Annotated in this window: 55 protein-coding genes and 1 tRNA gene (1 of these 56 only partly in view); 27 read left to right on the top strand and 29 right to left on the bottom strand. The window is 69.3% G+C overall.

Features of this window, described 5'->3' with window-relative positions; genetic code table 11:
- The 4 genes from AB0I15_RS17600 to AB0I15_RS17585 all read left to right on the top strand — a co-directional run.
- Positions 1-1,418, top strand: partial view of a molybdopterin-dependent oxidoreductase gene (locus AB0I15_RS17600; protein ID WP_358095906.1) — the 3' portion only. The gene continues 763 nt to the left of window position 1, outside the view; only the last 1,418 of its 2,181 coding nucleotides appear in the window; its start codon lies beyond the left edge, outside the window; its stop codon occupies positions 1,416-1,418.
- 1 nt (position 1,419) lies between these two features.
- Positions 1,420-2,031 (top strand): HD domain-containing protein, encoded by a 612-nt coding sequence (locus AB0I15_RS17595; protein ID WP_358095903.1) that lies wholly within the window; start codon positions 1,420-1,422, stop codon positions 2,029-2,031.
- A 120-nt stretch (positions 2,032-2,151) separates the two neighbouring features.
- The gene (locus AB0I15_RS17590; protein WP_358095900.1) at positions 2,152-2,973 is read left to right on the top strand and encodes a Rieske (2Fe-2S) protein; all 822 of its coding nucleotides are present in this window, start codon (positions 2,152-2,154) and stop codon (positions 2,971-2,973) included.
- Between the two features lie 29 nt (positions 2,974-3,002).
- Complete coding sequence (locus AB0I15_RS17585) at positions 3,003-3,818, top strand: NAD(P)H-binding protein (RefSeq protein WP_358095897.1); 816 nt, start codon at positions 3,003-3,005, stop codon at positions 3,816-3,818.
- Here AB0I15_RS17585 and AB0I15_RS17580 read toward each other — a convergent pair.
- The 4 genes from AB0I15_RS17580 to AB0I15_RS17565 all read right to left on the bottom strand — a co-directional run bounded on the left by AB0I15_RS17580 (position 3,811) and on the right by AB0I15_RS17565 (position 6,616).
- Positions 3,811-4,032 carry a hypothetical protein gene (locus tag AB0I15_RS17580; protein ID WP_358095894.1) on the bottom strand — a complete coding sequence of 74 codons (222 nt, stop codon included), beginning with the start codon at positions 4,030-4,032 and terminating at the stop codon, positions 3,811-3,813. The genes AB0I15_RS17585 and AB0I15_RS17580 overlap by 8 nt on opposite strands.
- A gap of 23 nt (positions 4,033-4,055) precedes the next feature.
- Positions 4,056-4,811: a sulfite exporter TauE/SafE family protein gene (locus AB0I15_RS17575; RefSeq protein WP_358095891.1), complete on the bottom strand. Its 756-nt coding sequence runs from the start codon at positions 4,809-4,811 to the stop codon at positions 4,056-4,058.
- Between the two features lie 11 nt (positions 4,812-4,822).
- The gene (locus AB0I15_RS17570; RefSeq protein ID WP_358095888.1) at positions 4,823-5,743 is read right to left on the bottom strand and encodes an SPFH domain-containing protein; all 921 of its coding nucleotides are present in this window, start codon (positions 5,741-5,743) and stop codon (positions 4,823-4,825) included.
- An 84-nt stretch (positions 5,744-5,827) separates the two neighbouring features.
- Positions 5,828-6,616 carry an ABC transporter ATP-binding protein gene (locus tag AB0I15_RS17565; RefSeq protein ID WP_358095885.1) on the bottom strand — a complete coding sequence of 263 codons (789 nt, stop codon included), beginning with the start codon at positions 6,614-6,616 and terminating at the stop codon, positions 5,828-5,830.
- Positions 6,617-6,683: 67 nt separating this feature from the next.
- Here AB0I15_RS17565 and AB0I15_RS17560 point away from each other — a divergent pair, with 67 nt between their 5' ends.
- A complete protein-coding gene (locus AB0I15_RS17560; RefSeq protein WP_358095882.1) occupies positions 6,684-7,409 on the top strand; it encodes a hypothetical protein in 726 nt (241 codons plus the stop codon).
- Here the strand turns inward: AB0I15_RS17560 and AB0I15_RS17555 are convergent.
- Together AB0I15_RS17555 and AB0I15_RS17550 are read right to left on the bottom strand one after the other, a co-directional pair.
- On the bottom strand, positions 7,394-8,014 hold the full coding sequence (locus tag AB0I15_RS17555; RefSeq protein ID WP_358095879.1) for a response regulator transcription factor: 621 nt from the start codon (positions 8,012-8,014) through the stop codon (positions 7,394-7,396). The two genes, AB0I15_RS17560 and AB0I15_RS17555, sit on opposite strands and share 16 nt — an antisense overlap.
- A complete protein-coding gene (locus AB0I15_RS17550) occupies positions 8,011-9,126 on the bottom strand; it encodes a GAF domain-containing sensor histidine kinase (RefSeq protein WP_358095876.1) in 1,116 nt (371 codons plus the stop codon). The genes AB0I15_RS17555 and AB0I15_RS17550 overlap by 4 nt, the downstream gene beginning before the upstream one ends.
- Positions 9,127-9,227: 101 nt before the next feature.
- On the opposite strand from AB0I15_RS17550, the gene AB0I15_RS17545 reads away from it, so the two are divergent.
- From AB0I15_RS17545 to serB, 4 genes are all read left to right on the top strand, one after another.
- Positions 9,228-9,884 carry an SDR family oxidoreductase gene (locus tag AB0I15_RS17545; RefSeq protein ID WP_358095874.1) on the top strand — a complete coding sequence of 219 codons (657 nt, stop codon included), beginning with the start codon at positions 9,228-9,230 and terminating at the stop codon, positions 9,882-9,884.
- Entirely contained in the window at positions 9,881-10,891 is a 1,011-nt protein-coding gene (locus tag AB0I15_RS17540; protein WP_358095871.1) for an S-adenosylmethionine:tRNA ribosyltransferase-isomerase, read from the top strand. The genes AB0I15_RS17545 and AB0I15_RS17540 overlap by 4 nt, the downstream gene beginning before the upstream one ends.
- A gap of 134 nt (positions 10,892-11,025) precedes the next feature.
- Positions 11,026-11,556 carry a hypothetical protein gene (locus AB0I15_RS17535; protein ID WP_358095868.1) on the top strand — a complete coding sequence of 177 codons (531 nt, stop codon included), beginning with the start codon at positions 11,026-11,028 and terminating at the stop codon, positions 11,554-11,556.
- Between the two features lie 79 nt (positions 11,557-11,635).
- Positions 11,636-12,856 (top strand): phosphoserine phosphatase SerB, encoded by a 1,221-nt coding sequence (serB, locus tag AB0I15_RS17530; protein WP_358095865.1) that lies wholly within the window; start codon positions 11,636-11,638, stop codon positions 12,854-12,856.
- 73 nt (positions 12,857-12,929) lie between these two features.
- On the opposite strand, the gene AB0I15_RS17525 is transcribed toward serB, so the two are convergent.
- From AB0I15_RS17525 to AB0I15_RS17510, 4 genes are all read right to left on the bottom strand, one after another.
- The gene (locus AB0I15_RS17525; RefSeq protein WP_358095862.1) at positions 12,930-13,406 is read right to left on the bottom strand and encodes a histidine phosphatase family protein; all 477 of its coding nucleotides are present in this window, start codon (positions 13,404-13,406) and stop codon (positions 12,930-12,932) included.
- Positions 13,407-13,779: 373 nt separating this feature from the next.
- On the bottom strand, positions 13,780-16,098 hold the full coding sequence (locus AB0I15_RS17520; RefSeq protein WP_358095860.1) for a sodium-translocating pyrophosphatase: 2,319 nt from the start codon (positions 16,096-16,098) through the stop codon (positions 13,780-13,782).
- Positions 16,099-17,598: 1,500 nt separating this feature from the next.
- Entirely contained in the window at positions 17,599-18,018 is a 420-nt protein-coding gene (locus AB0I15_RS17515; RefSeq protein WP_358095857.1) for an ATP-binding protein, read from the bottom strand.
- 1 nt (position 18,019) lies between these two features.
- On the bottom strand, positions 18,020-18,370 hold the full coding sequence (locus tag AB0I15_RS17510; protein WP_043629845.1) for an STAS domain-containing protein: 351 nt from the start codon (positions 18,368-18,370) through the stop codon (positions 18,020-18,022).
- 409 nt (positions 18,371-18,779) lie between these two features.
- On the opposite strand from AB0I15_RS17510, the gene AB0I15_RS17505 reads away from it, so the two are divergent.
- Positions 18,780-21,248, top strand: a complete 2,469-nt coding sequence (locus tag AB0I15_RS17505; RefSeq protein WP_358095855.1) for a DEAD/DEAH box helicase — start codon at positions 18,780-18,782, stop codon at positions 21,246-21,248.
- Between the two features lie 408 nt (positions 21,249-21,656).
- Here AB0I15_RS17505 and AB0I15_RS17500 read toward each other — a convergent pair whose 3' ends face one another.
- From AB0I15_RS17500 to AB0I15_RS17460, 9 genes are all read right to left on the bottom strand, one after another.
- Positions 21,657-23,471 (bottom strand): hypothetical protein, encoded by a 1,815-nt coding sequence (locus AB0I15_RS17500; RefSeq protein ID WP_358095853.1) that lies wholly within the window; start codon positions 23,469-23,471, stop codon positions 21,657-21,659.
- Positions 23,472-24,146: 675 nt separating this feature from the next.
- The gene (locus AB0I15_RS17495; protein WP_358095851.1) at positions 24,147-24,518 is read right to left on the bottom strand and encodes an Rv3654c family TadE-like protein; all 372 of its coding nucleotides are present in this window, start codon (positions 24,516-24,518) and stop codon (positions 24,147-24,149) included.
- A gap of 55 nt (positions 24,519-24,573) precedes the next feature.
- Complete coding sequence (locus tag AB0I15_RS17490) at positions 24,574-24,954, bottom strand: TadE family type IV pilus minor pilin (protein WP_358095847.1); 381 nt, start codon at positions 24,952-24,954, stop codon at positions 24,574-24,576.
- Positions 24,951-25,358, bottom strand: a complete 408-nt coding sequence (locus AB0I15_RS17485) for a DUF4244 domain-containing protein (RefSeq protein ID WP_358095845.1) — start codon at positions 25,356-25,358, stop codon at positions 24,951-24,953. Before AB0I15_RS17485 ends, AB0I15_RS17490 begins: the two co-directional genes overlap by 4 nt.
- A 1,003-nt stretch (positions 25,359-26,361) precedes the next feature.
- The gene (locus AB0I15_RS17480) at positions 26,362-26,880 is read right to left on the bottom strand and encodes a type II secretion system F family protein (RefSeq protein WP_358095843.1); all 519 of its coding nucleotides are present in this window, start codon (positions 26,878-26,880) and stop codon (positions 26,362-26,364) included.
- Positions 26,881-27,710: 830 nt separating this feature from the next.
- Positions 27,711-28,418, bottom strand: coding sequence for a type II secretion system F family protein (locus AB0I15_RS17475; RefSeq protein ID WP_358095841.1), 708 nt, complete (start codon positions 28,416-28,418; stop codon positions 27,711-27,713).
- Positions 28,419-28,738: 320 nt separating this feature from the next.
- A complete protein-coding gene (locus AB0I15_RS17470; RefSeq protein ID WP_358095839.1) occupies positions 28,739-29,938 on the bottom strand; it encodes a TadA family conjugal transfer-associated ATPase in 1,200 nt (399 codons plus the stop codon).
- The gene (gene ssd, locus AB0I15_RS17465) at positions 29,935-30,978 is read right to left on the bottom strand and encodes a septum site-determining protein Ssd (protein ID WP_358095837.1); all 1,044 of its coding nucleotides are present in this window, start codon (positions 30,976-30,978) and stop codon (positions 29,935-29,937) included. Before ssd ends, AB0I15_RS17470 begins: the two co-directional genes overlap by 4 nt.
- A gap of 1,097 nt (positions 30,979-32,075) precedes the next feature.
- Complete coding sequence (locus tag AB0I15_RS17460) at positions 32,076-32,855, bottom strand: oxidoreductase (RefSeq protein WP_358095836.1); 780 nt, start codon at positions 32,853-32,855, stop codon at positions 32,076-32,078.
- Positions 32,856-33,271: 416 nt separating this feature from the next.
- Between AB0I15_RS17460 and acs the strand changes: the two genes are divergently transcribed.
- The 5 genes from acs to AB0I15_RS17435 all read left to right on the top strand — a co-directional run bounded on the left by acs (position 33,272) and on the right by AB0I15_RS17435 (position 38,412).
- A complete protein-coding gene (gene acs, locus AB0I15_RS17455; RefSeq protein WP_358095834.1) occupies positions 33,272-35,245 on the top strand; it encodes an acetate--CoA ligase in 1,974 nt (657 codons plus the stop codon).
- Positions 35,246-35,387: 142 nt separating this feature from the next.
- Positions 35,388-36,590 (top strand): Na+/H+ antiporter NhaA, encoded by a 1,203-nt coding sequence (gene nhaA / locus AB0I15_RS17450; RefSeq protein ID WP_358095832.1) that lies wholly within the window; start codon positions 35,388-35,390, stop codon positions 36,588-36,590.
- 31 nt (positions 36,591-36,621) lie between these two features.
- Positions 36,622-37,062 (top strand): phage holin family protein, encoded by a 441-nt coding sequence (locus AB0I15_RS17445; protein ID WP_358095830.1) that lies wholly within the window; start codon positions 36,622-36,624, stop codon positions 37,060-37,062.
- Positions 37,052-37,972, top strand: coding sequence for an alpha/beta hydrolase (locus tag AB0I15_RS17440; protein ID WP_358095828.1), 921 nt, complete (start codon positions 37,052-37,054; stop codon positions 37,970-37,972). Before AB0I15_RS17445 ends, AB0I15_RS17440 begins: the two co-directional genes overlap by 11 nt.
- Positions 37,969-38,412, top strand: a complete 444-nt coding sequence (locus AB0I15_RS17435; RefSeq protein ID WP_358095826.1) for a DUF309 domain-containing protein — start codon at positions 37,969-37,971, stop codon at positions 38,410-38,412. Before AB0I15_RS17440 ends, AB0I15_RS17435 begins: the two co-directional genes overlap by 4 nt.
- 15 nt (positions 38,413-38,427) lie before the next feature.
- On the opposite strand, the gene AB0I15_RS17430 is transcribed toward AB0I15_RS17435, so the two are convergent.
- Positions 38,428-39,618, bottom strand: a complete 1,191-nt coding sequence (locus AB0I15_RS17430; protein WP_358095824.1) for a MarP family serine protease — start codon at positions 39,616-39,618, stop codon at positions 38,428-38,430.
- 82 nt (positions 39,619-39,700) lie between these two features.
- On the opposite strand from AB0I15_RS17430, the gene AB0I15_RS17425 reads away from it, so the two are divergent.
- Positions 39,701-40,213 (top strand): HEAT repeat domain-containing protein, encoded by a 513-nt coding sequence (locus AB0I15_RS17425; RefSeq protein WP_358095822.1) that lies wholly within the window; start codon positions 39,701-39,703, stop codon positions 40,211-40,213.
- A 13-nt stretch (positions 40,214-40,226) separates the two neighbouring features.
- Here the strand turns inward: AB0I15_RS17425 and AB0I15_RS17420 are convergent, their stop codons facing one another.
- Together AB0I15_RS17420 and nth are read right to left on the bottom strand one after the other, a co-directional pair.
- A complete protein-coding gene (locus AB0I15_RS17420) occupies positions 40,227-40,874 on the bottom strand; it encodes a CoA pyrophosphatase (RefSeq protein ID WP_358095820.1) in 648 nt (215 codons plus the stop codon).
- Positions 40,875-40,914: 40 nt separating this feature from the next.
- Positions 40,915-41,637: an endonuclease III gene (nth, locus tag AB0I15_RS17415; protein WP_358095819.1), complete on the bottom strand. Its 723-nt coding sequence runs from the start codon at positions 41,635-41,637 to the stop codon at positions 40,915-40,917.
- Between the two features lie 104 nt (positions 41,638-41,741).
- On the opposite strand from nth, the gene AB0I15_RS17410 reads away from it, so the two are divergent.
- Together AB0I15_RS17410 and AB0I15_RS17405 are read left to right on the top strand one after the other, a co-directional pair.
- Positions 41,742-42,218 carry a hypothetical protein gene (locus AB0I15_RS17410; RefSeq protein ID WP_358095817.1) on the top strand — a complete coding sequence of 159 codons (477 nt, stop codon included), beginning with the start codon at positions 41,742-41,744 and terminating at the stop codon, positions 42,216-42,218.
- Positions 42,219-42,444: 226 nt separating this feature from the next.
- Entirely contained in the window at positions 42,445-43,080 is a 636-nt protein-coding gene (locus AB0I15_RS17405) for a Crp/Fnr family transcriptional regulator (protein WP_358096427.1), read from the top strand.
- On the opposite strand, the gene AB0I15_RS17400 is transcribed toward AB0I15_RS17405, so the two are convergent.
- The 4 genes from AB0I15_RS17400 to AB0I15_RS17385 are packed head-to-tail and all read right to left on the bottom strand — an operon-like array spanning position 43,062 to position 45,310.
- Entirely contained in the window at positions 43,062-43,853 is a 792-nt protein-coding gene (locus AB0I15_RS17400) for an MBL fold metallo-hydrolase (RefSeq protein ID WP_358095815.1), read from the bottom strand. The two genes, AB0I15_RS17405 and AB0I15_RS17400, sit on opposite strands and share 19 nt — an antisense overlap.
- Complete coding sequence (locus tag AB0I15_RS17395; protein ID WP_358096424.1) at positions 43,850-44,644, bottom strand: NUDIX hydrolase; 795 nt, start codon at positions 44,642-44,644, stop codon at positions 43,850-43,852. The genes AB0I15_RS17400 and AB0I15_RS17395 overlap by 4 nt, the downstream gene beginning before the upstream one ends.
- Before the next feature lie 55 nt (positions 44,645-44,699).
- Complete coding sequence (locus AB0I15_RS17390; protein WP_358095813.1) at positions 44,700-45,158, bottom strand: RidA family protein; 459 nt, start codon at positions 45,156-45,158, stop codon at positions 44,700-44,702.
- On the bottom strand, positions 45,155-45,310 hold the full coding sequence (locus tag AB0I15_RS17385; RefSeq protein WP_148438127.1) for a DUF4177 domain-containing protein: 156 nt from the start codon (positions 45,308-45,310) through the stop codon (positions 45,155-45,157). Before AB0I15_RS17385 ends, AB0I15_RS17390 begins: the two co-directional genes overlap by 4 nt.
- A 167-nt stretch (positions 45,311-45,477) precedes the next feature.
- Here AB0I15_RS17385 and AB0I15_RS17380 point away from each other — a divergent pair, with 167 nt between their 5' ends.
- Both AB0I15_RS17380 and AB0I15_RS17375 read left to right on the top strand, forming a co-directional pair.
- The gene (locus tag AB0I15_RS17380; RefSeq protein WP_358095812.1) at positions 45,478-46,470 is read left to right on the top strand and encodes an ArsA-related P-loop ATPase; all 993 of its coding nucleotides are present in this window, start codon (positions 45,478-45,480) and stop codon (positions 46,468-46,470) included.
- Positions 46,467-47,594 (top strand): ArsA family ATPase, encoded by a 1,128-nt coding sequence (locus AB0I15_RS17375; RefSeq protein WP_358095810.1) that lies wholly within the window; start codon positions 46,467-46,469, stop codon positions 47,592-47,594. The genes AB0I15_RS17380 and AB0I15_RS17375 overlap by 4 nt, the downstream gene beginning before the upstream one ends.
- A 49-nt stretch (positions 47,595-47,643) precedes the next feature.
- Here the strand turns inward: AB0I15_RS17375 and AB0I15_RS17370 are convergent, their stop codons facing one another.
- The gene (locus tag AB0I15_RS17370; protein ID WP_090771382.1) at positions 47,644-47,940 is read right to left on the bottom strand and encodes a WhiB family transcriptional regulator; all 297 of its coding nucleotides are present in this window, start codon (positions 47,938-47,940) and stop codon (positions 47,644-47,646) included.
- 242 nt (positions 47,941-48,182) lie between these two features.
- Between AB0I15_RS17370 and AB0I15_RS17365 the strand changes: the two genes are divergently transcribed.
- Positions 48,183-50,462, top strand: coding sequence for a transglycosylase domain-containing protein (locus AB0I15_RS17365; RefSeq protein ID WP_358095808.1), 2,280 nt, complete (start codon positions 48,183-48,185; stop codon positions 50,460-50,462).
- Positions 50,463-50,669: 207 nt separating this feature from the next.
- Here the strand turns inward: AB0I15_RS17365 and AB0I15_RS17360 are convergent, their stop codons facing one another.
- Positions 50,670-51,125 (bottom strand): GatB/YqeY domain-containing protein, encoded by a 456-nt coding sequence (locus AB0I15_RS17360; RefSeq protein ID WP_358095806.1) that lies wholly within the window; start codon positions 51,123-51,125, stop codon positions 50,670-50,672.
- A 69-nt stretch (positions 51,126-51,194) separates the two neighbouring features.
- Between AB0I15_RS17360 and AB0I15_RS17355 the strand changes: the two genes are divergently transcribed.
- The 4 genes from AB0I15_RS17355 (at position 51,195) to AB0I15_RS17340 (ending at position 53,943) form a co-directional block, all read left to right on the top strand.
- A complete protein-coding gene (locus AB0I15_RS17355; RefSeq protein WP_358095804.1) occupies positions 51,195-52,088 on the top strand; it encodes a metallophosphoesterase in 894 nt (297 codons plus the stop codon).
- Positions 52,089-52,155: 67 nt separating this feature from the next.
- Positions 52,156-52,229: transfer RNA gene (locus AB0I15_RS17350), tRNA-Pro, on the top strand.
- A gap of 345 nt (positions 52,230-52,574) precedes the next feature.
- A complete protein-coding gene (locus AB0I15_RS17345) occupies positions 52,575-53,387 on the top strand; it encodes a GntR family transcriptional regulator (RefSeq protein WP_358095802.1) in 813 nt (270 codons plus the stop codon).
- Entirely contained in the window at positions 53,380-53,943 is a 564-nt protein-coding gene (locus AB0I15_RS17340; protein WP_358095800.1) for a GNAT family N-acetyltransferase, read from the top strand. Before AB0I15_RS17345 ends, AB0I15_RS17340 begins: the two co-directional genes overlap by 8 nt.
- Before the next feature lie 332 nt (positions 53,944-54,275).
- On the opposite strand, the gene AB0I15_RS17335 is transcribed toward AB0I15_RS17340, so the two are convergent.
- Positions 54,276-54,527 (bottom strand): hypothetical protein, encoded by a 252-nt coding sequence (locus AB0I15_RS17335; protein WP_358095798.1) that lies wholly within the window; start codon positions 54,525-54,527, stop codon positions 54,276-54,278.
- A 101-nt stretch (positions 54,528-54,628) separates the two neighbouring features.
- Between AB0I15_RS17335 and AB0I15_RS17330 the strand changes: the two genes are divergently transcribed.
- The gene (locus AB0I15_RS17330; RefSeq protein WP_358095796.1) at positions 54,629-55,858 is read left to right on the top strand and encodes a helix-turn-helix transcriptional regulator; all 1,230 of its coding nucleotides are present in this window, start codon (positions 54,629-54,631) and stop codon (positions 55,856-55,858) included.
- Positions 55,859-56,261: 403 nt separating this feature from the next.
- Positions 56,262-56,438 (top strand): hypothetical protein, encoded by a 177-nt coding sequence (locus AB0I15_RS17325; protein WP_358095794.1) that lies wholly within the window; start codon positions 56,262-56,264, stop codon positions 56,436-56,438.
- Positions 56,439-56,754: the final 316 nt, after the last annotated feature.

The raw sequence follows: 56,754 nt of genomic DNA, 5'->3' as shown, positions 1-56,754 counted from the left end.
CCAAGCACTTCCCGCCCGAGGTCGTCGCCCGGCGTACCGGGGTGCCGACCGCGGTGATCGTACGGATGGCCAGGGAGCTGGCGGCGGCGCGTACGGCGGCCGTCTACGCCCGGATCGGCACCTGCACGACCGAGTTCGGCACGCTGGCGCAGTGGCTGGTGGACGTCCTCAACGTGCTGACCGGCAACCTCGACCGGCCGGGCGGCGCCATGTTCCCCAAGCCCGCCACGGAGTTCGGCGCGCGCCGACGGCCGTACCAGGTGGGGCGGTGGAAGAGCCGAGTCAGGGGGCTGCCGGAGGCGAACGGGGAGCTGCCGGTGGCCACGCTGGCCGACGAGATCGAGACGCCCGGCGAGGGCCAGGTCACGGTGCTGCTGACGGTCGCGGGCAACCCCGTGCTGTCGGCGCCCCACGGGGACCGGCTGGACGCGGCCTTCGAGCGGCTCGACTTCATGGTCAGCGTGGACCCGTACCTGAACGAGACCACCAAGCACGCGCACGTCATCCTGCCCCCGCCCCGCGTGCTGCAGTCGGGGCACTACGACTTCGCGCTGCTCGGGTTCGCGGTGCGCAACTACACGCGCTACTCGCCGCCGCTGCTGCCGCTGGACGGGCAGCCCTCGGAGGCCCAGATCCTCGCCAGGCTGGCCATGATCGCTTCGGGGCTGGAAGGGGACCTGGACGCGTTCGTCATCGACGAGATGCTGCGTAAGGCCGCGGAGACGCCCGGCTCCGGCATCGAGGGGCGGGACGTGGCGGAGCTGCGGGACCTGCTGGAGGGTGAGACGGGCGGCGAACGGCGGCTCGACCTCATGCTCAGGCTCGGCCCGTACGGCGAGTGGGCCGGCAAGGGCGACCTGTCGCTGCGCAAGCTGCTCGACAACCCGCACGGCCTGGACCTGGGCCCGCTGGAGCCCCGGCTGCACGAGGTGCTCAAGACGGCCTCAGGGGTGATCGAGCTGGCTCCCCCGCAGCTCATCGAGGACGTCGAGCGTCTGCGGGGCAGGCTGGAGGAGGAGCCGCCGGAGATCGTCCTGATCGGGCGGCGCCACCTGCGCTCCAACAACAGCTGGCTGCACAACGTGGGCCCGCTGGTCGGCGGCAGCAACACCTGCACGCTCCAGATCAACCCGGCCGACGTGGCCAGGCTCGGCCTGGACGGCCAGGCCGTGGTCCGATCGGCGAAGGGCCAGGTCACGGTGCCGCTCGAACCCACCGACACGATCATGCCGGGCGTGGTCAGCCTGCCCCACGGTTGGGGGCACGCCGGGAGCACCCAGAGCGTGGCGGCCGAGCACGCGGGCGTCAGTGTCAACACCCTCACCGACGAATCAGCCGTCGATATCCCAAGTGGTAACGCAGTGTTCAACGGAGTTCCGGTCACGATTTCACCAACCGGGGTGATCACCGCACATTAGGGTGTCGCGCGTGACTATCGCGCCAGAAGAGGACCGCCTGAACGCCCAGATCGCCTTCGCCATCGAGATCGACAAGTTGAAGCGGATCATCCGCCGCAACCATCTCATCGACGGCTCGCGGCGGGAGAACACCGCAGAGCACTCTTGGTACGTGGGCACGCTGGCGATGGTCCTCGGCGAGCATGCCCCACCCGGAACCGACCTCCAACGGGTGGTGGCCATGCTCTTGGTGCACGACCTGGTGGAGATCGACGCCGGCGACACCTTCGTGTACGACTCGGTGGCCGTCGCCATGCAGGCCGACGCCGAACGCCGGGCGGCCGACCGCATTTTCGGCCTGCTGCCCGGCGAGCAGGTCGCGCAGATGCGGGAGCTGTGGGACGAGTTCGAGGACAGGAAGACCCCGGAGGCCAAGTTCGCCAAGGCTCTTGACCGATTCGCCCCGATTTTGGCCAACCATCACACCGAGGGCGGCACGTGGCCGCTGTTCAAGGTGAAGGCGGGACAGGTCAGGGAGAAGGTACGGATCATCGAGGAAGGCTCGCCCACACTGGGCGCGTACGCCCTGGAGCTGGTCGAACTCTCGGTGGCCAGGGGACACCTGTCCGAGTGATCCCCGCAAGGCGGGGGTAGGGGACTTGTCGTGAAAGAGACAGTAAGAGCGAGACGACGGCAATTGCGGAGTTTCGCCGGGCCGGTTGCCATCGCCGATCGGCTCGAGAAGTCGAAGGCCATGGACAAACCGGTCAGGGTGCTGGCCAAGGCCGTACGCCGGCGCCTGCGCCAGGGCCGCCTGCGCGACCTGTTGCACGGCGTCCCGCTCGGGGAGCCGGTGCACCCGCCGCTCGCGACGGTGAGCCTGGGCTGCTGGATCTCGACGGCGGTGCTGGACGTCGCGGGCGCCGATCCGCGGGCCGCGCGCCTGCTGCTGGCCACCGGCCTGGTGAACGCGCTGCCCACGGCCGCCGCCGGGCTGACCGACTGGTCCTCGCTCCACCGCGAGCAGCAGCGGGTCGGCTTCGTCCACATGCTGGCCAACCTGACCGCGCTCGGCCTGTTCTCCGCCTCCCTGCTGGCCCGCATCCGCGGCCGCGAGAAATCGGGCCGCGTGCTGTCCTACGCCGGGCTCGGCGTGGGCGGGCTCGGCGCCTATCTGGGCGGCCACCTGGCCTACCGCCAGGCCGCGGGGGCCAACCACGCCCCGCAGGTCACCCATTTGGTGCCGCTGGGCTGGCACGACCTGTGCCCGCTGCGCGACCTGCCCGACGGCCGGCCGGTGGCGCGGCGGCTGGGTTACATCCAGCTTTTCGTGCTGCGCCGGGGGGACGCCGTGACCGTGCTCGCCGACCGGTGTCCCCACCTGGCCGGCCCGCTGCACCAGGGCCGGCTCGTCATGGAGGACGGGGAGGCCTGCGTGGTGTGCCCGTGGCACAGCAGCACGTTCCGATTGGCCGACGGCTCGGTCAAGCACGGCCCGGCGACCGCTCCCGCGCCCACGTTCGAGACCCGCATCCGGCGTGACGGCACGATCCAGGTACGGCCGGGGTTGACCTGAAGTTTGGTTGAGGTCCTACCGTCGGGGACATGAGCAAAATCCTTGTGACCGGCGCGACCGGAAATGTGGGCAGGCACGTCGTCTCCCAGCTCGCCGAGGCGGGCTTGGAGGTGCGGGCCTTCGCCAGGGACCCGGAGCGGGCCGGGCTGCCCGTGGAGACCGTACACGGCGACCTGACGGCCCCGGAGACGCTGGAGCCCGCGCTGGAGGACGTGGAGAGCGTGTTCCTGCTCTGGCCCGGCTTCTCCACGGGCAACGCCGGCGAGGTGGTCGCGACCATCGCCAAGCACGCGCGGCGCGTGGTCTATCTGTCGGCGCGCACGTCCGGTGGCGGGTCGCACTACGAGGAGGTCGAGGAGCTGATCCGGCGCTCCGGGCTCGGCTGGACGTTCCTGCGGCCCGGCGGTTTCGCGGCCAACACGCTGGGCTGGGCCGGGCAGATCAGGCAGGGCGTGGTGCGCTGGCCGTACGGGCCGGCCTCCAGGGCGCTGATCCACGAGAAGGACATCGCGGCGGTGGCCGTGCACGTGCTCACCTCGGGCGGGCACAACGGCGCCGCGTACGTCCTCAGCGGCCCCGACGAGCTGACCCAGGCCGAGCAGGTGCGGGTGATCGGCGAGGTGATCGGGCGTGCGGTGCACTGGGAGGAGCAGCCGCTCGACGAGGCCCGTGAGCGGCTCATGGAGGCGTGGGGCGAGGCCACGTTCGTGGACAGCGCGCTGGAGGCGTGGGGAAGCTTCGTGGACCACCCCGAGCGGGCCACCGGCACCGTGGCGAAGCTACTGGGCCGGCCCGCGCTGTCGTTCCGCCAGTGGGCGCACGACCACGCGGCCGACTTCAGCTGACCTCGTCGGCGGGGTGCTCGACGAGGGCGAGGATGCGGCTGGACATGAACCTGGCCGTGCGCACCGGCGTGCCGCTGCGGGTGACCTCGCTCACCTCCACGAGCCCCCGCCGGGTGGCCACCTCGACGCGACGGCCGGCGCGGGTGGCCCTGATCTCGTAGGTACGCGGTGAATCACCGGCGTCGATGACGATCTCCACCCGGTCACCTTTCATACCTGAGTCATACCCAAAACCGCTTATCCGTACACCAGTACGATAATTGCCGCAATCCCGACACATACGATGACCCCGCGCAGCACCGGCGCCGGGATCCGCCGACCCACCCTGGCCCCGAAGAACCCGCCCACGATCGCGCCCAGCGCCACCCCGGCCACGGCCTGCCAGTCGACGTCCGCGACCACGATGAACAGCGCGGCCGCCACGCCGTTGACGATCAGCGCGAGCACGTTCTTGGCGGCGTTCACGCGCTGGAGGCCGTCGTCGAGGAAGATGCCGATCAGCCCGATGAGCAGCACGCCCTGGGCCGCGCCGAAATAGCCGCCGTAGACGCCCGCGGCCAGCACGCCCAGCCACAGGGCCGCACCTCCGTGCGGGTGCGGCTCCTCGCGGCGCGCGGCCACCCACGCGTTCAGCCTGGGCTGCGCCACGACCAGCACGCAGGCCAGCGCGATCAGGGCGACGACCACGACCTCGAACACGTCGGGGTCGAGGAACAGCAGCAGGATCCCGCCGGCCAGCGCGCCCAGCGCCGAGGCCATGCCCAGGCGGATGAGCCGATCACGCTGGCCGCGCAGCTCGGCGCGGTAGCCGTACGCGGCCGTGAAGGAGCCGGGCACGAGGCCGACGGTGTTGGAGACGTTCGCCGTCACGGGATCGACGCCGAGCGCCACCAGTGTGGGGAACGTGATCAGCGAGCCCGACCCGACCACCGCGTTGATGGCACCGGCCACCACCCCGGCCACGCAGAGCGCGGCCAGTTCCCACCCCGTCACGAACCCTCCTTCTAGGAGTCCGGGCTCTTGGGGGGTGTGAACAGGCCGCCCAGATTCTCCAGGACCTTGCCCATCTCCGATGGGACGATCCAGATCTTATTGGCGTCGCCCTTGGCGATCTCGGGCAGGGTCTGCAGGTACTGGTAGGCGAGGAGTTCCTGGCTCGGCTTGCCCTCGTGGATGGCCTTGAAGACCATGCCGATCGCGTCCGCCTGCCCCTTGGCCCGCATGGCCTGGGCCTCGGCCTCCGCCTGGGCGCGCAGCACGGCCGCCTCCGCCTCGCCCCGCGCCCGCAGCACCGACGCCTGCTTCTCACCCTCGGCGGCCAGGATCGCGGCCTGGCGCTGCCCCTCGGCGGTCAGCACGGCGGCGCGCTTGTCGCGGTCGGCGCGCATCTGCTTCTCCATCGAGTCCTGGATGGAGGCGGGCGGGTCTATGGCCTTCAGCTCGACCCGGTTGACGCGGATGCCCCACTTGCTGGTCGCCTCGTCCAGCACGCCGCGCAGCGCGGTGTTGATGTCCTCGCGCGAGGTCAGCGTGCGTTCCAGGTCCATGCCGCCGACCACGTTGCGCAGCGTGGTGACCGTGAGCTGCTCGACGCCGACCAGGAAGTTCGCGATCTCGTACGTGGCCGCCTTCGGATTGGTGACCTGGAAGTAGATGACGGTGTCGATGGACACCACCAGGTTGTCGGAGGTGATCACCGGTTGCGGCGGGAACGAGACCACCTGCTCGCGCAGATCGATCATGTCCTTGACGCGGTCGATGAACGGGACCACCAGGTTCAGCCCCGGGGTCAGCGTCCGGTGGTATCGGCCCAGCCGTTCGATGATGGCCGCCGTGGCCTGGGGAATGATGCGGATCGTGCGGGCCACGCCGAAGCCCACCGCCGCGACCACCACGAGAACGACGATGAGCTGCTCGACGGACATGACGCGCTCCGGAGTCGAGGAAACCGACTCCGGAGATCCTATTTGGTTTCAGCTTTGAACGGCTTTTATCAGCGCAAATGTGATCTAGTGTGCGCGGGCGTACCAGCGGCCCTCCGCGCTCCGATCGAGCGAGAGCGGCACGCCGAACGTCTGCGACAGGTGATCCGAGGTCATCACGTGCTCGAGCGGCCCCTGGGCCACCACGGAGCCGTGCCGCAGCAGCAGCCCGTGCGTGAACCCGCTGGGCACCTCTTCCACGTGATGCGTCACCAGCACCATCGTCGGCGAGCGATAGTCGCCGGCCAGCACCGACAGGCGGCGTACGAGGTCTTCCCGCCCGCCCAGGTCGAGCCCGGCCGCGGGCTCGTCGAGCAGGAGCAGCTCGGGGTCGGGCATGAGCGCGCGGGCGATCTGCACCCGCTTGCGCTCGCCCTCCGACAGGGTGCCGAAGCGCCGCCTGATCAGGTGGGCCGCGCCCATCATGTCGATCAGCTCGACGGCTCTGGTCACGTCGTTGGAGTCGTATTCCTCGGTCCAGCGGCCCATGATCGCGTAGGACGCGGTCAGGACAAGGTCGATGACCTTCTCCTCCGGCGGGATCCGCTCGGCCAGCGCGGCGCTCGCCAGGCCGATCCGCGGTCGCAGGTCGAACACGTCCGCCTGCCCCAGCCGCTCCCCGAGTACTTCGACCACGCCCTCACTCGGATAGAGCAACGTCGCCGCGACCTGCAGCAACGTGGTCTTGCCCGCACCGTTGGGACCGATGACGACCCAGCGCTCGTCCTCGTTGACCGTCCAGTCGATGCCGCGCAGCAGGGCCGCTCCGTCGCGCCTGACGGCGACGTCCTGGAGCCGCAGCACCTGACCACCCATCCCCGAACCTCCTTAGGACTCACCCTCGGGACAAACCTATTGCAGGGCGAGCGCATATCGTGGATCGGTGCGCCCTGAATCGCCTGTCTGTCCCTCCCTGGTCGCCTGGGGCAACGCCTGGCTCGCCGGTCACGTCGGCCTCGATGAGGCGGCTGACCACGTGGAAGCCGCCGGCGGACCCGCCGTGGCGAGCGACGTCCCCTTGCGTAAATACCTCGCAAATCTGCGCTCCGACGGGCTGCGCGAGTTCCGGCTCGCCCTCCCGGCGCCCGGCGATCCGCTGGGGCTGTCCGGGCCGGCGACGTTCAACTCGGCCGCGGTCGACGTCGGCCAGGCCGCGATCGTGGTGCTCGGCGACCGCAACCTCGGGCTGGTGCCCACGCCTGACCGGCGCGGGTCGTCCTATGTCGGAGTGCGCCTCGACGTGCACGACTCCGGCCCCGTACGCCATGATCTGCCCTCGCTCGCCGAGGCCGAGCGCGAGCTGTCCGACGCCATCCGCTCGGCCACCGACGCCCTGACCTCCGTGGAGGGGCCCGCGCAGTCGCGCCCCGACCGGGTCGGCCGCGGCGGCGAGCTCGCGCCCGGCTACCCGGCCCGTGCCCACCGCGTCTCCACCCTCGCCACCCGGCTGGCCGTCGTGCTGCACGTGGCCGACGATCGCGGCCTCACCTCGGTGCAGGTCGCCGCCCGCGCGGCGGCCCTGCGCGAGCTGGACCGCGCCGTACGCCGTGCGCTCGTGGCCGCCCACCACGCCATCTTCGAGCCGATCAGAGGTCAGGCCAGCCCGTGACGCACGGCGTAGAGGGCCGCCTGGGTGCGGTCCTGCACGCCCAGCTTCATCAGCACGTTGGAGACGTGGGTCTTGACCGTCTTCTCCGCCACGGCCAGGATCCTGGCGATCTCCCGGTTGGACCGGCCGGCCGCGATGAGCGCGAGCACCTCGCGTTCGCGCTCGGTCAGCGGCGCCGGCCCCGGGACGGACCTGCCGGCCGGTGCGGCCAGCATGGCCTCCGCCGCCTCGGCGGCCAGCAGCACCTGACCACCGTGCACGGCGCGGACCGCCTGCACCAGCGCCGGCGGGTCGACGTCCTTGTAGAGGAACCCCGACGCGCCCGCCCGCATCGCCGGGCCCACGTCGGACCGGTCGCTCACCGAGGTCAGCACGACCACCCTGGTCGGTGAGCCGGTCAGGCGTTCGAGCGCGCCGAGCCCGTCGAGCACCGGCATCTTCAGGTCCAGCAGCAGCACGTCGGGCGACAGCTCCGCGACCAGTTCGACGGCCTGCGCCCCGTCGGCCGCCTCACCGACGACCGTGATGTCGTCCTGCAAATCGAGGAACGTCCGCAGCCCCTGCCGCACCACCGGATGATCGTCGGCGATCAGCACCCGGATCACACGCCCACCTCCACGCGCACTGTGGTCCCTCTGCCGCCGGCCGATTCGACGGTCATGACGCCGCCGACCGACTCGGCCCTGTCACGCATCGACACCAGGCCGAGGCCGCGCGAATCCGCCGGCTCGAACCCGTTCCCGTCGTCGCGCACGGTCAGCGCCAGCTTGCCGTCCTCGAAGGCCAGGCGCACGAAGACCTGCCCGGCCCCCGAATGCCTGAGCGCGTTGTGCAGCGCCTCCTGGGCCACCCTCAGCACCGCCACCTCGACCGACGGGTCCAGCGACGGCAGCTCGCCGCACTCGAACGTCACCAGGGACGGGTGCAGCCGGTCCAGCATGCGCACGTGCTTGCGCAGGGTCTCGGACAGCCCGTGCCGGTCGAGCTCGGCCGGGCGCAGCTCGACGATCACCGCCCGCAGCTCCGACAGGGCCTCGCCGGCCAGCCGCTGGACGCGCTCGATCTCGGCGGCCGCCTTGTCGGGGGCCTTGTCGAGCATGGCGCCCGCGGCCTGCGCGCTGAGCCGGAGCGAGAACAGCTTCTGCGTGACCGCGTCGTGCAGCTCCCTGGCCATCCGGTTGCGCTCCTCCAGCATGGCCAGCTCCCGGCCACGCTCGTAGAGCCGGGCGTTGGTCAGCGCGATCGCGGCGTGCGCGGCGAAGAGCGTGAGCAACTCCTGGTCTTCCTGCGTGAACCCGCCCGGCATGCGCTTGTTGGCCAGGAAGATGATGCCCAGCACCTGCTCGCCGTCGCGGATGGGCACACCGAGGAAGTCCTTCATGACCGGATGCGCCTTCGGCCACCACTCGAACCGGGGATCCTTGCGCAGATCGGGCAGCCTGGCCGGGGCGCCGTCGTGCAACATCGCGCCGAGCATGCCGTGCTGCCTGGGCAGCGGCCCGATCGCGTCCCACTGCTTGTCGGTGAGCCCCTCGGCGACGAACTCGGCGAACGAGCCGTCCTCGTCGGGCACGCCGAGCGCGGCGTAGCGGGCGTCGAGCAGCCGCTGCGCGGAGCGTACGATGACCTGCAGCACCTCGCGGACCGACAGGTGGCGGGTGACCGCGAGCACCGCGGAGCTCACCGCCTGCAGGATCTCGTCTCGGTCGGTGGTCACGGCCCCACTCTAACCAGGCCTGGTCCTAGGACGATGTGCCCAGACCTGGGCGGGCCCTCAGCCCGATGTACGCGGCGGGCCGCGTTCCTAACGTCGAGACCATGACGAACACAGCCATCATCACCGGTGCATCCCGCGGACTCGGCCTCGCCCTGGCGAGGTCCCTGGCGGCCGCGGGCTGGAATCTCGTCCTCACCGCCCGCGGCGCGGCCGACTTGGAGCGGGTCGCCGCCGAGCTGGGCGCCACCGCGATCCCCGGCGACGTGACGGACCCCGGGCACGTCGAGCGGCTCGCCAGAGCGGCGCCCGAGCTGGACCTGCTGGTCAACAATGCCAGCGACCTGGGCGTGACCCCGCTGCCGCCGCTGGCGGGCTACCCGCTCGAGGCGTTCAGGGTGCTGCTGGAGACGAACGTGACCGCTCCCCTCGCCCTCGTCCAGGCCACGCTGCCCGCGCTGCGCGCGGCGGGCGGGGCCGTCGTGAACATCACCTCGGACGCCGCCACCGGCGCCTACGAGGGCTGGGGCGGCTACGGCGCCACCAAGGCGGCGCTCGAGCAGCTCTCCAACGTGCTGTCCGCCGAGGAGCCCGGCCTGCGCGTCTGGTGGGTCGACCCCGGTGAGATGAACACCCGCATGCTCGCCGACGCCGTGGGCGCCGAGGAGGCCGGGGCCGCCTCCGACCCGGCCAAGGTGGCCGCGGCCCTGCACGACCTGATCGGCTCCCGCCCGGCCAGCGGCAGGGTGAGCCTCCAATGACCGCGGCCCTGGACTTCTCGCTCCCTCCCGGCCTGTCGGCCCACGAGCCGCCCGAGGCCAGGGGCATGGCGCGGGACGCGGTACGCCTGATGGTCTCGCGCGGCGACCTCGATCCCGGCCATCACCACTTCAGCGACCTGCCGGCGTTGCTCGACCCCGGAGACCTGATCGTGGTCAACAACTCGGCGACCCTGCCCGCGGCCGTCCGGCTCGACCGGCTCGCCGTGCACTTCTCCACCGCCAGGCAGGACGGCACGTGGCTGGTCGAGCTGCGCCGCCGTACCGCGAAGGCGTCGGAGCCCTATGGCGGGGGCGAGCCCGGCGAGTGGCTGCCGATGCCGGGGCGGGCCACGCTGCGGCTGATCGAGCGCGAGACGCCGCGGCTGTGGCGGGCGGTGCTCGACCGGGACGTGGAGGCGTACCTGCGGGCGCACGGGGCGCCGATCCGGTACGCGTACGTGGAGCGGGACTGGCCGATCGAGGCGTACCAGACGGTGTTCGCGACGGTGCCGGGCAGCGCGGAGATGCCGAGCGCGGCCCGGCCGTTCACCGCCGCCCTGGTGACGGCGCTGGTGGCGCGCGGGATCGGGATCGCACCGATCACCCTGCACACCGGGGTGGCCTCACCGGAGAAGGACGAGCCGCCCTACGCTGAGCGGTACGAGGTGCCGGCGGCCACGGCGCGGCTGGTCAACCTGGCCAGGGAGAACGGGGGCCGGGTGGTGGCGGCGGGCACGACCGTCGTACGGGCCCTTGAGACGGCCGTGGGGGCGAACGGGCAGGTCACCGCGTCCGCGGGCTGGACCGGGCACATCGTCACGCCTGAGCGGGGCGTACGGGCCGTCACGGGCCTGATCACCGGTCTGCACGAGCCGCGGTCGAGCCACCTGCTCATGCTGACCGCGATCGCGGGCGAGCCGGCGCTGGCCCGCGCGTACGAGGAAGCGCTACGCAACGGATACCTGTGGCACGAGTTCGGTGATGGACACCTGATTCTGCAGAAATAAGCTTTACTTAGATTTTAGATTCGTGATAGGAACAGCCGACATTTAACGGGGGCTTAGTCTGTCGCGTCCCCGTGCCCCTTCGTTCCGGAGACGTTTCAATGCGCAACTCTCTACCTAAGGCCGCATCGCTTGCTTTGCTCGCGGGCGCCCTGCTGCTCCCGGCTGTTCCCGCTTCCGCCACCACTGCCACGACCGCCACCGCGGCCAAGAGCGCGGCCGTCATGGACGACCCGTTCTCCGTGTTCAAGGTCACGCTGAAGGCGCCCAAGACGGCCAAGGCCGGCGGCAGGCTCAACTACACGATCTCCGCCATCAACACCGGTCCCTACTACGCGGACCGCTGGTTCCTCGGCGGCGAGTTCCCCAAGGGCGTCGACCTGAAGCGGATCCGTTTCCGCACCAGCATTGCCGACACCGAGTGCTTCCTTGAGGGCCGCGCCTTCTACTGCTTCGCGAACCAGGTCATGGAGAAGGGCGACTCCGTCACCATGATCTTCGAGACGAAGCTCTCGAAGAAGGCCAAGGGCGTCCAGAAGGCGACGCTCGGGATTATCACCTACGACGTCGACCAGGGCGCCGAGAACATGAGCAAGGAAGAGCTGGACCGGCTCGGTTTTCCGGTGCGCGGCTACGCGAAGACGGCCAAGACGAAGATCGTCCGCTAGTCCATTTCCGGCTGCGTCCGAGTCCGAATGCCCAACCTGCTTCACGAGCACCGGACCGGGCGCAGTACCGTGGGCGGATGTGGACCAGCGCACCCTCCTGATCACCCTGACCGGCCCTGATCGCCCGGGCGTCACCTCACGCCTTTTCTCCGTCTTGTCGCGGTTTCCGGTGACGGTCGCGGACATCGAACAGGTCGTCATCCGAGGCCGGCTCACGCTCGGCGTTCTCGTCGCCTACGCCGGCGGCCCCTCCACCGGCACCGGCACCACCCTCGGGGCCATGTGGACCGCGATCGAGCGGATCGCCGAAGACCTCGGCATGGAGGTGGAGCTCTCCACCGGGTCCCAGGCCAAGGAGCAGCGCCGCCGCGGCCGCCTGTCGGTCAGCGTGCTGGGCACGACGCTCCAGCCGGCCGCCATCGCGGGCATCGCCGGCCGCATCGCCGCCGCCGGCGCCAACATCGACCGCATCGAACGCCTCGCCCAGTGGCCCGTCACCTGCATCGAGCTGTCCGTCTCCGGCGCCGACCCCGACGCCCTGCGCATCGAGCTGGCCGCCGAGGCCGCCGCGCAGGAGGTGGACGTGGCCGTGCAGCGCACCGGCCTGTCGCGGCGCGCCAAGCGGCTCATCGTCATGGACGTCGACTCGACGCTCATCCAGGGCGAGGTCATCGAACTGCTGGCGGCGCACGCGGGCTGCCTGGAGGAGGTCGCGCGGGTCACGGAGGAGGCCATGCGCGGCGAGCTGGACTTCGCCGAGTCCCTGAAGCGCCGGGTGGCGCTGCTCGAAGGGCTGCCGGCCGCGGTGTTCGAGCAGGTGCGCAAGGAGGTCGTGCTCACCCCCGGCGCCCGTACGCTGGTGCGCACGCTCAAGCGGCTCGACTTCCGCTTCGCCATCGTCAGCGGCGGGTTCACCCAGATCACCGACGGGCTGGTGGAGGAGCTCGGCATCGACTACTCCGCCGCGAACGTCCTCGAGGTCGTCGAAGGGCGGCTGACCGGGCGGGTCGTGGGCGAGATCGTGGACCGCCCCGGCAAGGCGCGGGCGCTGGAGCGGTTCGCCCGCCAGGCCCACCTGCCGATCTCCCAGACCGTGGCCATCGGCGACGGGGCCAACGACCTGGACATGATCGCGGCGGCCGGGCTCGGCATCGCGTTCAACGCCAAGCCGGTGGTGCGCCAGGCGGCCGACACCGCGGTCAACACGCCGTACCTCGACTCGATCCTCTACCTGCTGGGAATCTCACGGGACGAGGTCGAGGCGGCCGACGCCGAGGACACCGCGCTCACGATCCTGTAAGCCCGCCGCTCGGCCATCGGCGACTTCCTTGGAGCCTGCGCTCACCTATCGGCGACTTCCTTGGAGCCTGCGCTCAGCCCTCAGCGGCTTCCTTGGGGTCCCAGCGCGTGACCAGGCGTCCCTGACCCGGCCACAGCTCCTCCCAGGCGGACCCCACCTCGATCACCGCGAACGCGCCCGGCCTGAACACGTAGTCGCCCCCGGCCAGTTCCAGGGCCAGCTCATGCACCCCGGGGTTGTGCCCGCACAACACCACCGTGTCCAGGTCGGGGTCCGCGCGATGGACGAGCGCCAGCAGGTCCTCCGAGTACGCCTCGTAGATGTCGCGCTCGTAGCTGATCTCCATCTCGGGGAAGGCGATCTCGGCGGTCTGCTTGGTCCTGAGCGCCGGTGAGCAGAGCACGACGCCGGGGGTGAGCCCGGCCGCCCTGATCTCGTCGCCCGCCCGCTTGGCGTCCCGCTCACCCCTGCCCGTCAGAGGCCGCTCCCGATCGGCCAGGCCGGGAACCTGGGCGGCTTTCGCGTGACGCAGCACAATCAAGGTGCGCACTACATCATCCCTTCGAGGCCCAAATGGCCAACCCTACGATCGCGGCCAGGATGACGAGCATGGCCAGCAGGATGAAACCCAGGGTCTTTCCGCCGCTGGGCTGCTTGTCGTCGTTCACGCGCCCAGTTTCCCATCGCCGGCACGCGCCACGAAAAGCGGGACACCCACCCCGCCCCGTCGCGGGTGGCCGACAAAGCCGGACGCCCGCCCCCTGTTGCCGGGAGCGGGCGCCCAAAACCCTTTGCAGCCGGTACGCGTTACGACCTCGAACCGCCGCCTACTGCGACGCCGAACCGACGCGCGCACGACCTCGTACCGACGCGCGCTACGACGTCAAGCCGTCGCGCGCCACGGCTTCAAGCCGATGCGCGCGCTACGACGCGACCGGTTCGTGCTCGCGGTTGTTGTTGCTGGCCGGCTCGCTGGTCACCGACCGCCGCTTGGACACCACGATCGCGCCGACCACCACGCCCACCGCCACCACGGTGATGCCGATGCGCAGGGCCGGGTTGCCCGCGTACATCACCACGGCCGGCGCCACCAACAGCGCCACCAGGTTCATCACCTTGATCAGCGGGTTGATGGCGGGACCGGCCGTGTCCTTGAACGGGTCGCCGACCGTGTCGCCGATGACCGTGGCCTCGTGGGCCTCGGAGCCCTTGCCGCCGTAGTGACCGTCCTCGACGAGCTTCTTGGCGTTGTCCCAGGCACCGCCGGAGTTCGCCAGGAAGACGGCCATCAGGGTGCCGCACGCGATGGCGCCGGCCAGGAAGGCGCCCAGCGGGGCGTATCCCAGCGCGAAGCCGACCGCGATCGGGGTCATGACCGCCAGCAGGCCGGGCGTGGCCAGCTCGCGCAGCGAGTCGCGGGTGCAGATGTCGACGACGCGGCCGTAGTCGGGCAGCTCGGTGCCGTCCATGATGCCGGGCTTGGTACGGAACTGGTTGCGCACCTCGAAGACCACCCGCATCGCGGCCCGGCCGACCGCCATGATCGCCAGCCCCGAGAACAGGAACACGACCGCGGCGCCGATGATCAGGCCGACCAGGACGTTCGGCTGGTCGATGCTGAGCGAGAAGCTGGCGAACTGGCCCAGAGCGTCCTTGACCGAGTCTGTGGCCAGGGCCAGCTCTCCCTCCACCGCCGTGCGGAAGGCTCCGAACAGCGCGGTGGCCGCCAGTACGGCGGTGGCGATGGCGATGCCCTTGGTGATGGCCTTGGTGGTGTTGCCGACCGCGTCGAGGCTGGTCAGCACGCGGGCGCCCTCGCCGTCGACGTCGCCGGACATCTCGGCGATGCCCTGGGCGTTGTCGGAGACGGGGCCGAAGGTGTCCATGGAGACGATGACGCCCACCGTGGTCAGCAGACCGGTGCCCGCCAGGGCCACCGCGAACAGCGCGACCACCACGTTCCCGAACCCGAGCAGGAACGCGCCGTAGACCGCGCCGCCGATGATCAGGGCCGAGTAGACCGCCGACTCCAGGCCGACGCTGATGCCGGCCAGGATGACGGTGGCGGCGCCCGTGGCCGAGCTTTCGGCGATCTCACGCACCGGACGGCGGTTGGTCTCGGTGAAGTAGCCGGTGAGGAGCTGGATGGCGCTGGCCAGCACCAGGCCGATCAGCACCGCGCCGATGGCGATGAGCCGCGGGTCGGCGTCGAAGTTCTGGATGGTGGAGCCGGTCAGCTCGCTGAAGCTGCTCGGCAGGTACCAGAACGCGGCCCCCGTCACCAGGACCGCCGAAATGGCGGCCGAGATGAAGAAGCTGCGGTTGATCGCCGCCATGCCGTTGCGGTCCCGGTCACGTAGGCCGGTGACGAAGATGCCGATGATCGCCGTGATCACACCGATCATCGGGACGATGAGGGGGAAGATGAGCCCCTCTTCGCCGAAGGCCGCCCGGCCCAGGATGAGGCTGGCGACCAGCATGACCGCGTACGACTCGAACAGGTCGGCGGCCATGCCCGCGCAGTCACCGACGTTGTCGCCCACGTTGTCGGCGATGGTGGCGGCGTTGCGGGGGTCGTCTTCGGGGATGCCCTGCTCGACCTTGCCGACCAGGTCGGCGCCGACGTCGGCGGCCTTGGTGAAGATACCGCCGCCGACACGCATGAACATGGCCAGCAGCGCCGCCCCGAACCCGAACCCTTCGAGTACGTGGGGCGCCTCACCCTGGTAGATGAAGACCACGACGGCCGCGCCCAGCAGGCCGAGGCCCACCGTGAACATCCCGGCCACGCCGCCGGTACGGAACGCGACCCGCATGGCCCGCTTCTCGCCCGATTCCTTGGCCGCGGCGGCGACGCGGACGTTCCCGCGCACGGCCAGCCACATGCCCATGAATCCGGTCAGCGCGGAGAACACCGCACCGACCACGAAGAAGATCGAACGCCCGACGCGTACGTCGGTTTCTCCAGGTAGCAGGAGCAACAGGAAGGGGATGATGACGACAAAGATCGCCAATGTTCGGAACTGGCGCGTGAGATATGCGGCAGCGCCCTCTTGCACGGCGCGCGCGATGTTCTGCATTCGTTCGGTGCCCTGGCCCGCGGACAGCACTTCGCGCACGAGGCCGCCGGCGACGGCTAGCGCGATCAGTGCGACCGCGGCGACCACGATCACGATGGTGAGATTGTTTCCGCTCAGAACCAGATTGGACGCTGGCTCCGCTGCCAGCAAATGCCTGCTCATCGTTCTCCTCGGCAAGACCGGTCGTCTCGCCCGGGCGGTGCTGCGGCTCTCCTCGGCGGGTGTTGCGGCACCATCCGGGTTGTGGGTGCCGCTTCCGGTTGAATCCGCGTTCCGCCGGATCACCTTGGCCGGTGCCGGGAGTCTACGCAGGCAGTCAGCGGATATGAAGGCTCTCGAGCCCGCTAATTATGCGAGTGTCCAGTAATCCCCTGCCAGTGACCCGATTTGTGTTCTGACAAGCGAAATTTCCGCACCTTTACGGTCGCGGCAAGGCTCAATAATGGACGACCGAAACCAGCCGAAGGAGGTATGAGGACTTAAGTGATCTTTGAGGCGCGACCCGCTGGGAGCCAGTGAGAGGCCATGACGTGGGAGCGCGCCCACGCCCCACCAGCGACCCCCGCCCCGAACACCCCACCCCAGCACCGCGCCACCCGCCGCCCAAAAGGTACCTTCAACGCCTTTGCCCGGGAGGCCCGTTCATGGCGGTGCGTTACAGATCACACAGTGAGGCCCCGAGAGGGGCATCGACGACCGCACACCCCACCTCAGCAGAAGGCCCACATCACCTACTGCCTCAACCCTTCACCTCAAGACTCAGCCCTTGGCACCCAACCCCCAGCCCCCCGACACCCGGCCCCGGCTCCCGGCTCCCGGCTCCCGGCTCCCGGCTCCCGGCTCCCGGCTCCCGGCGGAAGACCAGCACAGCCACCCGTGCCACCTTGCATCGACTCCCCGAACACCCGACAGAACCAGCGCAGCCGCCCGTGCCGCCTTGCCACCGACCCCCCGAACCGACTCCCCGAACCCCGCCGCCCGACATGCCGAGACCGATAACCGCACCGCAAGCCCGCCACCCGACACGCCGAAACCGACGCCCGCCTCGAAGCCCGAGCACATCGCCCAAACCAAGACATCACCCGCAAGGCACCCAGCGCAGGTCGCCCTATGGCTCCCGCTACCCCCGGCCACCCGGACCCCGGGACGCCGACCAGCTCATGCCTGGGCAGGCTTACAACGCCACCTGTGCGACCTGGCTGCATCCTCGTCCGCCCACAGCCCCTGAGCGCACCAGGAACCCCCGGAGCGCCCACCAGAGCCCCGTGCCAGCGCCGAACAGGCCCCGTGGCCAGGGCAACCGGGAGTGGCCGAGGGTGACCTACCTGGTTCGGCCCCTGGCCCGTCACCACCCGCCGAGCCCATGGGCAACGGCCAGAGAAGAACCCGGGGTCAACGCATGACGGAAGGCACGGTGCCCGGACGCCGTTACGGCGGCCGGCCCCGTGCGGGTCAGAGGGCGTCTCCCTCGTGGACCTCAACCATGGTCGGCGTTTGGCGCCCACCCCGGCCTGCCGTACCAAAAAAAGGCATTTGGCCCGTCCAGCACACGAACGAACCTGCCACGCAAAGAACAAAAAAAAGCATGAACCGATCGAGGCACGGCGGGATGGCAGGCATCCGCACAGCACCCCGATCGCACCCGGTCGCCCGGACGGACGGTCAGATGCCGACGGCCGCGGGCCAGCTCATGCGGATGTTCGTCCCCTTGGGGCTGGGGAAGACCTGCACGTCATCGGCCAAGCCCTCGATGACCGCGATGCCGAAGTTCGACATGAAGGAGTCAGAGAGCATGCCCAGATCGAGGGGCTGTTCCTGCTTGATCTCGTCACTGGGGGCTTGATCGCTGACCGTGACCTCGAAACGTCCGGAATCGTCACGAAGCTCGATGCGGATGGGCTCGCCCGGACAGTGAGCGCGGTGTGCCTCGACTGCCCGGGAGCACGCCTCACCCACGGCGAGCCTGACCTCGTCCAGCAGGGACTCTTCCACGCCGGTGCGGCGAGCGATCGCCGTCGCCACCAGTCGGGCGGTCCGCACGTGTGCGGGGAGTGCGCTGAACGTCAGCTCGACGGTAGCCATGCTACTTGTCTTTGCCGTGAGCTTCCTTGGCCTCGTCGACCGAAGCGTAGATCCCGAAGACCTTGGTCAGACCAGTGATCCGGAAGATCTTGAGGATGCGCTCCTGGGTGCAGACCAGCTCGAGTGAGCCGTCGTGCGCGCGAACTCGCTTGAGCCCCCCGACCAGGACACCAAGGCCCGTGGAGTCGAGGAAGTCCACCTTCTCCATGTTGACGAGAAGGTGGAAGTTGCCCTTGTTCACCAAATCGATGAGGAGCTCACGCAATCTCGGCGCCGTGTAGACATCGATCTCACCCTCGACCTCCACGATGGTGAGTCGGTCTTCGGTGCGGTGATCCAACTTCAGATCCACAGATCCTCCAGCGCCTCGCCTGCGAAAGTACTCTTGTGGGCCTGGCAGTCTGGGGCGTGGCCCCAGACTGTCCGACCCCGACGCGCGGCATTCAACCACGCGCCTGGCTTGTGTCTATACGAAATCACGATTCCCGGCGACTTTGCCCATCGATGCAAGACTGGAAACAGTGACTTCCTCCGCATCCTCCCCACAACAGGCAGGTCCACTCCTCCACCACCTGCTTGGCGTTCCCGCACGTCACGAGCGTGTCACCCATGTGGAGCATGTTCCAGCACGTCAGGCCGGTCAAGTCCAATGGCCCAAATGGACACCCGACGTTCTTGTTACGCGCTTGGCGAACCGCGGGGTGACAGGACTCTGGCCTCACCAGTACGAGGCCGCCGACCTGGCATTTCGTGGCCGAAACGTGATCATCTCGACGGGGACGGCGTCGGGGAAGTCGCTGGCCTACCTCACTCCCGCGATCGCCTCTTGTCTCGACGGCGGCACGATCCTGTACCTGACGCCGACGAAAGCCCTGGCCGCCGACCAACTCCGCGGCCTGCGCGAGCTGCGCATCACCCAGCTCCGCGCGGCCTGCTTCGACGGAGACACCCCTTTCGAGGAACGCACGTGGGTACGCCAGCACGCCAACTACGTCCTGACGAATCCGGACATGCTCCACCGGAGCCTCCTCCCCCGCCACTCGCAATGGTCGTCGTTCTTCCGCCGCCTGCGCATGGTCGTCGTGGACGAGTGCCACGGCTACCGCGGCGTCTTCGGCTCGCACGTAGCCCAGATCCTGCGCCGGCTCCGCCGCGTCTGCGCCCGGTACAACTCGCACCCCACCTTCCTGCTCGCCTCCGCGACCGCCAGCGAGCCGGGGGCGTTCGCCATGAGGCTGACGGGGCTTGAGATGCACGAGGTGACAGTGGACGCCTCGCCGAAGGGTTCGACAACCATCGCGCTCTGGGAGCCGCCCTTGACGGAGCTCCGGGGCGTGGGCGGGGCTCCTGTGCGGCGTACGGCGACGGCGGAGGCGGCGGACCTGCTGGCCGACCTCGTCCTGGCCGACGTACGCACCCTCGCCTTCGTCCGCAGCCGCCGAGGAGCCGAAACCGTCGCCCTGTCCGCCCGCGCCAAACTCGCCGACGTCGCCTTCTCCCTCTCCTCCCCATACGCTCCCCCACCCACCACCTCCCCCAACAACACTCCCCACCCTGAGAACACCCCACATTCCGCGCACACCCCACACCCGGAAGACAGCCCACACCCCGAAGACGACCCACCTTCGGGAGACGACCCACCTTCCGGAGACGACCCACACTCCGGACACAGCCCGCGCTCCGAAGACAGCCCGCGCTCCGGAGACAGTGCACACTCCGAGGCCAGCTCACGTCCCGCAGAGGGCCCACGCTCAGGAGACGGTGCACGTTCCGGTGACACCCCACACTTCGGCGACAACCCGCTCACCACGCCGCAAGCCGGGAACGACACGACTACTTCTTCCCAGAGCTCACTCGCCTGGGCACTCCCAGACTCTCCCGCCGCACCTGACTGGGCCGACCTCCCCAACAAGATCGCCGCCTACCGGGCCGGCTACCTCTCAGAGGACCGCCGGCTCCTGGAGAAGGCACTCCGCGCAGGCACGATCATGGGCCTGGCCACCACGAACGCCCTCGAACTCGGCGTGGACGTCTCCGGCCTGGACGCCGTACTGATCACCGGCTGGCCCGGCACCCGCGCCTCCCTCTGGCAGCAGGCGGGCAGAGCGGGCCGCGACGGTCAGGACGCGCTGGCCGTGCTGATCGCCAGAGACGACCCCCTGGACACCTACCTGGTGCACCACCCCGAGGCCCTGTTCGGCCAGCCCGTCGAGGCGATCGTCCTCGACCCCGACAACCCGTACGTCCTGGGCCCTCACCTCTGCGCCGCCGCCGCCGAGATCCCGCTGACCGAGGACGACCTGCCCGTTTTCGGCACCACTACGTCCGACGTCCTCGAAGACCTGGTCACCCAGGGCCTGCTCAGGAGGCGCCCGGCGGGCTGGTTCTGGACCAGGCGCGAGCGCGCCACCGACCTCGCCGACATCCGAGGCGGCGGCGGCTCCCCCATCCAGGTCGTGGAGTCGTCCACCGGCCGCCTCCTGGGCAGCGTCGACGAACCCTCCGCCCACAGCGCGGTCCACACGGGTGCGGTCTATCTCCACCAGGGCGAGACCTTCCTGGTGGAACTCCTCGACCTGGAAGCCGGAGTGGCCCTGGTCAGCAGCGCGAACCCGGACTACACGACGTTCGCCAGAGACATCACCGACATTTCCATCCTGGCCACCCAGCGCTCCCACCCCCTCGGACCCGGCACACTCCACTTCGGCGAGGTCGAGGTCACCCGGCAGGTGGTCTCGTACCTCAAGCGCAGACTCCAGTCAGGCGAGATGCTCGGCGACGAGCCGCTGGACCTGCCGCCCCGCACCCTCCGCACCCGTGCTGTCTGGTGGACCCTGCCCGCCTCGGCAGTGGCCCCCCTCGCCGAGGCGGGCATCGACCTCGGCGGAGCCGCCCACGCCGCCGAACACGCCTCCATCGGCCTCCTCCCCCTGTTCGCCACCTGCGACCGCTGGGACATCGGCGGCGTCTCCACGGAACTGCACGCCGACACGGGCCTGCTCACCGTCTTCGTGTACGACGGCCACGAGGGCGGCGCCGGCTTCGCCGAACGCGGCTACGCCCGCGCCACGGACTGGCTCACGGCCACCCGTGAAGCGATCATGTCGTGCGAGTGCGAACGAGGCTGCCCTTCCTGCATCCAGTCCCCAAAATGCGGCAACGGCAACGAGCCCCTCCACAAGCGCGGCGCCATCCGCCTCCTCAACACTCTTCTCAACCCTGCCCCGTAATGAAATTCCGCACGGCACATCCGTTTGTTGCGCATGGGCACGGTGAAAATTAACGACGGTTCGTTAACAAGCCCCGGTAGACGCAGCCAGATAACTCACGGTCAGCGCACGCAGAGCCACTCCCCACAGCCACACGCCAGCGACCCTGCCCCCGCCGACCAGCGGCGACGCCCACGGTCGCGCCCTCAGCCAGGTCAAATGCGCAGGTGCGATCCAACGTGACGCGAGCATCACTCATCGACGACGCGCGTCCATGCGCAGAGCGAGCGACGTGTCTGTACGCGCACACGCGGGCGAGCGTACCCACACGCGTGTGCCGGCGAATCGATGCCGCGAATTTCCGCACGAACCTGAGAAACGACCTTAATCAGCACCCGCAGCGGAACCAAGACCCTCTGACATGCTTATCTAACTTTCGCCATCTCGCTGCCGAAGCCCACCGACATAAGCGCGTTCATTTCCCTTGTTCTTGTTGTTATTGTCGCCGCCACCACCACGGGCCTCGTCATCGTCGGCCGCCCAGAAGTCAGCGGCGCCCGGCTGTGGCCGCTCCCAGAAACCGCTGTCCTCCATGGACCTCGGCGACGGCGGAAGATAGTCGTCCCAGCGCTCCTCAAGCCGCCCGGCCGCGAGCGGGGTGACCGGAGCGGAAGGCTGGGGCACATCTGTCACCGCCGAACTGGGCAGAGCGATACGAACCGGCCCCGGGAGAGCGTCCGGAGCGACCTCCCGTACATCGTCCGCACTGCGGTGGAGCGGAGGAAGGGCAGCGGGCACCCCGTTGCGCGGTTGCTCGGACGCGGACGGCTTCGGTTGCACGGGACCCTCCGCGGGCTGGCGATCGGCCGATAAGGGCGACTGCTGAGCATGGGGCTGCTCGGGGACACGGGTCTTGGCGACGGCCAAGATCACAGCGGGCCGCCGACGCACTGCCGCAGTTGCTGGCACACCTGCATCACCATGCCCGGCCGGAACCGCATTCCCGCCGCCGCCCTGCGCCGCAAGGTTGGCCTGGGTCCCAGGATCGACCTGCACTCCGCCCACCGGAGTCCCACCGCCGCCCGGGACACCGACGGTGGTCGCAGGCGCGGAACCGCCTCCGCCCCCGGCGATCGCACGACGACGAGCCCACGCTCCCGCATGAGCGCCAAGGAGCAGCAGCAGAATGCCTCCTGCGACGTAGATGCCGTACTGGCCGATGTTTCCCATGGGGGATTCGCTCGACTGAGCCTTCACGCCATCGCTCTGCACGGGGGCGGAGTCCGTCTCCTCCTTGGCGTCGGCCGGAGCCAGGCCGCCGTTCTCGCCCTGTTCGTCGTCCGCTGGGTCCGCAGTGGGAATCGGCAGGTTTCCGCTTGAATCGGTGTCAGGGATGGCCGGCAGTTTGGACGTGGTCGGCTTGCGGGTCGTCGGCTTGCTCGTGGGCTGCGGCTGCTTCTTGGCCGGCAACGTGGGTAGCGCGTCGACCTTCTTCGTGTCGGTGTTCTTCGGCGTCTGTCCCGTATTGGTCGTCGTCTTCTTGGTCGGCTGAGCCGCAGGCGGGGCGGGGAATGTGATGTACGCGGGGGCCGATTCGCCCGACCCGATCGATCCACCGTCGCCGTCGCCCCTGAATGCCTTGACCGTGAACCCCACCTTCTGGCCCACCGCCTTGCTCGGCACCGCCAAGGCCGCCTTGCAGGATGACCCGGAGCAGGCGCTGTCGGCGGACAACCGCCCGACAATGCCGGACTGGGTGTTGGAGACCTCGTACGACTGCAGGTCGGGCTCGGACCCCCTGCTCCACGTCACGACGACTTTCTCGGTGCCCTGCTTGCTCGCGTTCACGTTGCCGGGCGCTTCGGCGGGTCGCCGCAGCTTGAACGTACGGCTGTCGTATCTGGTCCCGGTGATCTCTCCCTTGAGAGTCACGGTGAAAGTCCCATTCGGAGCACTGCCGGCGTCGAACGTCCCGGAGATCGTCTGGTTCGCCCCGCCTCCGGCGACTTTCTGGCTCGGCATGGACGGCCCTTCGACGTACAGCCCCATGTTGAGTTGCATGAGCCCCGTACGGGCGGAAACCGTGACAGACGAGCCTGAGACCACTTCGCCGTCGGAGGGCGACGTGATCTGCCCGGAGGAATCAGACCGGCCCGTCATCGCGGCTGCGTGAGCGGGCCACCCGAGCGCGAGGGATCCCACCACGATCACCCCTGCGGCCACCACTCTGCCGACTACCGTCACGACGCTTCCCTCCATCGAGAGCCTCGCGCCGCCTGACCACCCTCGGGCGCTCACGCGACGACCGGAAGTGCAGTCCGCCCGGTCGATACGGTCACCGACCGTCCCCGGACCCGAACCCTAGCGACTTCGTTCCGGCTCTCCCAGACTCCCTGTCGCATACGGCATGGACCGAGGGTAAGCGGAACCTTACGGGACATAGTCAACTCTTGGACACCATGTCTAAGAAGTCGTGACTCGATTGCGACATTGCCTCGCGAGCCCCAACCGTCCCATTGGCGAGAACGTCAATGGGACGGTTGCTCACCAGGTCGGCATGGCACGGATCGCCCCGAGGAAGGGGCACTCCGGAGTCCCTCAAACGCACCCGGGCGCCTTTCGTTCCATCCCTCGCATGCGCCCACCGACCATCGTTTCCATCACCCTGCGCGCGCCGGTCAAGCCACTCTTCGGCCCGCCGAATGCACCCCGAGCCAGCGCTTCCGTCCCCGCATACGCCCGCCAAGCGCGCTTTAGTCCCCGTGTGTGCCCACCACCTCAGCGTCTCCATTTCTCATACTCCTCAGAACCGCGTTCACCGATGCGCGATCTCGATTGCGGGCTCGGAAACGGACCGCGGGCTCGGACGGATTGCAGGCTCGGACGGATTGCAGGCTGGGACAGGCGCGCGACCGGGTTCTAGCGATCGCTCTCCAGCGGTGCGGGGTCCGCTGGACCTGCGCGCGATCTTCCCGTCAGAGTGCGAGTGCCTAATAACGGCAACGAGATCGGCAGCGAGGTCCAGACATCCGCCGTGTCGTTCGTGATCTTGCATTGAGTCAAGGTGACGCCGTTTTGGGCGGCGAGTGTGGCGGCTCTGGCACAGGCGCCTTCTGGGTCGATGATCGCCAACTTGGCCGCCGCCAAGGCGCTCAGGTCGGCGGCGCTGTTGACGCGATGGCGGGCGACGCGTACGGACCCCACGGTCGCGAAGGCCGTGGCTATCGCCATGAGAAGGCCCATGAGGGCCACGCCCCAGAGCGTGGCAGAGCCTCGATCTTTGGCATTCATTGCTGTCTCCTGGTCGTCTTGCACGGTTCGGAGCTTTCTGTGGATCCTGATCCGGTCATGGTTCTGTGTCGGCGGTGGCTGCGGCTGAGACACGGACTGCGGGCAGGGAACGGCCCCAAGCGGGGCGTACTTCAACTGTGATTTGCACTTTTGTGAACTCCAGGTCTCGGGTTACGTCTACCTGCGCGTCGGGGCGGGTGGCTGAGCGGGCGAAGTCTCGTACTTGATCCAGGGGTTCGCCTCTGGCTGCGGCTCGGGCTGCCGCGCGGGCCGCGTCCACGCATTCGAGCTGGGCCCCCACCGCTTGAATGGCCCACAGGGCGGCGGCCAGGACGACCATGAGCGCGGGCAGCATCGCGGCGGTCTCGGCCGTGACCGAGCCTCGCGATGCCGACCGCTTGTCGCTCGTGGAAGTCCGCGCGTGGCGGAGAGTCATTCCTTGGCGGTGTTGAGGGCTCGGTCGATCAGGGAGGTCAGCATTTCCTGCACTTCAGGGCTGCTGACGACCTTGAAAAGAAGCGCGGCGAAGGCGCAGGCCGCGATGGTTCCGACTGCGTATTCGGCCGTGGACATGCCGCGCTCGCCGTTGGCGATCACATGGTGGAGCCACTTGTTGGATCGAACCCATGCCTTTGTGGTGGATCGGGGCGCTGCGCTGAAAGTCGATGACTTCTGGGGTGCGGCGTTGAGGTCTTGTCGCGAGTTGCTGTTCGCGCACTTCGAGGCGTGGCGGGTGGCGTCAGAAGTGTTGACTGCGTCGTGGGTCATACGGCTGGATGCGTGAGTGCTCGGCTTGGTGTGATGCGGTGCTTCTGGGGTGGCTTTGATGTCGTCTGGCATGGTGGCGGGACTGTGCATCGTGCCTCCAGGTGTTGAGGGCCGGGGTCTTGCCCGGCGGGAGATCCCAGGGTGGCTGAAGCGGGGATGCGACCAGCGAGCCGAATGGCGTTCTGTGGATAACGGGTTCGATGGAGCGGTGGGGTTGTGGACGGGCGTCTCGGCTGCGGGGCGATTGCGGGTTGAGTGACTCCCGATGCCCCTTCTGCGGAAATCGCGGTGTGCGCTGGAAGGCGGTGTGCGCTGGAAGGCGGTGTGCGCTGGAAGGCGGTGTGCGCTGGAAGGCGGGGAAAGACTGTCTCGCCAGCATGAGCAGTTCCAGGTGAGAGCAGCGCGTGCGAGTGGTTGCTGGGTGCGGGTAATGACTGATCGGTTCATCCGCCCTCCCGCGGTAATGCCGACCGACCGTGGACTGGGACGCCCGAGTGGCGGGCAGCGAACGGCGGCGGGGCGGACTGCGGCCGGTGGCCTGTGGCCTGTGGCCTGTGGCCTGTGGCGAGATTGGGCCGGTAGCTGGTGGCGGCCGGTGGCCGTAGGTAAATGGCCGGGGGTGGGCGGCAGCGGGCCGTAAAGACGGCGCACGGCATCGGGAAGCAGCCAGTAGCAGCGGCGAGCAGCGCAAGGCGGTGGCTGACAGACGGCGGCCGCCGGTTGCGCACGCCGTGGGAGGAGGCGTGGGAGGAGGCGGCGGTGGGCAGGCCGGGCCAGCGGTCGATGGTGGATGGCCGGTGGTGGGCAGCAGCAGGCTGTAAAGACGACGCACGGCATCAGGAGACAGCCAGTAGCGGACGACAGAGGGCGGCGGGCATGCAGGGCGGCGGCCAGGAGACGGCGGCGGACTGTAGTGGGCGGTGGACGGCAAAGGCGCGGTGGACGTGACTGTGGGCGGCAAAGGCGGTGGACGGCAAAAGCGTGGACGTGACCGTGGACGGCAAAAGCGGTGGGCGGTGGGCGAGATCAGTGTGGTGGAGCCGAAAGGGTGTCGACGGGTGCCGGGATCCGGGGGTTACGGGAGGACGATTGTTGAGGCTAGGCCGGCTATTACCGGGATGATGCCTAGGAGGACGAAGGCCGGTAGGAAGCACAGGCCCAGAGGGGCTACGGCTTTCACGCCGACGCTTCTCGCGGTTGCGACCGAGGCTGCTCTGGCGCTTTCGCGGGCGTCGTCGGCCAGGCGTGTCAAGACGTCGGCGACGGGAGCGCCGCTCTGAGCCGCTCGGCTCATCGCTCGGGCAAGTGCGCCTGTCGCAGGGTCTTTGGCGAGGATGGCCCAGGTGGGTTCTGGGTCGGCGCCCAGGCGTAGTTGGCTGCTCACCCATGCCAGGCGTTCTCCGAGGGGACCGCCGATCGCGTTGGCGGCGATTTCGGTCGCGGCGCTCACGGGGCTGCCCGCTTGGAGGCAGGCGGTCATCAGGTCTGCGGCAAAGGGGAGGTCGGCGGTTATTCGGTGGCGGTCCTGCTGGGACTGCTGGGGTTCTCGTTTGTGCAGGAACATCGCGGCTGCCGGGGTTACGAGGAGACCCACGATTACGCCTGCGATGCCTCCGCCGATCAGGAGGGCCGAAGTCAGGCCGGCCCCTATGGCGGTGAGTGTCGTTTTGCGGGTGAGGCGGTGTGAGGAGTTGGGGGCGGGGCTCAGCCAGGTGGGTTGGTGTGGGTGCTCCTCAGGGAGGTGGGGTGGGTGGCCTTTGTGTCGTGCTGGGTTCTGCTCAGTGGGTGGCGAGCCCGGCAACTGTGGATTTCCTGTTGGGACTGGCGCGTTTGCTGCGTTTGGCTTGTTTGCCGGGCGTAGTAGGGCCAGGCGGTCCTTGGGTGTCCTTGCGGGGAACCACAGCCAGACGGCCATCCCTGTGAACAAGGCGCACAACAACTGGAGCATCGGTCGGGTCCCGTCGGGGTCGGGGGGTGGGGTGGGGGTGGAGACGGCTTCGGGCCTGGTGAGTGGGTGGGGTGTGGCCCGCGAAGTCGTCTCTGGGGCTTGGGGCAGGCGTTGATGCGGCTGAGCCATCGCGTGCGGGTCCGGGTTCTTACGGTTGAACGGCCGTGGTTCAGGCTTTGGTAGTTCAGGGCTTGCGGTGGCTTGAGCCCAGTGCCTTGGTCTGTGGCGGCTCGGGCTCCAGCCGCTCGGGGTCCAGCGGCCAAACGGCTGTGGTCGTTCAGGCTTCGGCGGTTGAGGCCGGGATGATCGTGCTCCAGTGGCTCGGGCTTTGGCGGTTGGGACTGTGGTGGCTCACCGTCCGGCGACCGACGACTGCGGTGATTCGGGCTCTGGCGGCTTGGGCTCCGGCAGCCAGACGGCTGCGGGGTTCGGGCTGTGAGGGTTCGGGTGTGGATGGTGGGTTGTTGGTCGTTCTGTCAGGGCTGGGCTTGGGTGGCCATGCGGCTGGTCCACCAGAGGCCGCAGGCGTCGAGGGTCACTCCGGCTATGAGGCATATGAAGCCGGGCAGGCTGCCGAAGAGGAAGTTCAACGGGTGCATGTTGAGGGCTCCGGCCATGAGGAGGCCGAGAGCCGGGAGTACGGCGAGCATTTTGGCCGTGGTGCGGGGGCCTGCCAGTTGTGCGGACACGTCCTGGCGGTGGGCTTCGGCCAGGCGTAGCGTGCCGGCCACTCGGTCCACCAGGGAGGTCATGCCTGCGCCCACCGCGGTGCCGACCTCCCAGCAGGCCGCCAGTTGGCGGAGGCCCTCGCCGCCCTGTGGCGGGGCGGCGGAGGTCAGCGCGGCGGCGACGTCGCCGCCGTCTCTGGCTGCGGCGATCACTGGGCGCAGGAGCTGTGGGTCGGGAAAGTCCACCGCCGTGATGGCTTTGGTCAGGGCCTCGCCGGGGGTGCGGCCTGCGGAGAGTTCGGCCGACAGGGACTGGCACAGCTCGATTGAGGCGCGTCGCCAGGCCTCGGCGCGGCGGCTGGGGTTGGGGCGGGTGAGGCGTTCGGCCAGGGATCGCCATTGGGGCTTCTGTTGGACTGTGGTCAGTTTGCTCAGGCGGGTTACGGCGAAGTCCGGGCCTGTCCACAGCCACAGTGCGCAGGCTGTGGACAACGCCGCTATGAGGGCGCTGGTCATGGGGTTTGTCCCTTGTCGGGGCCTCGGTCGGTCGAGGCTTTGGGGTGGGTTCTGCGGCGTGTCTCGGGGTGTCGAGCGATGGGGTTCTCGTTGGTGTCCGGGGGTGCTCGGTGGTCGGAGTTCTCGTCGCTGATTCGGTTCGTGTGCTGGTCGGAGGCCTTGTCGGTGCCTCTGTCCGCTTTTCGGGGCGTGCTTTCGCCGGGGGTTCAGGGGTGGTCGGGGGGTGGGGGGCTCGGTGGCTGGTCGGGGGCTTTTCGGGGGGGTCGGGTCGCCTGGGTTCTCGTTGGGGTCGATCCTGTGGACAGGGGGGTGGTCTGGGGTCATGGATGGGCGACTCTTTGGGCCAGGATGTTGTAGCCGGGGCCGGGTTGGGTTTGGCCTGTCGCGTTGAAGGTCAGGGCCGGGACCGACTCGACGAAACCTGACGGGGTTCTGGAGAGCAGGCAGATCTCGGCTATGCGTCTCCGGCCGTCTGGGCGGCTGCGGGTCAGGTGGATGACGGCGTCCAGGGCCGCGGCCAGTTGGCTGTGGACCGCCTCTCTGCTCAGGCCCGCCGCGCAGCCGAGGGCCTCCAGGCGAGGTGGTACGTCGGCCGCCGTATTGGCGTGCAAGGTGCCGCACCCTCCCTCGTGACCCGTGTTCAGGGCGGCCAGGAGGTCCACCACTTCCGCTCCCCTCACCTCCCCGACCACCAGGCGGTCGGGGCGCATTCTGAGCGCTTGGCGGACCAGGTCGCGCAGGCCCACGCCGCCGGCGCCCTCCAGGTTCGCCGGGCGGGTTTCCAGGCGGACCACATGAGGGTGGAGAGGGCGGAGCTCGGCTGAGTCCTCCACGAGCAGGAGGCGGTCGCCTGGGTCCGCCAAGGAGAGGAGGGCAGACAGGAGGGTGGTCTTGCCTGTGCCGGTGCCGCCGGTCACCAGGAAGGCCAGCCTGGCGGTGACCATGGTGGTGAGCACCGGGATGGCGGCGGGAGTGATCGTGCCCGCTGAGACCAGGTCGGCCAGGGTGAAGGTGCGCCGGGGCGGCAGGCGCAGGGAGACGCAGGTGCCGCCGGAGGCCACCGGCGGGAGTACGGCATGGAGGCGTACGCCACCGGGAAGGCGGGCGTCCACGTATGGGGAGGCGTCGTCGAGGCGTCTGCCCGCGGCGGTGGCGAGGCGCTGGGCCAGCCTGCGCACGGCCCCGTCGTCCGCGAACGTGACCTGGGTACGGCGCAGGCCCGTGCCGTTGTCCACCCACACCTCACGGGGCCCGTTGACCAGGACATCCGTCACCTCGGGCTGGGCCAGGAGAGGCTCGAGAGGGCCCGCTCCCATCAGGTCGGCGCACAGGGCCCGGGCCACGGCGAGGATCTCCGCGTCACCGTAGACGGCCTTCTCGGCTCTGAGGGCGACCGCCACCTGGGCCGCGCTGGGTTCGACGCCTGTCCTGGCCAAACGTATGCGGACGGCCTCCACCAGCTCCGAGGACACCGGCGAGGGCGCGGGATTGTGAGATGGAGTGGGGTCGGGAGGGGTCATGCCGGTGGGAGGAGGTCGCGCAGGAGGGTTGTGCACAGGGCGCCTAGAACGGTGCGCGGGCCCAGTTTGGGGAGTTCGCCGCGGTTGAGGGTCGCGGTGAGCCTGGGCTGGTCGGGGAGGCTGCCGGCCGAGGGGATGCCCAGGGACGTCACGGCGATGTCGTCGTCGAGGACTCCTGGGCGGAGGACCGCGCGGATGTCGGAGGTGTGCCTGCGCGCCTCGCCCAGGACCTGGACGGCCGACAGGATGCCCCGGACGTCTGCCGTCGCCACGATCAACGTGGTCTTCGCCCTGGTCAGGGCCTCTGTCGAGGCTGGGTCGAGGTGGCGGGGGAGATCGACGACCACCAGGTCGAAGCCGCGTCTGCCTGCTTCGAGCACCGAGCGCATGGCCTGGGCCGGGATCGCCGGCACCTCGCCTCTGTGGAAGGACAGGACCGCCAGGTCTCCGAACGACGGGAGCGCCTGCTGCAGTGCGCTGGAGTTGATCCGGCCCTCCCTGGCCACCAGGTCGGCCCAGCGGGCGCCGGGCGCCTCCTCGTGGCCCAGGAGGGCGTCTATGCCGCCGCCCAGCGGGTCGGCGTCCACCAGCAGGGTGCGGAGGTGGTCGGCCGAGGCTCTGAGGGCCAGGCAGGCCGACAGCACGCTGGCGCCCGCACCGCCACGGCCTCCCATGACGCAGACGATGGAGCCTGAGCGGGGGTCGGGCTCCATGGCGTCGGCGAAGCGCTCGACCAGGTGGCGTTCGTCGCCGGGGAGGGTCACGACCGCTTGGGCGCCCACCGCTACGCATTTTCGCCAGGTGTCCGGGTCTTCCGGGTCTCGGGTGACGAGGAGGACCTGGTCTCTGGCCGGGGGTGAGGTGGTGGCCACGGCGTCGGCCTGGTCGGCGCCCACCGCTATGAGGGGGGCGAGGTTCCAGAAGGGGCGGGCGTGGGCGGGGACGTGGGCCACGTCGAGTTGTGCGCCTGCGGCGGCGGCTATGCGGACCAGGTCGTCCAGCAGGGCGTGGTCTTCGGTGATGACCAAGGGACGGTGCATGTCGGCCTTCCTGGGTGCGGGCGGGAGGCCAACCTTGGTGGAAGCGGGGGTGGTGGGGTGGGGGCGAACGGGGTTCTGGGGACAGCGGGCGCGGAGTGTGGGCGGGCTGTGGATAACTGCATGGACGATGACCACCGCCAGGGGCGGGGCGAGCCGGCAGAGGCGGGGCGAGCCGGGCTGCGCGCGAGCGGAGCCCGTGAAGGCCGGTGCGGGAAGCCGGTAAGGCCGGTGCGAGAAGCCGGGCTGCGCAAGCGAAAGCCGGGCAAAGGCGGTGCTGGAAGCCGGGCAAAGGCGGTGCGGGGAGCCGGGCTGGGTGAGCGGGCAGCCCGTGGCTCGGTGTGGGGAGCGGGGCGGCGCGAAGGGGTTGAGGTCGCCGGGTCCCCGTCCGGAGGGCGAAAAGCCCGGGAAAAGGGGCGACCCCCGCCGGGGGGGAGAGCGGGGGTCGCCTGATCGGTCCGGCTCCGGGGGGGTAGAGCCGGTCCCGTTTCAGAAGAAAGCTTTCATCACTACACCGGAGCCTGGCAAGAGACTTGCAAAGCTATCCGGTGCAAGGTCGCTCCAGTTTCGGGCGATACCACCGTATGCTGCCCGATCCACTCGAGTTTCGTCGAGGAGCAATCTCGCATTTTCGCCAAGTTTTTTCGCCACGCCATAACGATCACATAAAGGAAGTCACCCTCCGTGATCGTCACAGCTTAGTAACGGGGTCCGCGGGCGCCCAGTGCCCGAATGTCCGTGGCCCCGCCCATGGACGGGTAAAGGTCTTGGTCCGAGGGGTTCCCATCAGGGCGGATCCGTCGTAGAAAGGTGACACGGACCACTTGTCCGGGTGCGTCAACCAGGTACCCACGCGCGACCAGCCGCGGGAGGCGCGTCGAGACGGGCTTGACCCGCTCCGACGAATTAAGGTGCACGCTTGGTAACCCGGCGTGATGCACCGGCGGACGGCGTCTCTTGATTGAGACGCCGTCAGCTATGTCCGAGCCCCTCCGCGGCGACGCAGCGCTACCTCGACGCCCTTCGCCGCAACGCAGAGCGACATCGCCGCCTTTCCACCGCGACGCAGAGCAATGTCGCCGCGACGCGGAGCCCTCGCGTCAGCCCCTCTGCAGGGCCTCACAGATCGCAGTCGTCTCGCGTACGCCGAGGGTTACCGCAGAGGCACAGTGTTGTACCCAGTGGGCCACGCCCTCCGGCGTCCCCCTCAGGTACGCCCGAAGCGCGTCCGCGTACGCCAGCTCCAGATGCCCGACCTCCACCGCCACCAGCGACTTCGGGTCCAGCCCGTACTCCACCAGCGTCAACCGCCCGGCCGAGCGCGCCACCAGCCCGTCCGCCGAGCCGAACGGACGTAGTACGGCCAGCTCAGCGTGTACGACGGCGGCCAGCACCATCGCGGGCGCCTTCGTGGGCTGTTCGAGCAGGCCGAGCAGCCCCTCCATACGCGCCGCCGCGTCCGCCGCGCCCGGCGCGGGACCCAGCGACAGCGGGTCGGAAGCCTCGTCGGCCGTCCGGGGACGGCCCAGGTCCTCCGGCGGCACGAGGCCGGCCGCGGCCACGGCGTGCAGCCGGGCGAGCACCTGCCTGGGCGCCTTACGCCAGGTCGAGCCCATGCGGCCCATCTCCGCCGACGCGCGCAGCGCCCCCTGGACCACCGGGTCGTGGGCCTCGTCGCGGCGCATGGCGTCCAGCGACACGTCGACGCCCTCCAGGGCGGCCGACGCGCGGGCGCCCCGCAGGGACGACTCCGTGGACACCGCCGGGCTGGCCCGGCGCAGGACGCGATGCCGGTAGAGCCTGTCGACGGCCTGCCGGGCCTCGTCCACCGCCTCGGGGACGCCGGGGAACTGAGCGATGACGGCCAGTGGGTCACTCACGAAACCTGACCTTACCCGCGAGTAGGGCATGGAACGCCGTCATGACAGGAAGTGACCGGGCATAGTCAGCGACGCGGTGGGAGGGGCCCAAGAGGCGGCGCGGGCGGGAAAGTCACCACGGCGAAAGAGGCGAACGGGGCAAAGACGAACGACCGCCTCCGAGGTGACGGGGCCGCGTCGTACGCGGGGCCGTACATCGAGAAAAGTGCCCCCGAAGGGGGCCCATAAAGCGCCGCGGCGTATTCTCCTGATTTCAGGATGACAACATTTCAATAGCATTTGTCATGCCATCCGATAAGCCCGCGCCCGTCCCCGGCCGCACGGTACAGACCTGTCTAGACCTCTTGTGTGCGGAGGCCGTGAGCTGGTGAAGTGGGACACGACCTATCCAATCTGGCCATACGAAGGAGCACGAGGTGGCCCCGGAGACCCCTGGCAACGAGACCCAGGCGCTGTCCAACCTGCTACAGGAGAATCGCCGGTTCGCACCGCCGGCCGCCCTGGCCTCGGCCGCGAACGTGACCGCGGCCGCGTATGCCGAGGCCGCCGCGGACCGTCTCGCCTTCTGGGAGCACGCGGCCGAGCGGCTGAGCTGGTCCAAGCGGTGGGACACGACGCTTGAGTGGAACGCCCCTTTCGCCAAATGGTTCGTCGGCGGTGAGCTCAACGTCGCCTACAACTGCGTCGACCGCCACGTCGAGGAAGGACGTGGCGACAAGGTCGCCTACCACTGGGAGGGCGAGCCCGAGGGCGACACCCGCACCCTCACCTACAACGACCTGAAGTCCGAGGTCAGCAAGGCCGCCAACGCCCTTCAGGAGCTGGGCGTGCGCAAGGGCGACCGCGTGGCGATCTACATGCCGATGATCCCCGAGCTGCCGATCTCGCTGCTGGCCTGCGCCCGCATCGGCGCGATCCACTCGGTGGTGTTCGGCGGCTTCTCGGCCAGCGCGCTGAAGAGCCGGATCGACGACGCCGACGCCAAGCTGGTCATCACCGCCGACGGCGGCTACCGCAGGGGCAAGCCGAGCGCGCTCAAGCCGACCGTGGACGAGGCCGTCGCCGAGTGCCCGCAGGTCGAGCACGTCCTCGTCGTACGGCGTACCGGCCAGGAGGTCGAGACCAGCGCCAAGGACGTGTGGTGGCACGACGTGGTGGAGCGCCAGAGCGACCAGCACACCCCAGAGCCCCACGACGCCGAGGACCCGCTCTACATCCTCTACACCAGCGGCACCACCGGTAAGCCCAAGGGCATCCTGCACACCACCGGTGGCTACCTGACGCAGACGGCGTACACGCACCACGCGGTCTTCGACCTCAAGCCGGAGACCGACATCTACTGGTGCACGGCCGACATCGGCTGGGTGACCGGCCACTCCTACATCGTGTACGGCCCCCTCGCCAACGGCGCCACCAGCGTCATCTACGAGGGCACCCCGGACACCCCGCACCGCGGGCGGTTCTGGGAGATCGTCCAGAAGTACAAGGTCACGATCCTGTACACGGCCCCCACGGCCATCCGGACGTTCATGAAGTGGGGCGACGACATCCCCGCCAAGTTCGACATGTCCAGCCTGCGCATCCTGGGCTCGGTCGGCGAGCCGATCAACCCCGAGGCGTACGTCTGGTACCGCGAGCACATCGGCGACAGCCGCTGCCCCGTCGTGGACACCTGGTGGCAGACGGAGACCGGCGCCATCATGATCAGCCCGCTGCCCGGCGTGACCGACGCCAAGCCGGGCGCCGCGATGCGCCCGCTGCCGGGCATCGACGCCGACGTCGTCGACGACCAGGGCAACAGCGTGCCCAACGGTGGCGGCGGGTTCCTCGTCGTACGCGAGCCGTGGCCGTCGATGCTCCGCACGATCTGGGGTGACGACCAGCGTTACATCGACACCTACTGGAGCCGTTTCGAGGGCATGTACTTCCCTGGCGACGGCGCCAAGAAGGACGAGGACGGCGACATGTGGCTGCTCGGCCGCGTCGACGACGTCATGCTGGTCTCCGGCCACAACATCTCCACCACGGAGGTGGAGAGCGCGCTGGTCAGCCATCCGAAGGTGGCCGAGGCGGCCGTGGTGGGCGCGACCGACCCGGTGACCGGCCAGGCCATCGTGTCGTTCGTGATCCTGCGCGGCAGCGCGGAGGAGGGCGACGACATCGCCACCGAGCTGCGCAACCACGTGTCCAAGACGCTCGGCCCGATCGCCAAGCCGCGGCAGATCCTGGTGGTGCCCGAGCTGCCCAAGACCCGCTCGGGCAAGATCATGCGCCGTCTCCTGCGCGACGTGGCCGAGAACCGCAGCATCGGCGACGTCACCACGCTGGCCGACAGCACGGTGATGAACCTGATCTCGGAGAAGCTCCCGTCCGCCAAGTCGGAGGAATAGAAGCCCTCACGAAACAGAAGCCCCCGCAAAGGGCGCATGTCTCGACAAATGCGGACATGCGCCCTGAGGTGGGTACGCTTACCCCAGGTGTGCCGGGAAGTCTGGTCGGCGGAACGAAACGCACGTCGACCAAGGGAGCCCTGTGCCCACCGAGAAGTGGCCCTTCCCGGCCGGAACCCGTTACGCCCGGGCTCTCGCCGAGGCACTGCGTACCGAGACCATCGGCGGCATCATCATGCTCGTCGCCACCCTCGCCGCCCTGACCTGGGCGAACATCTCCATCGACGGCTACGACGCGCTGCGCGAGACCATGGTCGGCCCCCTCGAGCTGTACAAGTGGGCGCAGAACGGCCTGCTGACGATCTTCTTCTTCGTGGCGGGGCTGGAGGTCAAGGAGGAGTTCGTCCACGGCGAGCTGTCGAACCTCCGCAAGGCCGCCCTGCCGATCATCGCCTCCCTGTCGGGGATGGCGGTGCCCGCCGCCGTCTACCTCGCCGTGAGCTGGGGAGCGCGCGACGCCGCCGCCGGCTGGGCGATCCCGACGGCGACCGACATCGCGTTCGCGCTGGCGGTGCTCGCCGTGACGGCCAGCGCGATGCCCGCGGCCCTGCGCGCCTTCCTGCTGACCTGCGCGGTCGTGGACGACCTCGGCGCCATCACGATCATCGCGGCCTTCTACACGGAGCACCTGAACGTCGTGGCGCTGCTGGCCGGCGCGGCCCTGATCGGTGTCTACGGCCTGCTGCAGCGCGGGAGGCTCACCACCCCGTGGCTGCTCGTGCCGCTCGCCGTGGCCGCCTGGTACGCCGTCGAGCTCAGCGGCGTGCACGCCACCGTGGCAGGCGTGGCGCTCGGCCTGCTGACCCGGGTGCACACGACCGGCGACGAGACGCGCTCCCCCGCCGAGGCGGCCGATCACCACGTCCGGCCGATCTCGGCGGGCCTGGCGGTGCCCGTGTTCGCGTTCCTGTCGGCGGGGGTGAAGCTGGACGGGCCGAGCCTGGGCGCTATCTTTTCCGATCGGGTAGTTCTGGGAGTGATAGCGGGGCTCGTACTCGGGAAGTTCCTCGGCGTGTTCGGTGGTGCCTGGCTGTCAGTACGGCTCGGCCTGGCGAGACTGTCGGAGGAGCTGCACTGGCGGGACATGGCGGCGGTGTCGTTGCTGGCCGGGATCGGGTTCACGGTGTCACTGCTGATCGGCGACCTGGCGTACGGCGACGACCGGCAGCGCGCCGAAGCCGTCACCACCGGGATCCTCGCGGCCAGCCTCGTCGCGTCGGCCCTGGCGGCGGTGCTGCTTCACGCACGGGTACGCAAGCGTCGCATTGCGCTGGATGATGTTTGACACGGCCACCAGGCCTCGATAGGAGACGTTCATGCCGCAGACTCCCGAGGAAGAATCCCTGGGCTCGCTGGTCGCCCAGGCGAGCAGTCACATCTCGTCCCTGGTCCGCTCGGAGATCGAGCTGGCCAAGGCCGAGTTCAGGTTCGACGCCAAGCGGGTGGGCATGGCGGGCGGGTTGTTCGCCGCCGCCGCCTTCATGGCGCACCTGTGCCTGATCCTCGCCTCGTTCACGATCGCCTACGCCCTGGCGCAGTGGTTGCCCAACTGGCTGGCCTTCCTCATCGTGACCGTGTTCTACCTGCTGGTCGCGGGTCTGCTGGTGTTCATCGGGATCCGCCGGCTCAAGGGCCTGGCCGGGATGAAGCGCACCGCCAGGTCGATCAAGGATCTCAAGGAGATCGCCACACCTGACGAGCCGGCGCTGCCCACGCTCCACCGGGATCGCGAGCCGGTGACCCGCGATGGCGCCTGACGAGTCGGTCGTACAGATCGAGGGGCCCTGGACGCACCGCACGGTGCACGCGGGCGGCACCCGGTTCCACCTCGTCGAGGCGGGCGAGGGGCCGCTGGTCCTGCTGCTGCACGGGTTCCCGCAGTTCTGGTGGACCTGGCGCAACCAGCTCGGGTCGCTGTCCGCGGCCGGCTACCGGGCGGTGGCGGTCGACCTGCGCGGCTACGGCGGCAGCGACAAGCCGCCGCGCGGCTACGACCTGCCCACGCTGGCCGCCGACGCGACGGGCCTGATCAGGGCGCTGGGCGAGACCGGCGCGATCGTGGTCGGGCACGACTGGGGCGGGCTGCTCGCCTGGACGATGGCCGTGCTCGACCCCAAATCCGTGCACCGCCTGGTCGCCGTGTCGGCCCCGCATCCCCTGCGGCTGCGCAACGCCCTGCTGACCGACCCGCTCGGGCAGCTCAAGGCCAGCGGCCAGGCGCTGGGGTTCCAGCTTCCGCTGCTGCCCGAGCGCCGGCTCAGGCGGCACGACGCGGCCCTGGTCGGCAGGCTGCTCAACGACTGGTCGCGGCCGGGGTGGCCGGCGCAGGAGGAGTCGCGGACCTACCGGGAGGCGTTCACGATCCCGGCCGTGGCGCACTGCGCGCTGGAATACCACCGCTGGTTCGGCCGTTCCCAGCTCCGACCCGACGGCCGCCGCTTCGCCAGAGCCATGCGCACCGAGGTGGAGGCACCCACCCTGCACCTGCACGGAGCGCTCGACCCCAGGGTCCTGCCCCGCACGGCTCAAGGTTCGAGCCGCTACGTGGCGGCCCCCTACCGGTGGCGGCTGTTCGAAGGAGCCGGCCACTTCCCCCACGAGGAGATCCCCGACGTGTTCGACACCGAGTTGCTCGGCTGGCTGAACGATCCGGAGCCCGACCGATGAGAGATCGCGACCCCGAGGGCCGGCCGCGCCAGGCCAGACCGCGCGACGCGTACGGCAGGCCGCTCCCCTACGGCGCCACCGGCCTGCCAAGGGTCCCCGACGACTACGCCCCCACCACCGAGCAGGCGTTGGCCGACGGCCGCCGCTTCCTCGCCGAGGGCCTTCCGTTCAACGCGCACGAGGTGTTCGAGGGCCGCTGGAAATGCGCGCCCGAGGACGAGCGCGAGCTGTGGCAGGGGCTGGCGCAGATCTGCGTCGGCCTGACGCACCTGCAGCGCGGGAACGGGCGCGGCGCGGTGACCCTCTTCAGCAGGGGAGCCGCCAAGGCGCAGTCGTACGGCGGCGCCTACGACCCCGTCGGCAAGGCCGCCTCCGGCCTGACCCAGGACAGCGACCCCGAAGAGGCGATCACCGTCATCCTGGACAAGCTGCCCGGCTGACCCGGCGGGCCCCGGTCAGTCGCACGCCTGGGTGCTGGCCGGGGTGGTGTCGTTGCGGCCCGCGGAGGCGTCGGGGGCGACCTCCTCGGCCGTCAGGACGTAGCCGGTCTGCTCCTCGTTGATCGCGGCGGCGAAGATCACACCGTAGACCCGGCCGTCCACCGTGAGCAGGGGCCCGCCGGAGTTGCCGGGCAGGACCTGGCCGCGGATCGCGTAGACCTTCCGCCTGACCGTGTTCTCGCGGTAGATGTCGGGGCCCTCGGCGTCGAGCTGGCCGCCGATCCTGGCCGGCTCGGCGGTGAAGCCCTTGCCCTTGGGGAAGCCGGCCACGATCGCGTTGTCGCCCCTGCCGCCCTCGCCGTCGAAGGTGAGCTGTGGCAGGTCGAGGCCGGGCACGTAGAGGACGGCGATGTCGCGCCGCGGGTTGTAGCGCACGACCGTGGCGGTGTGGCGGGTGTTGGTGGAGTCGATGACCTGGAGGTCGCGGGTGACGCCGGCGACCACGTGGGCGTTGGTCATGATCCGGCCCGGGGCGTAGACGAAGCCGGTGCCCTCGATGTGCTTGTTGCAGCTCTCGGCGTTGCCCTGGACCTTCACGATGGCCCGGCGCGCCCGGCTCAGCTTGGCGCCCTGCAGCACGCTCTGGTCGGGCGGCGGCACGTCGATGAGCGTGCCGGAGCCGATGGCGTCGAAGACGGGCGGGAACTCCGAGCGGTCGATGAACTTCTTGAACGGCTGCTGCCAGTTGCGGGCGGCCTGCGGGATCGCGTCGTCGACGGTGGTCAGCAGCGCGGAGTTCTTGACCTGGTCGACGAGCGGGGTGAACGCCGTGGACACGATCAGCGAGCCGATCAGCCACGCGATGACCAGCACCGACAGCGCGCTGGCGAACGTGCCGCCGATCGCGTCGGCCACCTTGGCGGGCTCCCAGGTGACGTGGCTGCGCACGACCGCGCCGAGCGTCGAGGACGCGAACTGGCCGATGGTGGCCGACAGGAAGACGATCACGATGGCCAGCAGCGCCTGCGGCGTGTCGCCGTCGACCACGGCCTTGGAGATGGGGGGCGCGATGAAGACCCCCAGCACGGCACCGCCCACGAACCCCACGAAGCTCATCGCCCCGATGATGAAGCCCTGCCGGTAACCCGAGACGCCGAAGGCGATCACGAGGCCGATCAAGATGAGGTCAAGCAGATCACCGCGCACGATTCAAAGGTAACCAGCGATACGGTCAAGTGTGCACGTCTTCGATCAGGACGGCGTCACCCACCTGGCTATCTTGAGCGGTATGCCGCCGGCCGAGGGAACAGTGAGCGAGCTCATCCAGGCAGCTCTACGCGACACCGACCCTGACGGCCCGCTGCGCTGGCACGTGATCTCCTTGCTGCGGCAGCGGGGCGACCTGGAGTCGTTCATCGAGGCGCGGCGGCTGTGCGCCGCCGACACGGTCCCGGAGCGATTGCTGGGCGTGGACATCATGGGCATGCTCGGCCCGTTCGTGGACCGTACGCTGCCGGTGCTGCGCTACCTGGCGGCCAGCGAGGACGACGCCATGGTGCTCTATTCGGTGCTGATCGCGTTCGGTCATCTGGCGGACCCGCGTTCGCTGCCGTCCGTGATCGACCTGGCCGGCCACGACGACGCCCGGGTCAGGTACGGCGCCGCGTACGCGCTGCAGCACGTGCTCGGCGACCCCCCGGACCGGGCGGGCCTGGCGACGCTGCGCACGCTGGCGACCGACGACGACCCGGACGTGGCCGGCTGGGCCTCGCTCGGCGTCGCGCTCCGGGCCGCCCTCTGACCGTGGAAGCCGTCTAGCTGCGCGAGGCGAGGTCGACCGACTCGGGCGGCAGGTCCTCCATCTGCGCGGGGTCCCACGGCTGCTCGAGGCCGCTCACGCGCAGCACCGTGTCCAGCACCATCGCCGTGAACCCCCAGACCAGCATCCCGCGCACCCGGAACGCCGGCCCCGCCGAACCCCTGGGATGCCGCAGCGTGACCCGGTTGCCCGGATCGACCAGCTCGGCGATCGGCACCCGCTCGACGGAGTCGACCTCGTCGGGCGAGGCCGCGTGCACGGCCGACGGCTCGCGCCACCAGGCGATCACGGGCGTGACCCGGTTGTCGCTGTGGTTGAGGTAGAGCTCCGGCATCGTGCACAGCACGTGCACCCCGCGTGGGTCGGCGCCGGTCTCCTCCTCGGTCTCCCGCAGGGCGGCCTCGACCGGCCCCCCGTCGTCGGGGTCCACGCCGCCGCCGGGGAAGGCCGGCTGTCCCGCGTGCCTGCGCCCGCGCGTGCTGCGCTGAATGAGCAGCACGTCGGGGCCGTTGGGGCCCTCACCGAACAGCATGAGCACCGCCGCGGCCCGCCCGCGCCCGGCGGGTGGCCGGAGGTAGTGGGGCACTCGGATGCGCTGCGCTTGCGCCGCCAGTCTCTCGAGCCAGTCGGGCACTTGGGTCACGCATCCTCCAACACGCCGTGGCGCGGATCACTTCCCCGGGTCAGGAGAAAGGGCCTGATCTGACGAGCTTGGCGGCCTCGGCGGCGCCGGTGGGGCCGGTGCCGTACGAGGGGCAGAGGGCGGCCAGCGGGCACACGCCGCAGGCGGGCCGGCGGGCGTGGCAGATGCGGCGGCCGTGCCAGATCACCCGGTGCGAGAAGATCGTCCACTCGCGCTTGGGCAGCAGCTCCGCCACGATGTGCTCGATCTTGACCGGGTCGGTCTCCTCGGTCCAGCCGAAGCGGCGTACGAGCCGCTGGAAGTGGGTGTCGACGGTGAGCCCCGGCACCCCGAAGGCGTTGCCCAGCACCACGTTGGCCGTCTTGCGGCCCACGCCGGGCAGCGTGACCAGGTCTTTCAGCCTGCCCGGCACCTCGCCGCCGTAGCGCTCGCACACGGACTGGGCCATGCCGATGATGCTGTTGGTCTTGGCGCGGAAGAAGCCGGTCGAGCGGATGATCTCTTCCATCTCCGAGCGGTCGGCGGCCGCGTAGTCCTCCACCGTGGGGTATTTCGCGAAGAGGGTGGGGGTCACCATGTTGACCCGCTTGTCGGTGCACTGGGCGGAGAGGATGGTCGCGACCAGCAGCTCGAGCGGGTTGGTGAAGTCGAGCTCGCAATGGGCGTCAGGATAGGTCTCCGCGAGGATGCGGTTCATCTTCCGCGCGCGCCGCACCAGTGCGAGCTGGGTCTCCGGCTTGCGCCCCGCCGCGTTCGTCGCCATGCCGCAAGAGTAGAAGCTTCGGAGAACGGTTGAACCCAACACCGAACGGTTGAACCCAACAGCGCCTCGCCCGCGTACAACCTGACGCGTGGAAGGGGAGTGCCATGGGCGATCAGGGTGCGAGGCTCGCGGACTTCGTCCGGCAGGGAGGGCCGCTGCGCGGCCAGGCGCTGCACCGGCTGGCGGTGAGCTGTGTGGCGGCGATGGCCAAGCTGCACGCGCGCGGGACCTCCGGGCTGCGGCTCAGCCAGGACAGCGTGGCGCTCGGGACCCGGGGGCAGGTGCTCATCGGCTGGCAGACCTCCGCGATCCGGCATGACGGGGCCGCGGCGGAGGACGTACGCGCCTGGGCCGACCTGGTGGTCTTCGCGGCGACCGGGTCCGTGAGCGGCGACGTCCGCGTCCTGCCGCCCGCGCTGCGGATCGCGGTGGAGCAGTGCCGGCGCCCCGACGCCACGGCGCGGCCGAGGTCCGCGGACGTGCTCAGGGTGCTGCTCGGCCAGTCTGTGGTCTCCGCGGTGGCCTCGGTGGACGATCTGCTGTCCGGCGCACGGGGATCCGGCGGCGACACGGCCGCCTGATTCTCCCGTAAGCCTCCAGGTGGTCGATGATGGAGGACCGGTCACGGCACGAATCAGGCCGTCCGGTACCTTTCCCCCGGGACTCGACGCATCTGGGCAGGCTCAGAACACTCCGGCCTTCCCATAACCTGTGTGTGCCGCCCGGAGTGGGGTGCGTCACAATGGCAGCAGAGGAGGCAGAGTGAACACCGAAGATGTGCTGGGCAAGGCCCCCCTGTTCGCCGCGCTGGACCGCGAGAGCGCCGCGGCGCTGCGCACCAGCATCACCGAAGTCCAGCTGTCCAAGGGACAGACGCTCTTCCACGAGAACGAGACCGGCGACCGGCTCTACGTCGTGCTCGAAGGCAAGATCAAGCTTTCCCGCACCTCGCCCGACGGGCGGGAAAACCTGCTGAGCGTGCTGGGGCCGAGCGAGATGTTCGGTGAGCTGTCGCTGTTCGACCCGCGGCCGCGCACGGCCACGGCCACGGCGCTGACCGAGGTGCGGCTGGCCGGCCTCGGCCACGACGACCTGCGGCCCTGGCTGACCGGCCGGCCCGAGGTGGCGCTCCACCTGTTGCGCGCGCTCGCGCAGCGGCTGCGCCGCACCAACGACGTGCTGGCCGACCTGGTCTTCACCGACGTGCCGGGACGCGTGGCCAAGCAGTTGCTCGACCTGGCCGAGCGCTTCGGCACCAGGACCGACGACGGCATGCGGGTGCACCACGACCTGACCCAGGAGGAGCTGGCTCAGCTCGTCGGCGCCTCACGGGAGACGGTCAACAAGGCGCTGGCCGACTTCGCCCAGCGCGGCTGGCTGCGGATCGAGGCCAAGGCCGTGGTCATCCTCGACATGGACCGGCTCTACAACCGGTCCAGATAGTCGAGCTGGGCGCGCACCGACATCTCGGCGGCGGCCCAGAGTGAGCGGTCGACGTCGGCGTACACGACCTTGACGATCTCGCGCGGCGTGCGCGCTCCCTGCTCGCGCGCCGCCCTGATCTGGTCGAGCCGGCGGCGCCTGTGCGCGATATAGCCGTCGAGCGCGCCGATCGGGTCGGGCAGCACGGGGCCGTGGCCCGGCAGCAGCGCCCGCGCCCCGAGGCCCTCGGCCGCCGCCCTGAGCCGGTCGAGGCTGCGCAGATAGTCGGCCAGGCCGCCGTCGCGGGCGATGATCGTGGTGCCCCTGCCGAGCACCGTGTCGCCGGTCAGCATGGCCCGGTCCTGCGGCAGCCAGAAGCAGAGCGAGTCGAACGAATGGCCCGGAGTGCCGTACACGTGGATCTCCAGCCCTGCCACGGTCACCACGTCACCGTCGTTCAGTCCTTCGTCCCCGAGCCTGTGGCGGGGATCCAGGGCGCGTACGGGGGCTTTCACCATCTCGGCGAAGCGCCGCGCGCCGCCGCTGTGGTCGAAGTGGCCGTGGGTGAGCAGGATCTCGGTGACGCGGCGCTCCCCGAGATGGTCGCGTACGCGTCGCAGGTGCGACTCGTCCTCGGGCCCGGGGTCGACGACCACCACCTCCGCGCCGGCGCCGATCACCCACGTGTTGGTGCCGTCGAGCGTCATGGCGGACGGGTTGGGGGCGAGCAGGTTCTCGGCGTGGTCGGTGCGGGACCCGTCCGGCGTGCCGATCGGGATGTGCAGGCCGCTCACGTGTTCACCAGCCGCATCTCACCCTCGATCTCCACGGCTCTGGGCATGATGGTGACGATCTCCCGGTGCGTCGCCAGGACGTCCGCCACGCTGCCGCACTCGGACAATTCGCTCAACGTACGGTATGTCGGCGGCATGAGGAAGATCTCCCCCTTGTGCGCCAGCTCCACGGCCTCGCCCGGCCGCGTCCACACGACCTGGTCGGCCTCCCCGCCCACGTCGCGGGTGCGCTGCCCCTCGGGCAGCACGGCGGCGAAGAACCGCGTGTCGAACCGTCTGAGCTCGATCTCCGGCGTGATCCAGTGCGCCCAGGGCTTGAGCAGGTCGGACCGCAGCACCAAGCCGCGCCTGGCGAGGAAGTCGGCGAACGCCAGGCTCCGGTCGATCAGCGCCAGCCGGTCGGCCTCCCAGTCGTCGCCCGTCGTGTCGGCCACCACGGAGCCGGGCCCCGGCCCGGCCAGGAGCACCCCGGACTCCTCGAACGTCTCGCGTACGGCCGCGCACACCAGCCCGCGCGCGAGGCCCTCGTCCGCGCCGAACACCGCGCCCCACTCCGCCGGCGACGGCCCGGCCCAGGCGACGGCCTGATCGGTGTCGCGCACGTCCACGGAGCCGCCGGGGAACACGTACGCGCCCGCCGCGAAGGCCATCGTGGCCTTGCGCCTGAGCAGATAGACCTCGGGCCCCGGGCGCAGCAGCACCACCGTGGCGGCGTCCCGCGCGGGCACCGGCTCGACCAGTCCGGCGTTGACCTCCCGCGCCCGCGCGGCGAGCTCGGCTGGAAGTGGCAATCCGGTCACATGACCTCCCTAGAACATCACTCGGTCATGGTGACATATGCCCCATTCAGCCGACTTCGGCGATCAGCTCCACTTCCACGGGCGCGTCCAGCGGCAGCGCGGCGACGCCCACGGCGCTGCGGGCGTGCCTGCCCTGGTCACCGAACACCTCGGCGAGCAGGTCGCTGGCGCCGTTGGCCACCTGAGGCTGCTCGGTGAACTCGGGGGCGCTCGCGACGAAGACCACGACCTTGACGATCCGCCGCACCCTGGACAGCTCGCCCAGCTCGGCCTTCAGCGCCGCCAGCGCGTTGAGCACGCAGATGCGAGCCTGCGCCCTGCCCTCGTCGACGCCCAGGTCGACGCCGAGCTTGCCGGTCTGGTGCAGCTTGCCCTCCAGCATCGGCACCTGGCCCGAGGTGTAGAGCAGGTCGCCGGTGCGCACGGCGGGCACGTAGGACCCCACCGGCGTGACGGGCTGGGGCAGCGTGAAGCCCAGCTCCTCGATCTTCTGCTCGGGCGTCACTGCTTCTCCCGCTTGAAGTAGGCGACGAGCTGCTCGGGCGTGGCGCCCTGGACGATCTGGACCAGCTCCCAGCCGTCGGCGCCGAAGTTGTCGAGGATCATCTTCGTGTTGTGGATCAGCACGGGGGCCGTGAGGTACTCCCATTTCTTCATGGGGATCAGCGTCTCACAAGAAACCTGCCCGAGGACCCGCCCCACATCCCGCCGCTCCTGGTCAGGACCGTGGTCGCGGGCCGCCGTCCGGATTTCTCCCGAGGTGTGAGCAATCTCAAAGGCTGGTCCTCGGCATACGGCAAGTGACCGTTCGGTAGCCTCGAAACGTGGACTCGGACTGGGCAGACGTACGGCTGCACGTCGTCACCGGCAAGGGCGGCACCGGCAAGACGACCGTGGCCGCCGCCCTCGCCCTCGCCCTGGCCTCGGGCGGCCGGAAGGTGCTGCTGGTCGAGGTGGAGGGCAGGCAGGGCATCGCGCAGATCTTCGACCTGCCGCCGCTGCCCTACGAGGAGCGCAGGATCGCGGTGGCGCCGTCGGGCGGCGACGTCTACGCCCTGTCCATCGATCCCGAAGAGGCCATGCTCGAATACATGGAGATGTTCTACGGGATGCGCAGGGCGGGCCGGGCGCTGACCAAGATGGGCATCGTCGACTTCGCCACCACCGTGGCCCCGGGCTTTCGCGACGTGCTCGTCACCGGCAAGACCACCGAGGCCGTACGCAGGCGCGGCAGGAACGGCCGCCGGGTCTACGACGCGGTCGTCCTCGACGCGCCGCCCACGGGCCGCATCACGCGCTTCCTGAACGTCACCCAGGAGGTGGCGGGCCTGGCCAAGGTCGGGCCGATCAAGAACCACTCCGAGCTGGTCAGCGGCGTCGTGAAGTCCCCGGAGACGGCGGTGCACTTCGTCACCCTGCTGGAGGAGATGCCGGTGCAGGAGACGCTCGACGGCGTAGCCGAATTGCGTTCGGCCGGGCTTCCTCCGGGTGGAATTTTCATCAACATGGTGCGCGAATCACTGCTCCCCCAGGCCGTTCTTGACACGGCTGTCAAGGATCGTTTCGACCCCGCCGAACTCGTGCTGGGGCTCAAGGCGGCGGGGGTGGCCGACGGCGCGCAGGCGACGGCGCTGGCCGAGGAGCTCGCGCAGGAGGTCGTCGAGCACGCCCACCGCACGGCGCTGGAACGCACCGAGCGCGAGTCCCTGACCGGGTCCGGGCTGACGAGATACGAGCTGCCGCTGCTGGCCGACGGCGTGGACCTGGCCGGCCTCTACGAGCTGGCAGAGAGCATGCGCAACCAGGGAGCAGCGTGAAGAAGCCCGCCGTCCTCGACGTCGACGCCATCCTCGACGACCGGGGCACCAGGATCATCGTCTGCTGCGGCGCCGGCGGCGTGGGCAAGACCACGACCGCGGCGGCGCTGGGCCTGCGGGCCGCCGAGCGCGGCAGGTGCGCGGTCGTGCTGACCGTCGACCCGGCGCGCCGCCTGGCCCAGTCGATGGGGCTCACCGAGCTGGACAACACGCCGCGCCTGGTCAGCTCGCCCGAGGGCGACGGCCAGCTCTACGCCATGATGCTCGACATGAAGCGTACGTTCGACGAGATCATCGAGGCGCACGCCGATCCCGAGCGGGCCCGCCAGATCCTGTCGAACCCCTTCTACCAGTCGCTTTCCTCCAGCTTCTCCGGCACGCAGGAATACATGGCCATGGAGAAGCTGGGCCAGCTCCGCCGCTCGGACGAGTGGGATCTGATCATCGTCGACACGCCGCCGTCACGCTCGGCGCTCGACTTCCTCGACGCTCCCGAGCGCCTCGGGCGCTTCCTCGACGGCCGGTTCATCCGGTTGCTGACGGCGCCCGCCAAGGCTGGGGGGCGCAGCGCGTTCCGGCTGCTCAACGCCGGGTTCGGGTTGATGGCCGGGGCCATGACGAAGCTGCTGGGCGCGCAGGTGATCAAGGACCTGCAGACGTTCGTGTCCGCGCTCGACGCCGTGTTCGGCGGGTTCAGGCAGCGGGCCGAGATGACGTACAAGCTGCTGCAGGCGCCGGGCACGGCCTTCGTCGTGGTGGCCGCGCCCGAGCGCGACGCGATGCGCGAGGCGTCCTACTTCGTCGAGCGGCTCGCCGAGGAGCGCATGCCGCTGGCCGGCCTGGTGGTCAACCGCGTGCACGTCTCGCCCGCGTCGACCCTCTCGGCCGCCCGCAGCGCCGCCGCTGCGGAGGACCTGGAGTCGAGGGGTGAGCACGAACTCACCACCGCCGTGCTGCGGCTGCACGCCGGTCGAATGCAGCTCGCGGCTCGTGAGAGCCGCGAGCAGGAGCATTTCGTCTCGGCCCACCCCACGGTGCCCGTGGTGCAGGTTCGCGCCATGTCCGAGGACGTCCACGATCTGACGGGTCTGCGGCAGATCGGGGACCTGCTGGCGAGCGCATGAAAGTACGGCCGGCAAGCGGCGCCGGCCGTACGCGGTCGCCGGGCTCAGGTCAGCCCGCGATCAGCTCGTTGGTTCGTTCGTACTCTTCCTTGGCCGACTCGAGCAGGTCACGCCACGAGTCCACGTCAGGTCGCCGTCGAAGCAGCGCACGCCGTTCCCGTTCAGTCATACCGCCCCACACCCCGAACTCGATGCGGTTGTCCAATGCATCGGCGAGGCACTCAGTACGGACCGGGCAGCCCCGGCAGATGAGCTTGGCCCTGTTCTGCGCGGCGCCCTGCACGAACAGGGCATCCGGATCCGCACCCTTACAGGCGGCACGGGAGGTCCAATCCGTGATCCACATTGTTCGACCCCACTCCCCTTAGGTGGTCAGTCGTCATTTGGGGCCGACGGGCGCGGGCGCCGAGCCTCCGTATTCAGTTGCCGCAGGGAGAACGTACGCAACTAGACGTTCGGGCCGACAGACCCCAGAGGACCAATTTCTCGCCGCAGTCTTGACCGGGAATGACTAGTCACCCCCGTCAGTCAAGGCGAAATGGTGTCGTGCTACCGATTAGGTCAGTCTTTCGACGTACTCTTGGTAGCGTGCAAGCGCAGCGCAAAGATCGCTCCAACCCCATCCTCAACGTCCTGCGGCTCGTCATCGCGGGAGCGGTGGCCGGGGTGCTTGCTGCCGCCGTGGCCCTGCCGGCGGTCGGCGGGGCGGGGATGTCCACGAGGAGCGCGGTCGAGGGGCTCAATCTCAAGCCCGAAGAGCTCGACGAACCTCCTCTGCCCGAACGCACCGAGCTGTATGACGCCGACAACAAGCGGATCGCCATGTTCTACTTCGAGAACAGGCAGTCCGTCCGCCTTGACCAGGTGGCCCCGATCATGCAGACCGCTCTGATCGCGATCGAGGACTTCCGTTTCTATCAGCACGGGCCGATCGATGTGGAAGGAACGGCCAGAGCGCTCCTCAAGAATGTGACGAGCGGCGGCGTGATGCAGGGCGGATCGTCGATCACCCAGCAGTACGTCAAGCAGGTGCTGGTCAACAAGGCCGAGACGCCGGAGGAGCAGGCCGCGGCGATCGCGCCCACCCTCTCGCGGAAGCTGAGCGAGCTGCGCAACGCCATGGCGATCGAGAAGAAGTACACCAAGAACGAGATTCTCGAGAGATACCTGAACATCGCCTACTTCGGCGCCGGCGCCCACGGCGTCCAGGCCGCCTCCAGGCGCTTCTTCAACAAGCCCGCCTCCGAGCTCAACCTCTCCGAGGCCGCCACGCTCGCCGGTGCCGTCCAGAACCCGGCCAGGACCGACCCCAACGTCGGCCCCGAGTCCCGCGCGCGCCTGCTGGAGCGGCGCAACCTCGTGCTCGACCGGATGGCCGAGATCGGCAAGATCACGGTCCAGGAGGCCGCCGAGGCCAAGGCGAAGAAGCTGGGCTACAAGGACACCAAGGCGCCCGGCGGCTGCGAGGCCAGCAAATATCCGTACTTCTGCCTCTACGTCCAGTACGAGATCCTCAACAACGAGGACTTCGGCAAGAACCAGGACGAGCGCAGGAAGCTGCTCCAGCGCGGCGGCCTGAAGATCAAGACCACGCTCGACACCAAGATGCAGGCGGCCGCCGACAAGGCGATCAAGAAGTACGTCAGCTCCAAGGACAAGCCCGTGGCCTCGCAGGCCATGATCGTCCCCGGCACCGGCGAGATCAAGGCGATGGCCGCCTCGCGGAAGTTCGGCAGGAGCAAGAAGAAGAACGAGATGAGCTACAACATCGTGGCCGACGCGGCGCACGGTGGCGGTCGCGGGTTCCAGCAGGGCTCGACGGCCAAGGTCTACACGCTGGCCGCGGCGCTGGAGGAGGGCCTGAAATACGGCGACGGCTTCCCCGCGCCCGCGGGCTACACGGCCGGGGGCTACGGCGCGTTCAAGAACTGCAAGGGCCAGAACGTCGGCGACCCGTCGCACACCGTCCGCAACTCCAGTGAGGGCGGCGGCGGCTTCAAGACCTTGGAGAGCGGCACCTGGGGCTCGGTGAACACGTTCTTCATCAAGCTGCAGGAGAAGGTCGGGCTCTGCGACGTGGTCAAGATGGCCAAGAAGCTCGGGGTCAAGCGGGCCGACGGGGCGAAGCTGTCGGAGGTCGAGACGTTCACGCTCGGCGTCAACGAGGTCGACCCGATCACGATCGCCAGCTCCTACGCGGTCTTCGCCGCCCGCGGGCAATACTGCAGGCCGCTGGCCATCACCGAGATCAAGGACCGGAACGGCAAGGCCAAGCAGTACAAGCCGAAGTGCTCGCAGGTGATGGAGGAGGACGTCGCCGACGCGGTCAGCGGCATCCTGTCCGGCGTGTTCACCAAGGGCACGATGCAGGAGGTCGGCGGCATCGGGCGTGACGCGGCCGGCAAGACGGGCACGACCGACAACTACATGTCGGCCTGGTTCGCCGGCTACACGCCCAACCTGTCCTCGGCCGTCAGCCTGGGCGACCCGCGCGGCACCTCGGCCCACAAGCTGATCGGGGTGACCATCGGCGGGCAGTACTACCCGTACGTGTACGGCGCCTCGATCTCCGGGCGGGTGTGGAAGGACTCCATGCTCACCGCGCTGAAGGGGATCGAGCCGACGTCGTTCGCCGAGGTGGACCGCTCGCGGTTCGGCGGCTGCACCGACAACTGCGCGCCCAAGCCGCCCAAGAAGAAGAAGGGCGAAGAGGGGCCCGGGGGCGACGACGACCCGTTCGACATCTTCGACGACGGCCCGCGCGACCGCGGCGACGGGCCGTTCGACGGCGGCCAGGGCGACGGTCCCGGCAACGGGCGCGGCCGTGGCGCCGGCGGGGAGATCGGCCCGATCACTCCGGTTCGCTAGATCCGGGCCGCCAGATCCGGGCCGCCAGATCGGCGGGGGCCTCCGTCCGTCGGTTCGTCGGGAGGAGGCCCCGTGGCCGTGCGCTTCACCGGCCCCTCTGGGCACTCGGGCCCTCAGAGGGTGGGGAGGGAGTGGCAAAAGGCTCAGAGAGCCTCTGGAGACGCCCAGAGGGCCTTTCTGGGGCTTGTCTCAGTTCGGCCGGGCTTGTCAGCCGGCCAGCTTCGCGCGTACGGCGGCGGCGACCCGGCCGCCCTCCGCCCGCCCGGCGACCTTCGGGTTGACGACCTTCATGACCTGCCCCATGGCCTGCGGCCCCGAGGCGCCGGTCTCGGCGATGGCGGCGTCGACCAGCGTGGCCAGTTCCTCGTCGGAGAGCTGCGCCGGCAGGTATTCCTCCAGCACCGCCTGCTCGTCCAGCTCCGCCTGGGCCTGCTCGGCCCGGCCCGCGTTGCCGAACGCCTCGGCCGCCTCGCGCCGCTTCTTGGCCTCCTTGGTGAGGACCTTGATCACCTCGTCGTCGCTCAGCTCCCTGGCCTGCTTGCCTGCGACCTCCTCCACATTCACCGCCGCCAGTGCCATGCGGATCGTCCGGAGACGTAGCTCGTCCCGGGCCTTCAGCGAGGCCGTCAGATCGGCCTTCAGCTTGTCCTTCAGTGCGCTCATGCGCTCCATCTTGCCGTCTGCGCGGACTACACCGGTCGCCTCGCGCCGGATCTCGGGCATCATGAATACGTGAGGAAAGCCGTCGCAGTGCCCTTGTCCTTGCTCGGTCTCGGCCTGGCCGGGCTGGGTTACGCCTCCGTCGTGGAGCGGAACTGGTTCCGCCTGCGCCGATTCGACGTCCCCGTGCTGGAGCGCGGGCAGCGTCCGATCCGGATCCTCCACCTGTCGGATCTGCACCTGACGCCGCGCCGGACGATGCTGATCAACTGGGTCCGCTCCCTGGGTGCCCTGAAGCCCGACCTGGTGGTCAACACCGGCGACTCGATCGCGCACCCGGACGCCGTCCCCTCGCTCCTGCACGCCCTGGAGCCCCTGCTGTCCCGCCCCGGCCTGTTCGTCTACGGCTCCAACGACCTCTACGCCCCGCAGCCGAAGAACCCGGCCCGCTACCTGTGGCGCACGTCCAGGAACGAACGTCGCCAGCACGTCCCCACGCTGCCGTGGGAGGAACTGGGCGCGGGCATGGCGGCCGAGGGCTGGCTCGACATGAACAACACCACGGCCCGCATCAAGGTCGGCGACCTCGACGTGGCGGTGGCGGGCATCCACGACTCCCACATCTCCCGCGACCGCTACGACCTGGTGGCGGGCCCGGCCCCGGCGGAGGCCGACCTCCGGCTCGGCGTCATGCACTCCCCGGAGCCCCGCAACATGACCCGCTTCGCCGAGGACGGCTACCAGCTCCTGCTGGCCGGCCACACGCACGGGGGCCAGCTCTGCATCCCGTTCTACGGCGCCCTGGTCACCAACTGCGGCATCGACCGCGCCCGGGTCAAGGGCCTGAGCCACCACGACAACGCCTGGCTGCACGTCTCGGCCGGCCTCGGCACCTCCCCCTACGCCCCGGCCCGCTTCGCCTGCTTCCCGGAGGCGACGCTGCTGACCCTGGTGCCCCGGCGATAAAGGCGGTCACAAGCACCTTGGAAGTCCGCTAGACTTTTCCAAGCACGCGCACGAAGATGGCGTGCACCGGGGTGTAGCGCAGCTTGGCAGCGCGCTTCGTTCGGGACGAAGAGGTCGTGGGTTCAAATCCCGCCACCCCGACCCAGAGGCATCAGGTAGAAGGCCGCTTCCGAAGATCGGAAGCGGCCTCTCTTGTCTCCTGAGTGTCGCACATGAGACAGAACCACTGGACGGGCTCGGTGAGGTCGTCAGGGACGACCTGCATGGTCTTGGACCCGTGGGTCATGATGAAGACACCTCTCTAGAAGGGGCGCCGGGGTGCGGGACTGGTTTGGCGACTAGGGACCGCATCCCGGCTTCTTCGTTGTTTGGCCTGGTCAGCTGGGCTGATCATGCCCTGGTGCGTCTTATTTAGACAAGGCGAACAAGGCCCGTCAACCACTCTGGCATACTTATTTAAACAAGGAGACTGAGAGGGGCCCGAACATGCCCAGCCAGAGGCGGCGCGACACGCTGCGCGGGGACGTGTCGGCACGGATCGCCGACGATCTACGACAGGCCATCCTGAGCGGCGAGTACGCCGAGGGGGACCGGCTTCCCAGCACGTCAGAACTCATGGAGCAAGAGCAGGTGTCGTCGCTGAGCGTGCGGCACGCCTACCAGGCGCTGATCGGTGAGGGCCTGGTCGTGGCCGTACCGAAGAAGGGCTTCTACGTCCGCGAGTCGCTGTGCATGACGTGGCACATGACGAAGTGGCAGGACCCGAAGCGCCTGGAGAACGTCGAGACAGACGGTTGGACGGCGGACGTCGAATCCGCCGGCTACTCCCACCGTCAGACCATCAGCGTCAGCATCCTGGCCGGTACCCACATGGTTGCTGGAACACCGATCGCGGAGCGGCTGGGCATCCCGGAGAGCGAACGCGTCGTCGTACGCAGCCGTGTCCGCTACATCGGCCCCGGCCCCGACCAGCCCGCCAACGAGCCCGAATCGCTGGCCGACTCCTACTACGCGTACAACTGCGTCAAGGACACCGGGATCATGGAGCCGAACAGCGTCAACACAGCCCAGGTCCTCGCCGACCTCGGATGCCCGATGCGCAACCACATCGACGCGCTGACCCCGCGCATCGCCTCTCGCCAGGAGACAGACCGCCTGCAACTGGCCGGCGTCATGGCCGTGCTCGAAGTGGTGCGGACTACGTTGACCACCTCAGGGAAGCCGGTGCTGGTGCTGCACCAGATCAGGCCGGGGAATGGGTCGAAGTACGTCTACCAAGTGGGGTACAGCGATGCCTGATCGTCCCGTCCTGGCAGCCCGTCTCGCCGTCGAGAGCGACACCAAGCGCGTCATCGAGCTGCGCGCTGAGTCCGAACGCTGGCTGGACAAGCGCGGCATCCAGCAGTGGACGGCCAAGTGGGACGACATCGGCCGACAGAAGATCCACCGCAACATCGCCAACCGCGAGACCTGGGTCTTCGAGCACGACGACGAGACCATCGCCACGGTCACCCTCAACACCCGGCCTGACCTCGACTTCTGGGATCCAGCAGCCGATGGACCGGCCCTGTACCTGTACAAGCTCCTCCTGGCCCGCGACCGTGCCGGTGAGGGCCTGGGAGCCGACATCGTGAACTGGTCAGTGGACCAGGCCGCCCAGCGAGGGCTCCCCTGGCTCCGGCTGGACGTGTGGAAGACGAATCACGGGCTGCAGCGCTACTACCTGGAGCAGGGGTTCGAGCACGTCCGGACGGTGGAGGTGCCGGGGCGCGACTCGGGGGCCTGCTTCCAGCGGCAGGCCGTTTCCACGAGGGTCGAGAACATCGTCACGGCGAGCGTTCAGGCGGAGCGGTGACGTGGGCGGGTGGCCTCAGGACGCGCGTTCCTTGTGTCTGTGGGTACTCACGAGTGTGGCCCAGACGAGGCGAGCAGTGGTGCGGCGGCCCCGGCCGGTCTCCTCGTACCCGATGCCCTCGGTGTGGCGCAGGACGAAGAACTGCCCGGCCTCACAGCACCACTCGTACTCACCGCAACACGAGGTCTCCGTCACACGGACCGGACGCGAACTGGATCGGACGTGCGGCACCCACTCGTACATGGCGACGTGCTTTCGGTTCACGTAGCGAGGGCGGCGCATGCGAACGCCGCCCTCCGCGATGGCTGATCTGACGTACGAATCCGCCGGCCTCAGTCGGCAGCGGCGATGGCCTTCTCCCTGCGAAGACGCAGCAGGGTCGTGCCGTAGACGTAGGAGGGGTCCGATGCGTAGCGGTCGAGGCGCACGAACTGGACCGCGCCCGTGGCACCGGGCGCTAACGACTCCAACGCCCGCCGCAGGAGCGCTGCGGCCTGATCCAGCTCACCGGTGATGCCGCACGATCCCCGGCCGTCGTCATCAGAAGCCGTCCACGAGTAGAAACCATCGGTGTCCAGGTGCACGACTACATCAGAGCCATGAGCGGTACCACGTCAGAAGAGGACACTGAGAGGCGACCCCCGATGTCCGCCCCCGTGTCCGCCCGTCCCCGGAGGTGCACTGGATGAACGACTCTCCAGAGGTCCCCGTCTGGGCCGCCCGCCTGCTCGCCGCCCGCAACACCAAGGGCTGGTCCCAGCGCGACCTGGCCCGCGAGCTGACCAAGGTCTCCGACAAGCCCCTGACCGAGCTGCCGAACCTCATCCGCCGCATCCGGGGGCACGAGACCGGAGAGCATCGGCCGGACGTCTTCTACACCACGCTCTACTGCAAGGCGTTCGGCCTGACGGAAGACCAGCTGTTCGGCACCGTCATCAAGCCGGTCCCCACTCTCGCCCTTCCTGCGCTGGCCCCCGACACCGACCTGTACGAGCGCATCACCCGCGCCATCGAGCACCCGTCCCGCGTCGATGTGGCGACCGTGCAATGGCTGGAACACTGCCTGGCCGAGCACCGCCGCGTCGAAGACACCATCGGTAGCCGGCCGCTCCTGCCGTTGATCCACGCCCAACTGTCCACCGTGGCCGATCTCGCCCGAGGCGCCCGAGGCCCGCTCGCCGACCGGGCCGTCGCCGTGCTGGCCCAGTATGCCCAGTTCATCGCGTGGATGTGTCATGACTCCCGTCAGCCTGCCGCCTCCCTGGCTTGGTACGACCGCTCCCATGCCTGGGCCCTCGAAGCCGGAGACGCCTGCCTCGCCTCCACCACCCTCAACATGCGCGCCCACCAAGCCTGGAGCCTCGGCGACGCACCCCGCTGCGTGCGCCTGGCCGAAGCCTCCCGCTGGCACGACGGCCGCACCACTCACGGCGTGCAGGGCATGGCCGCCCAGATGGCCGGCCGAGGCCATGCCCAACTGGGCGAGGCAAACCAGGCCCGCACCCGCCTCGCCGAAGCCGAAGACCTCATCCGCACCGCGGCCGAGCACCCAGAGGGGGAACCGCCCTGGATGTATTTCTATGGCGAAGGCTGGTTCCTCATGCAACGCGGCATGGCCGAACTGGAGCTCGGCGACGGCCGCCGCGCCGCCGACTTCATCGAGCGCGGCCTGTCGACCCTGCCCGGGTCCTACCGACGTGACCGTGCCTGGTTCGGAGCCTGCCTGGCACGAGCCCACATCCTGCAGGGCGACGCCGAAGCCGCGACCGCCATCGCCACGGACGTGGCCCCGGACGCTGTGGCCGTCAACACCTACGCCGTGACTGAACTCCGCCGCGCCGCCCATGAACTGGCGGAGGCGGGCGCCTCTGGCGCAAAAGCGATCAAAGACTCACTAACTTCTGCGGAACACTGAGGACGCGTCCCCGGTGTCCCCCTGCCCCTCACCCGCTTTTGACGTGCTGAAATCTCAGCTGCGACCGGGGACATCCCAGAACCACCATGTCCCTGCCGTTCCGGATCTGTTAGACCGGCGGAGAGCTACCCGGCTGGACGCATGTCAGTGTTACAGCTTTCTCAGAGCGTAACGGGGCGCTGACAGTGCTGTTGCAGCCCTGCGGGTGCCCTGACAGAGTGGGCCACATGATCGAGGTCGACGGGCCGTCCTAGCGCGTCAGCGACCCGGATTTCGAGATGGTGATCCCTCGTTGAGAGGGGTACGCCCCTGAGACCGCTGATCAAGCCGATGCGACCATCATGCTGCCAAATGGCAGCGTCGGTACGCGACCTCTATAACACTGGGCGTCGTCAGTGGGATCATGGAGCGCTGGCAGGAGACAAGCGAGTCCCTCAACGGGCGATACTTCTACTGCACGGATCTCATCATCATCCGTGAGCCCGGCTTCGCCTCGACGATCGCCGCTGTCCAAGACATGATCGCAAGCGGAGGCATTAACCATCCGTACAGCCTGCTGCCACCCGATGACGCGGATTAAAGAAGACGATTCAAACAAGCTCAAAGACCCCTCTGGCCTGCACGTACAGCCTCCGGGAGTGTTCGCCGGAGTCCGCGTGTGTTTGCCTCGTTGGCTGTACTCGTGGCTGCACGGTCAACTCTCGCTTTGGCGGTTGGGTCGCTTCCTTATCAGCACGATCATTCCGCCCGTCCTGGAGGCTCCACCAAGGTCGAATGCAAGGTAGGCGTTGTGAGGTCGTGTGAACCGCTCCGGCTTTCTTGGAGACCCTGAAGCCAGCATGATCGTGCTGGCGGAAGGGAGAAACACACGCGATGCCAGCCCCCAGGAAGTACCC

Source organism: Nonomuraea sp. NPDC050643 (assembly GCF_040654715.1).
Lineage (GTDB): Bacteria > Actinomycetota > Actinomycetes > Streptosporangiales > Streptosporangiaceae > Nonomuraea.
This window is presented reverse-complemented; position numbering and strand designations above follow the sequence as displayed.

Excerpts from the sequence above, each read along its gene's own strand:
- AB0I15_RS17590 (WP_358095900.1), top strand. The coding sequence starts at position 2,152 with ATGGACAAACCGGTCAGGGTGCTGGCCAAGGCCGTACGCCGGCGCCTG.
- AB0I15_RS17585 (WP_358095897.1), top strand. The coding sequence starts at position 3,003 with ATGAGCAAAATCCTTGTGACCGGCGCGACCGGAAATGTGGGCAGGCAC.
- AB0I15_RS17580 (WP_358095894.1), bottom strand. The coding sequence starts at position 4,032 with ATGAAAGGTGACCGGGTGGAGATCGTCATCGACGCCGGTGATTCACCG.
- AB0I15_RS17570 (WP_358095888.1), bottom strand. The coding sequence starts at position 5,743 with ATGTCCGTCGAGCAGCTCATCGTCGTTCTCGTGGTGGTCGCGGCGGTG.
- AB0I15_RS17565 (WP_358095885.1), bottom strand. The coding sequence starts at position 6,616 with ATGGGTGGTCAGGTGCTGCGGCTCCAGGACGTCGCCGTCAGGCGCGAC.
- AB0I15_RS17545 (WP_358095874.1), top strand. The coding sequence starts at position 9,228 with ATGACGAACACAGCCATCATCACCGGTGCATCCCGCGGACTCGGCCTC.
- AB0I15_RS17540 (WP_358095871.1), top strand. The coding sequence starts at position 9,881 with ATGACCGCGGCCCTGGACTTCTCGCTCCCTCCCGGCCTGTCGGCCCAC.
- AB0I15_RS17520 (WP_358095860.1), bottom strand. The coding sequence starts at position 16,098 with ATGAGCAGGCATTTGCTGGCAGCGGAGCCAGCGTCCAATCTGGTTCTG.
- AB0I15_RS17515 (WP_358095857.1), bottom strand. The coding sequence starts at position 18,018 with ATGGCTACCGTCGAGCTGACGTTCAGCGCACTCCCCGCACACGTGCGG.
- AB0I15_RS17495 (WP_358095851.1), bottom strand. The coding sequence starts at position 24,518 with ATGAATGCCAAAGATCGAGGCTCTGCCACGCTCTGGGGCGTGGCCCTC.
- AB0I15_RS17490 (WP_358095847.1), bottom strand. The coding sequence starts at position 24,954 with ATGACTCTCCGCCACGCGCGGACTTCCACGAGCGACAAGCGGTCGGCA.
- AB0I15_RS17485 (WP_358095845.1), bottom strand. The coding sequence starts at position 25,358 with ATGCCAGACGACATCAAAGCCACCCCAGAAGCACCGCATCACACCAAG.
- AB0I15_RS17475 (WP_358095841.1), bottom strand. The coding sequence starts at position 28,418 with ATGACCAGCGCCCTCATAGCGGCGTTGTCCACAGCCTGCGCACTGTGG.
- AB0I15_RS17470 (WP_358095839.1), bottom strand. The coding sequence starts at position 29,938 with ATGACCCCTCCCGACCCCACTCCATCTCACAATCCCGCGCCCTCGCCG.
- ssd (WP_358095837.1), bottom strand. The coding sequence starts at position 30,978 with ATGCACCGTCCCTTGGTCATCACCGAAGACCACGCCCTGCTGGACGAC.
- AB0I15_RS17445 (WP_358095830.1), top strand. The coding sequence starts at position 36,622 with ATGCCGCAGACTCCCGAGGAAGAATCCCTGGGCTCGCTGGTCGCCCAG.
- AB0I15_RS17440 (WP_358095828.1), top strand. The coding sequence starts at position 37,052 with ATGGCGCCTGACGAGTCGGTCGTACAGATCGAGGGGCCCTGGACGCAC.
- AB0I15_RS17435 (WP_358095826.1), top strand. The coding sequence starts at position 37,969 with ATGAGAGATCGCGACCCCGAGGGCCGGCCGCGCCAGGCCAGACCGCGC.
- AB0I15_RS17425 (WP_358095822.1), top strand. The coding sequence starts at position 39,701 with ATGCCGCCGGCCGAGGGAACAGTGAGCGAGCTCATCCAGGCAGCTCTA.
- nth (WP_358095819.1), bottom strand. The coding sequence starts at position 41,637 with ATGGCGACGAACGCGGCGGGGCGCAAGCCGGAGACCCAGCTCGCACTG.
- AB0I15_RS17410 (WP_358095817.1), top strand. The coding sequence starts at position 41,742 with ATGGGCGATCAGGGTGCGAGGCTCGCGGACTTCGTCCGGCAGGGAGGG.
- AB0I15_RS17385 (WP_148438127.1), bottom strand. The coding sequence starts at position 45,310 with ATGAAGAAATGGGAGTACCTCACGGCCCCCGTGCTGATCCACAACACG.
- AB0I15_RS17370 (WP_090771382.1), bottom strand. The coding sequence starts at position 47,940 with ATGTGGATCACGGATTGGACCTCCCGTGCCGCCTGTAAGGGTGCGGAT.
- AB0I15_RS17360 (WP_358095806.1), bottom strand. The coding sequence starts at position 51,125 with ATGAGCGCACTGAAGGACAAGCTGAAGGCCGATCTGACGGCCTCGCTG.
- AB0I15_RS17345 (WP_358095802.1), top strand. The coding sequence starts at position 52,575 with ATGCCCAGCCAGAGGCGGCGCGACACGCTGCGCGGGGACGTGTCGGCA.
- AB0I15_RS17340 (WP_358095800.1), top strand. The coding sequence starts at position 53,380 with ATGCCTGATCGTCCCGTCCTGGCAGCCCGTCTCGCCGTCGAGAGCGAC.
- AB0I15_RS17330 (WP_358095796.1), top strand. The coding sequence starts at position 54,629 with ATGAACGACTCTCCAGAGGTCCCCGTCTGGGCCGCCCGCCTGCTCGCC.
- AB0I15_RS17325 (WP_358095794.1), top strand. The coding sequence starts at position 56,262 with ATGGAGCGCTGGCAGGAGACAAGCGAGTCCCTCAACGGGCGATACTTC.